The 57,671-nt window shown below is 43.2% G+C and carries 40 protein-coding genes and 3 riboswitches (2 of these 43 only partly in view); of the genes, 4 read left to right on the plus strand and 36 right to left on the minus strand.

Annotated elements, in window-relative coordinates; translation table 11 throughout:
- The 20 genes from SALPA_RS26120 to SALPA_RS26210 form a co-directional block, all read right to left on the minus strand.
- Positions 1-335, minus strand: the beginning of a protein-coding gene (locus SALPA_RS26120; protein WP_145101011.1) for an AAA family ATPase. It extends 637 nt beyond the left edge of the window; the window shows 335 of its 972 coding nt (coding positions 1-335); it begins with the start codon at positions 333-335; the stop codon falls past the left edge of the window.
- A 298-nt stretch (positions 336-633) separates the two neighbouring features.
- Positions 634-7,167 carry an autotransporter outer membrane beta-barrel domain-containing protein gene (locus SALPA_RS26125; RefSeq protein WP_145101014.1) on the minus strand — a complete coding sequence of 2,178 codons (6,534 nt, stop codon included), beginning with the start codon at positions 7,165-7,167 and terminating at the stop codon, positions 634-636.
- 143 nt (positions 7,168-7,310) lie between these two features.
- Positions 7,311-7,736, minus strand: a complete 426-nt coding sequence (locus SALPA_RS26130) for an OmpH family outer membrane protein (protein WP_145101016.1) — start codon at positions 7,734-7,736, stop codon at positions 7,311-7,313.
- Positions 7,737-7,884: 148 nt separating this feature from the next.
- Entirely contained in the window at positions 7,885-8,349 is a 465-nt protein-coding gene (locus SALPA_RS26135; RefSeq protein WP_186451236.1) for a YbjN domain-containing protein, read from the minus strand.
- 85 nt (positions 8,350-8,434) lie between these two features.
- Positions 8,435-16,669, minus strand: coding sequence for an autotransporter outer membrane beta-barrel domain-containing protein (locus SALPA_RS26140; RefSeq protein WP_145101022.1), 8,235 nt, complete (start codon positions 16,667-16,669; stop codon positions 8,435-8,437).
- A 33-nt stretch (positions 16,670-16,702) separates the two neighbouring features.
- Positions 16,703-18,979, minus strand: coding sequence for a TonB-dependent siderophore receptor (locus SALPA_RS26145; protein WP_255451371.1), 2,277 nt, complete (start codon positions 18,977-18,979; stop codon positions 16,703-16,705).
- 175 nt (positions 18,980-19,154) lie between these two features.
- Positions 19,155-19,300: riboswitch (cobalamin riboswitch) on the minus strand.
- A gap of 90 nt (positions 19,301-19,390) precedes the next feature.
- The gene (locus SALPA_RS29320; protein ID WP_186451237.1) at positions 19,391-19,534 is read right to left on the minus strand and encodes a hypothetical protein; all 144 of its coding nucleotides are present in this window, start codon (positions 19,532-19,534) and stop codon (positions 19,391-19,393) included.
- 263 nt (positions 19,535-19,797) lie between these two features.
- Positions 19,798-20,002: riboswitch (cobalamin riboswitch) on the minus strand.
- A gap of 101 nt (positions 20,003-20,103) precedes the next feature.
- Positions 20,104-20,281: riboswitch (cobalamin riboswitch) on the minus strand.
- A gap of 465 nt (positions 20,282-20,746) precedes the next feature.
- On the minus strand, positions 20,747-21,322 hold the full coding sequence (locus SALPA_RS26150; RefSeq protein ID WP_222428130.1) for a GrpB family protein: 576 nt from the start codon (positions 21,320-21,322) through the stop codon (positions 20,747-20,749).
- A 235-nt stretch (positions 21,323-21,557) separates the two neighbouring features.
- A complete protein-coding gene (locus tag SALPA_RS26155) occupies positions 21,558-21,812 on the minus strand; it encodes a hypothetical protein (RefSeq protein WP_145101028.1) in 255 nt (84 codons plus the stop codon).
- Positions 21,813-22,429: 617 nt separating this feature from the next.
- Positions 22,430-23,155, minus strand: coding sequence for a cyclopropane-fatty-acyl-phospholipid synthase family protein (locus tag SALPA_RS26160; protein WP_145101031.1), 726 nt, complete (start codon positions 23,153-23,155; stop codon positions 22,430-22,432).
- Positions 23,156-23,481: 326 nt separating this feature from the next.
- A complete protein-coding gene (locus tag SALPA_RS26165) occupies positions 23,482-24,054 on the minus strand; it encodes an HPP family protein (protein WP_145101034.1) in 573 nt (190 codons plus the stop codon).
- A 561-nt stretch (positions 24,055-24,615) separates the two neighbouring features.
- Entirely contained in the window at positions 24,616-25,962 is a 1,347-nt protein-coding gene (locus SALPA_RS26170; protein WP_145101037.1) for an MATE family efflux transporter, read from the minus strand.
- Between the two features lie 558 nt (positions 25,963-26,520).
- On the minus strand, positions 26,521-26,982 hold the full coding sequence (locus SALPA_RS26175) for a nucleotidyltransferase family protein (RefSeq protein WP_145101040.1): 462 nt from the start codon (positions 26,980-26,982) through the stop codon (positions 26,521-26,523).
- A gap of 84 nt (positions 26,983-27,066) precedes the next feature.
- On the minus strand, positions 27,067-28,284 hold the full coding sequence (locus SALPA_RS26180; protein ID WP_145101043.1) for a hypothetical protein: 1,218 nt from the start codon (positions 28,282-28,284) through the stop codon (positions 27,067-27,069).
- A gap of 113 nt (positions 28,285-28,397) precedes the next feature.
- The gene (locus SALPA_RS26185; protein WP_145101045.1) at positions 28,398-28,655 is read right to left on the minus strand and encodes a hypothetical protein; all 258 of its coding nucleotides are present in this window, start codon (positions 28,653-28,655) and stop codon (positions 28,398-28,400) included.
- Positions 28,656-28,697: 42 nt separating this feature from the next.
- Complete coding sequence (locus SALPA_RS26190; protein ID WP_145101048.1) at positions 28,698-29,618, minus strand: restriction endonuclease; 921 nt, start codon at positions 29,616-29,618, stop codon at positions 28,698-28,700.
- A 131-nt stretch (positions 29,619-29,749) separates the two neighbouring features.
- Complete coding sequence (locus SALPA_RS26195) at positions 29,750-31,162, minus strand: restriction endonuclease subunit S (RefSeq protein WP_145101050.1); 1,413 nt, start codon at positions 31,160-31,162, stop codon at positions 29,750-29,752.
- Positions 31,162-32,580 carry an N-6 DNA methylase gene (locus SALPA_RS26200; protein WP_145101053.1) on the minus strand — a complete coding sequence of 473 codons (1,419 nt, stop codon included), beginning with the start codon at positions 32,578-32,580 and terminating at the stop codon, positions 31,162-31,164. The genes SALPA_RS26195 and SALPA_RS26200 overlap by 1 nt, the downstream gene beginning before the upstream one ends.
- Before the next feature lie 3 nt (positions 32,581-32,583).
- The gene (gene hsdR / locus SALPA_RS26205; protein ID WP_145101056.1) at positions 32,584-35,841 is read right to left on the minus strand and encodes a type I restriction-modification system endonuclease; all 3,258 of its coding nucleotides are present in this window, start codon (positions 35,839-35,841) and stop codon (positions 32,584-32,586) included.
- 313 nt (positions 35,842-36,154) lie between these two features.
- Positions 36,155-37,066 (minus strand): hypothetical protein, encoded by a 912-nt coding sequence (locus tag SALPA_RS26210; RefSeq protein ID WP_145101059.1) that lies wholly within the window; start codon positions 37,064-37,066, stop codon positions 36,155-36,157.
- A gap of 148 nt (positions 37,067-37,214) precedes the next feature.
- Here SALPA_RS26210 and SALPA_RS26215 point away from each other — a divergent pair, with 148 nt between their 5' ends.
- On the plus strand, positions 37,215-37,469 hold the full coding sequence (locus SALPA_RS26215) for a hypothetical protein (RefSeq protein WP_145101062.1): 255 nt from the start codon (positions 37,215-37,217) through the stop codon (positions 37,467-37,469).
- 21 nt (positions 37,470-37,490) lie between these two features.
- Positions 37,491-37,676 carry a hypothetical protein gene (locus SALPA_RS26220; protein WP_145101065.1) on the plus strand — a complete coding sequence of 62 codons (186 nt, stop codon included), beginning with the start codon at positions 37,491-37,493 and terminating at the stop codon, positions 37,674-37,676.
- A gap of 275 nt (positions 37,677-37,951) precedes the next feature.
- Here SALPA_RS26220 and SALPA_RS26225 read toward each other — a convergent pair whose 3' ends face one another.
- The 3 genes from SALPA_RS26225 to SALPA_RS26235 form a co-directional block, all read right to left on the minus strand.
- Positions 37,952-38,515 (minus strand): HD domain-containing protein, encoded by a 564-nt coding sequence (locus SALPA_RS26225; RefSeq protein WP_145101067.1) that lies wholly within the window; start codon positions 38,513-38,515, stop codon positions 37,952-37,954.
- 156 nt (positions 38,516-38,671) lie between these two features.
- On the minus strand, positions 38,672-39,823 hold the full coding sequence (locus tag SALPA_RS26230; protein WP_145101070.1) for an amidohydrolase: 1,152 nt from the start codon (positions 39,821-39,823) through the stop codon (positions 38,672-38,674).
- A gap of 242 nt (positions 39,824-40,065) precedes the next feature.
- Entirely contained in the window at positions 40,066-40,488 is a 423-nt protein-coding gene (locus SALPA_RS26235; RefSeq protein ID WP_145101073.1) for a nuclear transport factor 2 family protein, read from the minus strand.
- Positions 40,489-40,681: 193 nt separating this feature from the next.
- Here SALPA_RS26235 and SALPA_RS26240 point away from each other — a divergent pair, with 193 nt between their 5' ends.
- Positions 40,682-41,605 (plus strand): LysR family transcriptional regulator, encoded by a 924-nt coding sequence (locus tag SALPA_RS26240; protein ID WP_145101076.1) that lies wholly within the window; start codon positions 40,682-40,684, stop codon positions 41,603-41,605.
- On the opposite strand, the gene SALPA_RS26245 is transcribed toward SALPA_RS26240, so the two are convergent.
- The 7 genes from SALPA_RS26245 to SALPA_RS26275 all read right to left on the minus strand — a co-directional run bounded on the left by SALPA_RS26245 (position 41,541) and on the right by SALPA_RS26275 (position 50,212).
- Positions 41,541-42,341 (minus strand): hypothetical protein, encoded by an 801-nt coding sequence (locus tag SALPA_RS26245; protein WP_145101079.1) that lies wholly within the window; start codon positions 42,339-42,341, stop codon positions 41,541-41,543. The genes SALPA_RS26240 and SALPA_RS26245 overlap by 65 nt on opposite strands.
- Positions 42,342-42,392: 51 nt before the next feature.
- The gene (locus tag SALPA_RS26250) at positions 42,393-42,587 is read right to left on the minus strand and encodes a hypothetical protein (protein ID WP_145101082.1); all 195 of its coding nucleotides are present in this window, start codon (positions 42,585-42,587) and stop codon (positions 42,393-42,395) included.
- 303 nt (positions 42,588-42,890) lie between these two features.
- Positions 42,891-43,907, minus strand: a complete 1,017-nt coding sequence (locus tag SALPA_RS26255) for a YafY family protein (RefSeq protein WP_145101084.1) — start codon at positions 43,905-43,907, stop codon at positions 42,891-42,893.
- A gap of 365 nt (positions 43,908-44,272) precedes the next feature.
- Positions 44,273-45,130 carry a hypothetical protein gene (locus SALPA_RS26260; protein ID WP_145101086.1) on the minus strand — a complete coding sequence of 286 codons (858 nt, stop codon included), beginning with the start codon at positions 45,128-45,130 and terminating at the stop codon, positions 44,273-44,275.
- Between the two features lie 124 nt (positions 45,131-45,254).
- A complete protein-coding gene (locus SALPA_RS26265) occupies positions 45,255-47,168 on the minus strand; it encodes an MFS transporter (protein WP_145101088.1) in 1,914 nt (637 codons plus the stop codon).
- Entirely contained in the window at positions 47,158-49,275 is a 2,118-nt protein-coding gene (locus SALPA_RS26270) for a SpoIIE family protein phosphatase (RefSeq protein ID WP_145101090.1), read from the minus strand. The genes SALPA_RS26265 and SALPA_RS26270 overlap by 11 nt, the downstream gene beginning before the upstream one ends.
- 13 nt (positions 49,276-49,288) lie before the next feature.
- Positions 49,289-50,212 carry a hypothetical protein gene (locus SALPA_RS26275; protein ID WP_145101092.1) on the minus strand — a complete coding sequence of 308 codons (924 nt, stop codon included), beginning with the start codon at positions 50,210-50,212 and terminating at the stop codon, positions 49,289-49,291.
- A 567-nt stretch (positions 50,213-50,779) separates the two neighbouring features.
- On the opposite strand from SALPA_RS26275, the gene SALPA_RS29325 reads away from it, so the two are divergent.
- On the plus strand, positions 50,780-50,926 hold the full coding sequence (locus SALPA_RS29325) for a hypothetical protein (protein ID WP_186451238.1): 147 nt from the start codon (positions 50,780-50,782) through the stop codon (positions 50,924-50,926).
- Positions 50,927-51,023: 97 nt separating this feature from the next.
- Here SALPA_RS29325 and hfq read toward each other — a convergent pair whose 3' ends face one another.
- The 6 genes in view from hfq to miaB are tightly spaced (at most 40 nt apart) and all read right to left on the minus strand, a layout consistent with a single transcriptional unit that may run on beyond the window.
- The gene (gene hfq / locus SALPA_RS26280; protein ID WP_145101094.1) at positions 51,024-51,284 is read right to left on the minus strand and encodes an RNA chaperone Hfq; all 261 of its coding nucleotides are present in this window, start codon (positions 51,282-51,284) and stop codon (positions 51,024-51,026) included.
- Between the two features lie 40 nt (positions 51,285-51,324).
- Complete coding sequence (gene miaA / locus SALPA_RS26285; RefSeq protein ID WP_145101096.1) at positions 51,325-52,260, minus strand: tRNA (adenosine(37)-N6)-dimethylallyltransferase MiaA; 936 nt, start codon at positions 52,258-52,260, stop codon at positions 51,325-51,327.
- A complete protein-coding gene (locus tag SALPA_RS26290; protein WP_145101098.1) occupies positions 52,257-53,069 on the minus strand; it encodes a class I SAM-dependent methyltransferase in 813 nt (270 codons plus the stop codon). Before SALPA_RS26290 ends, miaA begins: the two co-directional genes overlap by 4 nt.
- Positions 53,070-53,080: 11 nt before the next feature.
- The gene (gene mutL, locus SALPA_RS26295) at positions 53,081-54,904 is read right to left on the minus strand and encodes a DNA mismatch repair endonuclease MutL (protein ID WP_145101100.1); all 1,824 of its coding nucleotides are present in this window, start codon (positions 54,902-54,904) and stop codon (positions 53,081-53,083) included.
- A complete protein-coding gene (mutS, locus tag SALPA_RS26300) occupies positions 54,901-57,510 on the minus strand; it encodes a DNA mismatch repair protein MutS (RefSeq protein WP_145101102.1) in 2,610 nt (869 codons plus the stop codon). The genes mutL and mutS overlap by 4 nt, the downstream gene beginning before the upstream one ends.
- Before the next feature lie 21 nt (positions 57,511-57,531).
- Positions 57,532-57,671, minus strand: partial view of a tRNA (N6-isopentenyl adenosine(37)-C2)-methylthiotransferase MiaB gene (gene miaB / locus SALPA_RS26305; RefSeq protein ID WP_145101105.1) — the final stretch only. It continues 1,201 nt past the right edge of the window; the window shows 140 of its 1,341 coding nt (coding positions 1,202-1,341); its start codon lies off the right edge, out of view; its stop codon occupies positions 57,532-57,534.

Genomic DNA, 57,671 nt, shown 5'->3' on the forward strand with positions numbered 1-57,671 from the left:
GCTACTGTGGTTTTTCCAGTACCAGGATTGCCTTTAAAGATCATGTGCAACACCATCGGCTCAGTATTTAAATGTTCTCTTTCGCGACGCTTTTGAATTTCAATAAAGGCATATATTTCACGCACTAACTTTTTAACTTCATTAAGGCCAATCAGGCTGTCCAGTTCGCGCAATATATTTTCGATACGCTGTTCTACAGTAAAGTGAATATCATTCGCATAATCACCGGCAAAAGCAGTACTATCTAACTCACGCAGTTTCTTAAACGCTTCGATAGGAGATATTTGGCCGGATTCAACAGCGGTTACTATATCTTCAGGCCACTGGCAATTCATGATTATCACCCCCACAGAGGCTTCGTGGTATATAGTATACGTCACCAATGCCCAATGGTGATTAATCTTTTTGCCAATTAAGCAGGAACTAAATAATTATCTTATTTAGTTCCGCCAGGCAGAGGCGAAGCCACCTACCGCATCGCTATACGAGTTACTTCTGTAGGAAAGATTTTGCTTATGCCGGGCGAATGCAAAAGACGGCCACCGGTTTTATGCCGGTTGCCGTCTTTTTTGTTGAGGCTCTTTAGCGCAACCGCCAATTTCTCAACAACAGTTTACTCTGCCTCACCGCTGTTTAAAAAGTGAACCGGAAGCCGCCGTCAACACGCCAGTCCGTCTTGACATCGCCGCTGAACGATTTCTCGAAGGTAGCATACGCATAGCTGTTGTTGCTGAGCTTAGTTGTACCGCCAAGCTGCAGATTGACCCAGGTGCCGCCAAAGTCCACGCTTGTGCCTTTAGACTGCTCGCCGGCGGCTGAATAGCTGGTGTCAAAATCGCCCAGGAACTCATGCAGCAACGATACCTTGACAAATGCGCTGCCACGTTCGTTTTGAATTCCGGCGCCAATACCCACGCGCCCAATCAGGCTGTCAAAGCTGTCCTGCTTTACCTGCAGCGCAGTGCCGTTCAGATAGTCACTGTGCGCACCATAGCTGTCGCTTCCCAGCCTGCTGTAGGTAAGTTCAACCTGCGGCTCATAATAGAAGCCTTTGCTGCCGGTCTTAATGCGCTGTCCGTATTCCGCGCTTGCCGCCATGCCGGTTGTGTCATATTCCCCGTTAAGCTTATAGCCATAATCGTTATATACGGTATAATCGGCTTTTACTTTACTGCCGCGCAGTATAATATCGGCATAGCGCCCTTTTTCCCCCAGCCAGCTGCCATACAGGCTCAGGCTCGTGGACCGGTTGTCGCCGCTGCCGGCTTCGTAAGTGCTGTCGCCTTTAAGATAACTTACCGCCGCGCCAAGACGCCAGCCAGCTTTGCCTACGGTTTTGTCATAGCCGAGCTGGTAGGTTTTAAAGTCGGTTTTGAATTCGGTATTATCCTGCTCATAGCTGGTTTTGCCGCCGCCCATTTTCACCCAAAGACCCTCTTCTGCCTTGGGATCAAGACGCAGGTCGCCAAGACGTTTCAGGACGTCATTGTTTTCCGCTCTCCAGACCAGGGCGGACGATACCATCGCTGATTTGGCGCCGCGCATCATGGCAGTTTGCTTGTTGCCGTAGGTGATCTCCGGAGTATGTTCGGTTGTATTGCCTGTGGCCGGATCGACATCAAGCACTGTGCCGCCGACATGCCCCTTGCCCTGGTTGTCAAAGCTCAGGTCACTGGTTTTTAGCGCCGCGCTGCTGGTAAGCAGTCCTTCCGCTATTTCCAGCGTGCCGCTGAGCTTGCCGCTATTGCTGCTGTCAGCCAAAGCTGCTGTCAGGTTGTTCTTTACCGCTTCTTCATAAGTGACCTTGTTGGCCATGGCTTCAAACACACTCAATACGGCTTCATTGCCTGCGCCTATGCCTTTATAGTCTGTTACCAGGCTGATTGTTGAACCTTGGGTCGCAGTGCCGATCACTACGCCGCCGCCAAGAATGTTCGCCGGATCATTTTCATCATGCGCATAGATGAATTTCGCACTGCCGCTGTAATTATTAATGGTAATTTTATTGCTGTTTTCCTGCTTGATAATGCCGGCATTGGCTTTACTGTCGCCGCCTGTGAAGCTGTTGATGACCGCACTTGCATTGCCGCTGTCTTTGGCCGTATTGGTCCAGACTGCGCCATTCTTCAGTTTCATGTTAACCGTACTGCTGTCATTGATAATGTTGCCGTGGAAGGAGGCGTCACTGTTGTTGAAGCTTACATCCACGGTACCGCCGCTGCTGGCGATGATATCTCCCGCGACGACAGCCTGCCCTGTTTCACCTGTATTAAGCAGGATACTGCCACCGGCGGCATCAATGGCCGCTTTGCCTTCACCGGATTTAATTTCCGCTGAGGCCAGTTGAACAACGCCGGTTGCTCCGGCCTGTACACCAATTCCGCCAGCGTTGATGATTGTATGTCCGTCAACCTTGACATTGCCGCTTGCTGCCAAAATACCGGTTCCTGTCGACTGAACACTAAGGTTTTTGGCGATAGTAGCAGTACCTTCATTATAAATGCCATACGCATTGCCTTTTTCACTGCTGGCGGTGAGGGCCAGATTATCTGCGCTTAAATCAGCTGTTCTGCCTGCTGCGGTATAGACGCTTATAGCAGCCTTGCCCGCTTCCGTGGCTTTGGCCGTAACGTCAAGCGTATTTTCCGCCGTTGCTTTGATGCCGGCATCCTGGGCAGCGATGCCGCTGACCGCCGTAATCGCGCTTTCGCCGCTGCCGATGGTAACGGTGTCAACATCGTCGACTGCGATTTTGTTGGCGACAGCCGTGCCGGCCGTTTTGAACGCGTAATTGCCCTCGCTGTCGATCACGCCGCCCTGGGCGTACTCGTAATCCGTGGTTTTGCTGTCGCGGATCTGATTATGTCCGGTAAGGGTGCTGCCGAATTCGGTCGCCACCTGCTCGGGCGCCGCGTAATAATAATAGCCCTGGCCGGTTTTGGTATTAAAAGCGATAGCGCCGGATCTGACGCCGAGATCTGTCTTGGAGCCGCCGGTCACTGTCTCGGTAATTGCCGCCGAGCCTATCAGGCTGTAGCCGCCGCTGGAGCCACCCTGGATGGCGTCCGTGTAATACAGCTTATTCGCCAGCGCATTTAAGATTTTATTGACCTGCAGCGTGTTGCTTAAGTCAATGCCTGCGGTATCGGTGCGGACAAAAACAACATTGTTTTTGCTGTAGCCGGCGCCGGATACCGACGACTTGATAACCGCATCGCCGCCGGTAAGCTTCGTCGGGTCCGTCCCGTCATGATCGTAATGCACGGCGGTTATGCCGGCAAAAGAGTCAACCTCTAATTTGCCGCTGTTTTTCTGATAAATAACGCCAAATCCGGCGTAGCTGTTTGACGGACCTTTCAGAAGGGTTACATGGGTATCGCCGCTGCCCTGCTGCCATTGGTTTGTCCACAGAGCCAGGGCACTGCTTAAGGAAAGATTGAAAATGCCTTGGCCCTGGGCGCCGCCGGTCCAATGGGTGTTACTTGATAAGGCGAGATCAACCCGCCCGCCCTCACCGGCAATATCGGTATAAATATCACCCTTGACATAATCTCCGGTCTTCAGGTTGGACAAGGTTACTTTACTGTTTTTGCCGGCCGTTATGGCAATACCGCCGGTCGCATCAAGGTAACTGCTTTGTTTGTCTGCATTATACGTGTCGACGGCAACGCTTATATCTACATTACTGCCATTATCGGCAACAATGCCGATACCAGCCTGGGCATCAATTTTAAGCTTGCTGGTTATAGTAATGCCCGCATTATTATTGGCCTTTATGGCAGTAAATTTGCCGCCTTCACCGGCTGTTCCCGTAATTTTCAGAACGTTGCCGTCGTTGAACCCGCCATTCATGGTCTTTTGTGTAATTGTGACCATATCGCCTGCCGCCGCAGCAGGGTCGCCGTCAGCATATATACCGTAAACGTCTTTGACATTGCCGCCGGCAGTAATCAGTAGATTGCCGTTATTTGCAGTCAGCGTACCGCCTTTGCGCACATTTATGCCGGCAGCATACCCGGTCCCTGCGTCCGCCACCGTGGCACTGCTTTGCACCTTCAGCAAATTGCCGTCTGTTTTCATGGTGACAGTCTTGCCTGCACCGACATCCACCGCCGCGTAAACAGCCCCGTTTTTGTCATAGACCGTATTAATGGTAGTGTCCTCTTTAAACAAATAGTCTGAGCCACTTTTAACACCATGAAGGGCGTATTCTTCATCAGTGCCGCCGGTTATCGCTGTCGTAAACGAATTTGCGGTTTGCGGCGCATAAAAGCCCTGGCCGGTGGTTTCGTTGAAGCCGATAAGACCGCCGGCCAGCTTCGCGGAGGAATTCAGCAGCCCTTCCATGATTTCCGCGTGCCCGTTGACATCACGCTCGCCACTAGCATAGCCGGTGTAGGTCAGCTTCTTGGCCAATGCCTGCAGCACACTGTTGACTTGTGTCTTGTTATTCATATCAATGCCCGTGCTGTCCGTCTTTAAAGTCAGTTCCGTCTTGTTCCCGGAGTTGGTTTCTCCATGGCCTATTACCGTATCACCGGCGGCAAAATTAGCAACATTATCCTGAGCATGCTCATAATAAATATTCAGAACACCGTCGCTGACCTTGTCCAAATACAGTTTCCCGGCATTTTGCTGGTAAATGCTTGACGGCATTGTTGAGCCCACTGTAAGCTCCGACACACGGGTGTCGGCCTGGCTACCGTTCAGCCAGCGATTGTACCAGGTGCCGCCAAAGTCAGCGGTTGTGCCGCTGGTGCCCATACGCATCTCAAAAATGCCGTCGCCGCCCGCGCTGCCGGTCCAGGTTTGCATCTTATTCACATTCAAAAATACATTCGTCAGATTGTCGGCCGTAGAAGTGCCTTTGCTGATTAAAATATCGCCCCGCAATTCCGTGGCGGCGCCGTAATTCAAATCACCAAGCCTTACCGTCGCCCCATTGCTGGCCTTGACTAAATAGCCGTTGGTTTTCAGAATGTTTTTGACTCTGCCGTTATAGGCAATAGTCCCGCCGTCAGCGTCAAACACCGTGCTGTTAACAGAATTTTGCAATTCTCCCGCCAACTGTATCGGCGCGCCAATCGTGATGTTTCCTTGTTTACCAGCTTTGACAGCGGTGTACGCATAGTTCGGGTCCCCGGTAAAAATAATGGGCGTATTCTTGTTCTTGATTGTTATGGAAGCCTTGTCGGCTACCGCCCCGCCGGTGCCGATACCGGCGTAAAAACCCACAGCGTTCCGGCCGTTCGCGCCAACCGTAACCGTCCCCATGTTGTTAACTGTCAGCGAGCCGTTATTGTCTACGGCCACCGCCGTAATCTCGTTCTGGTCAGATGCAGCAGCAATATTCCAGTTGCTGCCAAGCATATCAATAACTAAATCGATGTTTTTTCCCACATCAATAGCAGGTGCATCAGCAACGCTGATGCTGGTGGCTTTTTTGCTGCGGATATCGCCATTGGCATAATAGACACCGCCGGCAATATAGGGAAGATCCGCGGCAGTGCCGGTCAGCGTCGTGGTATAATCGGTCACTGCTTGTTGGATATAGTTGCCCTGCCCGTTAGCAGGGTCGTACCAGATGTCGCCAATCGCCTTTTCGGCCGATTCCGTGGTCAGACCCTCGGCGATCTTTACTTTGCCGGTCAGATTGCGCTCACCCGTTATGTAGCCGGTATAAAAAAGCTTATTGGCCAACGAATCAAAAACGCCGCTCACGATCGCATGATTAGTCACATCGATGCCATTACTGCCTGTCTGCAGGGTAATTTCTGAGCCGGCAGCAGCGCTTTTTATCGTAATATTGCCGCCGAGCATTGTGCTCGGGGTTGCATCGGCATGCGCATACATGGCAACGACATGACCGTCATATTTATCAATGCTCGCCCCGGCAGTTGTGTTGGAAAACTTCAATACACCTGCCGTATCCGCGGTCGTGCCGCCATGCAGCTTGATAATGTTTGATACTCTGGCCGCATTGTTTATCCAGCTGCCACCGTTCTGGATAAACAAATTCTCAACCTGATTGTCGGTGCCGGCATTCGTGGCGCCCTGCCAGAAAGAATCTTTCGTTGTCAGGCCTAAATTAACAGTGGTAATATCCGTGCTGTAGGCTGCTTTGGTTTGGATATCGCCTACCATCATAACATCATTATTAGTAGCGGTTACATTACCAGCAGAGTCTTTAACAGTATTAAGCTCTAATAACGAATTACCATAGCCATAAATAGTTCCCCAGCGGCCGCCGCCGAGGGAAAGATGCGCACTGGTCTCCACTCTGTTGCCCATCGTATTAACGTCAAGACCAAAGTATTTGGTAGATAAAATCTTTCCCTGGGCATCCTTCGTATCCTTGGCAAAATCGGCGTATCCCTTGATGATCAGTTCGCCGCGGTTAAATATCTTAACACCGGTTATGTTCTCCGAATACTGACCGCCGCCGGCGGTAACAGTGACAGCATTATCCCAGCCCCCAGCGTTGTTAATGATGATGGCCGGCCGGCCGGCTGCCAGCTCTTTTTCCTCTGTTCCTAATCCCCGGTAATAGCCTGCATAAATTCCGGCCAGATAGTAGCCTGTCGATTGGTTGTTCAGCGTCAGCTTGCCGACATTGTCAAATGTAATACTTACCGGTTTCTCCACATAAAGCGGCGTACTGGAGATATAGGCACCGACAGTTGGTCTGGCCGGGTCAATCTGGCCTATGCCGGTGTCAACAACATGGTTGACAGTCAAATTATGCCCGTTAAGATTAAACAGCATATTGTGGTATTCACCGCTCTTTACGTTCGGGGCCGTCGGACCACCGGGCTGAATAGTGCTGATATAGCCCTGATTGTCTGCTGTTATCCCCATGGCAGCCAGTTCCTGCCAGGTATAACTGTTGTTGATCATCGTGTTTTCCGTAAAGGTATACCTGACTGTGTCAGCAGCTTCGTCGAATACCGCCTTACCCGGCAATACCTTATTATCCTCGGTAACATTGCTGGTTACTTTGCCGGTGTATTCCGCGGCCTGCGCTCCCGGCAGATACGTGCCGCAGAGCAATCCCAGCGCAACCGCTGCTGCCAGCTTCTTTTGTAATTTTCTGCGTTTTAATACTTTCAGCCAATTACCACTCAACGTAAACATCTCCTCTACAAGTATTTCTTCTGTCTTTGGCACTTAACCGGCTCCTCTCACCCCCTTGTAAAAGCACTTTGCTAAAAGCCAAAAGAGCACCAGTTCGCACCTTCACAGGGTGGCAAAAGCATAGTACCTAGTTCTATATTCAATTGTTAGCAAGCCTGGTTATTTCCTTACCGTTATTACTTTTGCAAGGCTTTGACAACTTCACCTGTCAGGTCTTTGCCGCCAAACAGCATAGCGTTGCTGTTCACAACATTTTTGATGCCATTATCTTTGGCCACTTTGGCAATGGTATTTTGAATTTGCTGCTGAACAGGCGCCATTGTGCTTTGTTCGAATTTTGCATACTCTTGGGAGAGATTGGTACTCAGTGTATTTTTGTCGCTATCCGGCATATCTTTGGCTTGTTCATTGTATTGATTCTGCAACCTGACTTTTTCGTCACTGATTTTCTGTAGAATATCTTTGATGCCAGGATAGTTTTGCAGCACATTCGGCACATTCACAAAACCAACCAGAGAACTTTGCTCTGCCGCTAAGGCAGTGGAAGCAAAACCTGACATCAGCAGTAGCAGGCATATGAAAGCTATCAATTTCTTTTTCATGATTATTCCTCTTTTCCCAAGTTTTATCTTTTGCGGCGAGTTAAGACTCCCGCCTCTGCAGGCAGCGTTTGTTCAGGAAGGGTAGACTCCCCGCCTGAACCCGCCGATGTTTCAGCTATGTTGAAATAAGTTCACTGTCTTGGTTTAGTTATTTTTCATCCCATATTCGGCTCATAAATTTAGGGTATTCACTCTCCAGGAATTTCAAAGTTTCTCCCAAAATGGCATTAATCAAGTCCGGATCAAACTTATCATCCTTGGCAGTCAGGCAGGCATTCAGCAATACGTCGCCGTCTGGCGAAACGACGAATTTAAATAACCGGTAATTGTTGTTTATTTCATTGAGAAAAGGCGCAATTTTCAGGAATTTTTCACCTTGGGCCACTCCTGTCGCGATCTGAACCTGCAGTAAGGTATAGACGCTGGTATCAATAAGAATGGCAAAGGGCAGGGTTTGACCCTTAACCTGCATATGGCTGCGGAAAATTGCGGTCTGCTCCTCATTTTCCATTTCTTGTAAAGCAAAGCATTCAATTTTATTTGCTGCTAAAAACTCCCTCATTTTTATTGTTTTTGCATTCATAACTTCGTCTTTTTCTTGGTCGCTTCCCATTTTCACAGACTCCTTTACTATGTTATTTTTTATTATTATTGAGGATAGCCTTTGAGCGGCCATCCTCAATTTTTAAGAGAGTTACTTAGAAGGTCCACCGCAAACCTGTGTCAATCCGCCATTTGTTGGTCACATCGGCATTGAAGGTTTTTTCGTAGGTTGCATAAAGATAGGAATTTTCACTAAGTCTAGTGCTGCCGCCCAGTTGCATTTCATACCAGGTATCGCCGAAATCAATTTTCGTGCTGCCTGTTGGCTCCCCTTCGGCTGCGTAATTCGTGGTAAATTTACCGGCAAATTCATGAGCAAGGGCAAATCTGGCAAAAATATTGCCAGTCTTCGTTTTCTGACCAATACCTACGCTGAGCTTACCGATGGCGCTGTTAAAGCCATCCTGGCTTACGGACATATCCCTGGCAAGTCCCTGCGAGTCAAGGAAATCACTGTGCGCCTTATAATCCTTACCCTGTATCCTGCCTAAAGTCAGTTTGACACCAGGATCAAAGTAAACACCATTGCCTGCTTCGATATGCCGGCCATATTCGGCACTTACAGAAACGCCCCAGGTCTTATAGTCACCGTCCAGCTTATGCCCGAAATCATTGTAGACAGTATAATCATTTTTCAGGCTGCTGCCTTTAACCTGTACATCAAGGTAGTGGCCGCGGCTTCCCTGCCACGTTCCGTACAGGGAAAGGCTGGTTGCCGAATTGTCGCCTTCCCCGCCCAGTGAATAATTGCTCGAGCCATCGTTATAGCTTACAGCGGCGCCAACTGTCCAGTCGTTGGCTATCTGCCGGTCAAAGCCCAGCTGGTAGGCTTTATAGGAAGTTTCAAATTCTGTATTCTGCTCGTTAACCTCTGATTTCCCATTGTAATACCTGGCCCAGATTCCTTTTCCTTCACCGCCCAGGCGCAGGTCGCCCATTCTTTGCATAACATCGGCATTCTCACTGCGCCACAGCATCGCCGAGGAGGCCATTGCCGATTTAGCGCCTCGCATCATGGCAGTTTCTGTAGAACCATAGATTACCTCAGAGCCACCGGTTGTAATGACAGAACCCGGTTGGAGCGATGCCTGTCCGTCAGTGGAACTATAATTAATTGTGCCTGTAGCCCTGCCAGCCGCAGAAGCTGTCAACCCTTCGGCGATTTGCACATAGCCGCTGAGGTTATTCTCGCCACCGGCATAATTGGCATAATTGAGTTTTGCCGCCAAAGCAGCAAGTACAGCGTCAATTGCGGTATCATTGCTCAAATCAATCCCGCTTCTGTCCGTACGCAGGGTAATCGAAGAATTCTCCTCAGCGTGTTTGATGGTGGTATTGCCGCCCAAAATGCTGGCAGGTGCAGCTGTGTCATGTTTATAGAGGAATATTGTACTGCCACTGTAATTGTCAATGGTCACATGGCCGGCATTGCCACTGGTCATATCGACTACCCCGCCATTAGTGCCGGCAGCCGCCAAGGTTTTGGCAGCGCTGCTGCTGCCGCTGGTCAGGCTGCTGATTGTGCTGTCCCCGGTAACGATCCATTTGGCACCATTCTGCATGTCGAGTGCAAAATTCTTGCCCGTGTTATACCCTGTCCAGGTTGCGCCGTCTTTCATGTACAGGTTGACATTGCCGCCGTTGGTAGTATAGTTGCCGGTCCAGGAAGAATCGGCAGTGCCCAGCCCAACTGTAATCAAACCGTTGGTGCCCATGCCGCCGCGGGTAGAAAAGTCGCCTTCGATAACGGTTTTATTGTCACCTGCTCCGGTTATGTTGCCGCTACTGTCTTTGCTGACATTAACCTGTACTGTGCCGGTATTGGCGCTTACAAATTCGCCATAGGCCCTGATAGCATAGGCCGCTCCGTTAACAGCCTTAATTGTGCCGCCGCCAATGCTGATGTCGGAGGCTACGGCACTGACAGCTTCGTTCGCGCCTTTGCCGTCGGTCATATCGCCGTCGGCTAAAACGTCTACCAGACCATCAATCGTGATGCTTGACCGCTTTCCGTCTGCGCCATTCATCGATTTGATAACCGCTCCGTTAGCCTTGGCCGTGGTGTCAGCTCTTACCGTCAGCACCTTGCCTGCAAGATCATCACCGCCGTTATGAATGACAATCTGACCGCCGCCGTTGACAAACACGGCTGCTGTCTGGCCGCCGCCCGTACTCTCGGCATTAACAGAAATCTTGCCGGCATTATTAATTTCCACTTTGCCGTCACCGATAGCGGTAATGCCGGTCGTATGGGTATCACTGACGGTATTAATTACCAGGTTTTTATTGTTCAGATCGATGCTGACTGCAATACCCGCGCTGCTGCCGGATACTGCGGAGCTGATCTGTGACAGCCAGGGCCCGCCGGCAATTAAATTCTTTCCAGCCGTAATTGTTGTCGTATCCTTGCTGAAGCTATAGCTGCCATCCGCTTTCAGTACGCCGGCCTTCTTGTATTCTTTATCGGTAGTCCAATCGCTGGTAATAGCAGTCGTAAAGTTTGCTGTCGTTTGGCTGTCAGGATAGTCAACGCCGGGAGTAACGGTGGTTTTATCCAGCCCGCCCTGACCAGTTGTACCATCAAATACCATAGTACCGGTCTGCTTGGTAATCGAGGCAGCAGTCAGGCCTTCGGCAATCTGCACATAGCCGCTGAGATTCCTTTCGGCTGTTGTGTAATTGGTGTAATATAGCTTCTTCGCCAATGCGTCAAGTACAGAATTAATGGTAGTATCATCTTCCAGGTCAATACCGCTGCTGTCTGTACGCAAGGTAATGGAAGAATCTGCTGCCGCATGCTTAATGGTTGTATCGCCGCCAAGAATAGTTGTCGGCATAGTTGCATCATGGTTATAGAGCACCGTAGTACTGCCGCTATAGTTATCAATTACAACATTGCCGGCACCGGCCATGGTCATATCGATATACCCGGTTTTGCCAGTGCCGGTGCTGCCGGTAAAGTATTTTATCTTGCTGTTATCAGCGGCAGTGTTGGTATTGTGCCAGACAGCGTCATCACTTACATGTAAAGCGAATTCATCACCGAGGTTATAACCGTTCCAGGTTGCACCACTGGCCATAGTTACATTCATCGTGCCCTTGGTATAGCCGGTCCAGTTAGCTCCGTTCGACATAAACAAGTTAACATTGCCTAATTGTCCCTGTGTTACACCATAACCGGTAATGTCGGTATAATCACCTTTCCAGTAGGAATCTGCCGTACTCAGGCCGATGCTGACCCTGCCTTTCGTCCCCATACCGCCATTGGTAACAATATTCCCCTCAATAACAGTCTTGTTTTTCCCGGCGCCGATAACATTGTCGCCGCTATCTTTGACAACATTGACATTAACCGTACCGTAATTATTGGAAACGAACTCGCCATAAGCGCGGATGGCGCACCAGGCGTCATTAATGGCCTTGATGCTGCCGCCGCCAATATCAATTGTTGAGGCCACCGCGCTGATCGCTTCGTTGGCACCTTTGCCGTCAGTAGTGTCGCCATCTGCCACCACGTCAACAAGCCCGTCAATTACGATGCTGGATTCCTTGCCGCTAACACCGTTCATTGCTTTGATCACCGCACCATTGGCTTTTGCCGTAGTATCGGCTCTTAAAGTAAGGACCTTGTCCCGGGAATTGTCACCGCCGTTATGGATAACGATATGTCCGCCGCCGTTCGCATACAGGGCGGCTGTCTGTCCGCCTTTCGTACTCTCGGCCTGAATGGTAATCTTGCCGGCATTATTAATTTCCACCTTACCGTCGCCAATAGCCGTAATGCCGGTAGTATGGGTATCAGTAACCGTATTGATCGCCAGTTCCTTGTTATGCAGATCGATGCTGACGGATTTATCCGCCGTACTGCCGGATATCGCCGAACTGATTTGAGGCATCCAGGCGCCGGCGGCAATCAGATGCTTAGCCGGCGTAAGCGTTGTCTTGTCTTTAGTGAACACATAGCTGCCGTTGTCTGTCCTTACGCCGGCGGCTACGTATTCCGTATCGGCTGTCCCATCGCCGGTAATAGCCGTTATAAATTCGGTTTTATTCTGGGAATCAGGAATATCTACCGCTGGCGTATACTCATACTGTCCCTGGCCGCTGTCAGCCTTATAGGCAATGTCGCCGACCTTCATGCTGGCCGATTGTGCTGTCAGTCCTTCCGCGATCTCAACCTTGCCGGTGAGGTTTCTTTCACCCGTGGTATACGCGGTATAGTAGAGCTTATTGGCAAGCGCATTCAAGGTAGCGCTGACCAGATTCTTATCCGCCGCCAGGGTTGAAGCAGTATTCAAACCGGCGTTATTGGTACGCAACGTAATGTTGCTGCCTGCTGCCGCGCTGGTAATCTTTACGTCGCCGCCGATAATCGTTGTTGGCGCAGTGCCGTCATGACTGTACAATACCGTCGTATACCCACTGTAATTATCAACAATAATTGGATTGCTATCGTTTTGGAAGATTACGCCCTGCTTGGCCGTATTTGTGCCACCGGCCAGTTTGTTAATGTGACTGCCAGTGAAAGTGGTAGCTTTAGAAGTACTCGTATTGTTCCAGACAGCACCCTCATGCAAGTAGAGGTTTGCCGTGCCGCCATTGCGATTGTCCACCACCCCGGTTAACGCGGATGCCGCACTGCCCAGGCCCAGATTTACAGCGCCGTCTTTCAACAGGTAAATATTGCCCGCAATGGTTACGTCGCCGCCGCTGGCATCAGTAGCCGCCGTATTCATCCCCATAGTGAAGGTGCCGGCCGCGATGTGCAGGGCATTGAATTCGTCTTCGGTGCTTGCCGGGGTAACAATACTGCCGCTGGCAAGGGTTACTTTGTTATTTTTGCTGCCGCTCATCTCCACGCCGGTACCTTTAACAGCAATATCCGCTTTACCGGTAACTGTTACTTCACTACCGGTAGTGCTATTATCCAGGTAGATGCCTTTGGCCTGATAGGCAGGCGTGCCGGAACCGCTCTTCTGTGCAGTAGACACTCCATAGGCATTATCGCCTGCGCCAGTGCCTTTCATAGCAAGGTCGCCGTTAACGGTTACTTTTGACCCGCCATTAGAAACATAAATCCCATAGGCATTGCCGCCGGCAGTATCCTTGGCATTACTATTGACATTCCCGGTAATAACCGCCTCGCCGCCGTTATTGACAAAGATACCTGCTGCCGTTTTTCCTGCCGACGTACTGGTAGTTGTCAGACTATCCACCGTCAGATTAAGTTTTTTATTGGTATAAATGCCAATCGCCTGATTGCCCGCAGCTGCAGTTGCAGCAGCTATACGTAACGATTTCCCGGCGCCATTGACGGTAATATCGCCGCCATTGCCTACGATACCGGCAACTGCTTTGCTATCGCCGATGCTGCCGCCGGTCACATCGCCATCATCAACAGTAATCGTACTGTCCTTGGTAAAGACATAGGCGCCATCTTTCCATACTCCACCGTTTACATATTCATTATTAGTACCTTTTATGCCGGTCAGACTGGTGATAAATGCGGTAGTAATCTGTTCTACCGGTGGCTGTGGGCTGCTGCTTGTATAACTTCCCTGACCATTTGTCTGGCTGAAAGTTACGCCGCCGACATATTTCGCCGCCGACTGGGCTGTCAAGCCTTCGGCAATCTCGACTTTGCCGGTCAGATTGCGTTCACCGGTAGTGTAAGCGTTGTAATACAGCTTATTAGCCAAGGCATTCAGCACATTATTCTGAATTTCACTGGTGCTCATGTTGGTATCATAATCGGTACGCAGCGTGATATTGCCGCCTGTTGCCGCACTGCCAATTTTTATGGCGCCGCCGAGAATTGTTGTCGGGGTAGTTGCATCATGGTTATACAATACGGTAGTATAACCGCTGTAATTATCAATCGTAAGATCATTGCCGGCTGCTTTTTGGACAATCACACCAGCCTTGCTCGCGCTTGTGCCGCCTGTTAATTTCGTAATGCGGCTGGCGCCGTTATTGCCGACATCTTCATTATCCTGGGCATATCTGGTATTATTGCCCTTATTGGTCCAGGTTGCACCGTTTTGCAGCCACAGGTTAACAGTACCGCCATTGTCGACAATACCGTTAAGATAAGAGTCTGCTGTTGTCAGTCCGAGATTTACGGTGCCGGTGCTCAGGGCAAAAATATCGCCGTCCAGTTTCACGTCACTGGTGCCAGGCGTTGTACCATCCGCACCGGCATTCATAGTAATCGTGCCAAGATAGGCAGCAAGGGTATAGTAACCATAGTTTTTCCCTGCCGGTACTTTGATACTGCCGCCTTTGATCGTAATTGTACTGTCTTTTGCTGCTGCTGCGGCGCCATTGCCGTAAATCGCCATAGTAACATCGCCATTGACGGTAATGGCACTTTTTTCAACAGAAGTATACAGACCGGCGCTATTAAACCGCGAAATGACATTCCTGGTATTAAGGCCTACGCCGTAGTCCCCCGTAGCAGCATTGCCAATTGTCAAATCACCGTTTATGATAATCTCCGATTTTTGATCAGCAGCAGTAGATTTTTCGCCCCAGCGGTCAGTTTTGGTTACCGCAACCGCGTGTCCTCCCTGACCGCCTTGCATGGAGATGTTCACAGGCGCATTGATGGTGATGCTGTTGCCCTTATCCTGCGCAGCGTCATTCCAGACAGCGTTGGTGACCGTTTCACCGTCTTTATAGGCAACAGTATTGATATTCAATGCCCCGGCATTGATAGTGACGTCTTTTCCATTGCCGGCATAAACACCGGCGGGAGTTCCTACATAATTCGTCACATTCAGAGTCAGGGTTTTATCCCTGGCGCCTGAACTGCTTTCAGCGTTTATAGTAAGGTTTTTGCCGTCGCGGCCATAAACGGCAGCCAGTACGTTAGTGGTTTTATCACCCAGCCGGTCTGTGCCTAGACCGATAACAACGTCTTTTTTGAAAGTAAAAGTGCTGTAAAGATTATTGGTAATTGCATCTGGGCCAAGATAGTAGGCGTCCCTTTCATCCGCAGCGCCTGTGCCGCTTATCTTTGCAGTATAATCCGCAGTTGCGCCGGCCAGATTTCCGGCTTTGACAATATTATCCGCAGCACCTGTAACGACATCTGTTTTTATCATGTCAAAGCCATTTATGCTAGCATCACCCAGACTGGTAAGTCCGCCTGAGGTCATATTGAACTCTATCGGCGTTGTTTGGCCGTCCAGATAAACCAATATCTTATTGCCGCTGACAAACCACAGACGGTGCGGCGTACTTTCCACCTCAATGCCCCAGGCATAGCTGGGAACATTGTCGACGTCAATGATCTTCTGCCAGTTTTCCGGCGCTGACGACAGCAAATTACTCACCGTTGTACGGTAAACAGCCCCCTTCATGCCTGCCCAGCTGTTATCATAGTTGCCTGTGAAAACATAGGCAAAGCCGTCAGGAGTTACCGTAACATTCCGGTACTCCCCTTTCAACGCCTCCGCACCCTTATAAGTAACTTTGCCTGCTACCGGCTTGCCGGTTTCGTCCAGTCTGACATAGTGCAGCGCTGTTTCGTCGTTGGCTTGTCCACCATACTGATAGCCGCCGCTGCTGGCCGTCAGCAGTACGTTATTATATTCTTTCATGTCCATCGTGTTTTTGCCGACTCGGGTGTAGTCTTTATATACCAGGCTGCCATCAGCAGCAATCGTATAATGGATGACAAAGCTGTCGGCGTACGTATCAACACCGCCCTGAGGGTTGCAGGTAAACAACGCGTATAATTCATTGCCTCTCACAACCAGTCCTTCACCGTGGTAAGCAGTCAGGTTGCTATAGCCTGTGGTAGCGTTTCTTACCGCAGCAGGCACTTCATAGACATGCGCCTGCTGATAGTTCTTGGCAGAATCAGCAACAACCAATCTGCCGTAGTCGTAGCCTGTTGCAAAGAGGTAATTCCCTTTATAGGCAACCGCATGAATATTGGGTTCGGGAGTCAAATCCGTGGAGGCAACAGCCGCTTTCCAGTTTCCCTCCGGATCAACAACCAGACTCTGCTTGCCGGCTTCTGTCCTCTGGCGGATAAGAATGCGTACCTGTCCGTTGTCGTCAATAATACTGAAGCTTTGGGCATCGGCGTTAATGCCACTGTCAATTTTTACCTGCCCCTGGGCATCAACAGTAGCTTCTACTCTGGAGCCTGTAATCGTCCCTACCTGCCCGGCAGCAGTGCCGCCATACGAATAGGTCGTGACAACACCCAGATCAGCCGCCAAGACCGGCATGGTATATAAGTAACCGCCCAGAAGCGCCGCTGTGACGCGTAAAGCTAATGCGCGGTTAACTTTACGCCTGCGTAAACAATTCTTCATATATTTACACCTCCAATTAAATCCTTAAATAGCTTAAAAATCATAACGTGCATTTACAAAGAAGGTTCTGCCCGCCAAAGGATATTCAGGATTAACACTAATATGTTTATCAGAATAGTCGCGATAATCAATTTTCAAATCACTGGCAGCGTCAAAAATGTCATTACAGCCGACAGTGACTTGCCATGTTTTGGTGGGCTTGAACTTAACACCCAGATCAACAGTTGTCAGTGCCCTGACAGGGGCGCCGCTTTCGTAAGCATAATGTCCACCACGTTTGTCCTTAACAGCATTGGTAAACATCTCGTCACGGTATTTTAGTTCGGCGTAAATATCGAATTTATCCGAGGGTTTATTCGTAAGACGTAAGCCTGTCTGCCACTCCGGCTGGTAAGTAGCCCAGATGTCTTTATACCCCTGCGTGTACTCTGGACCATAATCCGCATAGGCACTGTCCTGGCGCTGCAGCTTGCTCTTGGTGTAAGTGGCATAAAGGTTGAGATCAAATTTTTTCCAGGAGTAGTTGTTCTGCATTTCCAAGCCATACACTTTACCCTTGTTGTCATTGAAATAGCACCAATAATCATAACCGCGGCGGGAAAGCTGCAGCATATTATCCGAATCACGCCAGAAGTAAGTCAAGGTCAGGCTGGAAGCATCGGACCCAAACCACTTATTCCGCCAAAGGCCGCTTACATCAAATTGTTTCCCTTCTTCAGGCAGCGGATAGGCGGTGCCACTGGCATTTTTATCTTTAGGAGGCGGTAGAATTCCGGCGCCATCACCGGCAATTTCATAGAGATTCAGCAGCCGGTAATACGTTCCGCCAGTTGCCCGCATTGAAAAGTTTTCATTAAATTCCTTCTTGACAGCCAATTGCCAGGTGGTTTTACCATTGGACTGCGTTTCCTCTTTTTGCACCCAGCTATGGCCGCTTGTTGCGTCACGGTGGCTTCTGCCAAGAATTTCAGATCGGTTGTATCTGATGTTGGGAGTCAATTGCCAGGTGCCTTCTTTGTCCAGCGTTACCGTGTCCTGCAATTGAATATTAAGTAACTTCTGCTCATAATAATTGCGGAATGAATCATAATTGCTGTTTGCTGTTGCCAGATTCGAGCCGTCAACATTCATTTTTTCTTTTGAATAGCTGGCTAAAAATTCAATCAGGTTATGATCATCAAGCTTATAGCTTCCATCAAGTTTTCCACCCCAGCGTGTACTGTCATAAGCGCTCCAGGCGCGAAGAGGGGTGGACCAATAGGAGAAATACGGGTTTTTAATTTTCTCAACCCGGTAATTTTTGTCCTGATCCAGATAATTCAATGACCAGCCCCATTCCAGATTGCCGGCCTGCGCTCTGCGGCTAACCAGCAGTTCCTTACTGTCGACAGTCTGACGTTTGCCTTCCGCAAGGTTAATGTCCGCCAGATCTGTTTTAGCTCCCGGGTCATACGCATTGGCAATCGACCCTTCAGGCCACAGATTGTCCGGCAAATGCCTGTCAACCTTCTTGTAGCTGCCTTTAATCATCCAGTTATCATCCTGCCATTTGATGATAGCGTCCGTATTGTTAAAGTCATTGTATTTGCGGTAACGGGTACCATCTCCACCGTAGGATTCCGCAGCAAAGTTAGTGTATTTAAAATCACCGTCGCTTTGTTCCCTGTTCAGACCAAATAGTAAGGTGCCCGTGCTTAACGGAGCCGTAAGTTCCAGGCCATAGTTTCTTCCGCCGTGGGAGCTTATGCCGGTTTCAAGGCTGATATCCGCCTTTTCCGGCTTTTTGGTAACAATATTGATAACGCCACCCATATAAGTACCGCCAAACCTTACAGGAATGTAGCCGCGATATACTTCTATCCTTTCAATATTGCTTACGGGAATAGCAGAAATATCTGCGGCAGCGTCACCGCCAAGATTTGTCAAAACACCATCTACAAAAACTCCTACCTGTGCTGCCGTGGAACCGCGTACGCTTACGGTAGTGTACTGCCCTTTGCCGTTGATTTCGCGCACAAAAATTCCCGGAACCTGTTTGAGCATTGCAGGCAAGTCTTTTTGTTCGCCGGAAAATGTTTCCGGTTTAATGACCGTCACCGTTCCGGGAGACAACTTGCTCTCCCAGTCTGGTCTTTTGGCTTCAACAGTGACAGGTTCCAAACTAAATTCTTTTACACTATCCTGGTCTTCCTGGGCCGCATAGGCTGACGGTGTCAGCATAAGACACCCCAAAGCTATCGCTGCTTTCAGCTTTTTATTTCTCTTTAACATGCTTATATATGCCAAGCCAATCACAACCTTTCGTTTCAAAAGACAAAAAAGCACAAACACGCTCAACTCTTTACGCAGTTGAAGTACGGGTTTGTGCCTTTAATAAACTCAAAAACCGCCATCATACGCAAAGAGAATATAACGAATACATTAGCACAATCAACTAAAACCAATTGCGTAAAGCATTCCTTATACTCAACCCGTACATCGCAGGCGGTATTATCTCTAAACAGGCAGGTTCTGACTTAAGATCGTTATTACAACTTTCTTTTACAGTTGCGAGACAGTGCCGGAATCTCACCGGACTTTCCTATTAAACTCCGCAGTCACACGCGGATTACCTGATTATATAGTTAACTATTAAATTTTCAGTAACTTGCTGCACAACGATTAAATTTCGCGCCAAAACCGAATAAAACTCCAAATTAATGTACAAAACTCCATGTTATTCTATGTCCTTTTTTTGACTTTGCTTATTTTATAGCGCAATTTTGCCAATTCACGTAAATTTTCCAGATAAGTAATACGGCTAACCTCAACAATTTCTTTTTCTAGCTGTTCTATTTTTTTGATGTATTTATCCAATTTACTCATTAAGCCCCTCCCCTTTTTCGAATATATTTAATGAATCCAGCACTACACCCCACCCATTCCGTTAAAATGCTTTTTTAAAAAACTGTACGCAACTTTTGCCCATTTAAAAAACACCTGGGTAAAAATTGCGTGCCAATGGAGAGTGTGACAACCTTACACCCTGCAAATGCACAAAACAAATCACAAGAACACGTAATGGGCACAGCAAATATGCCGTCGACCTGTTCAAATTACTATAGTATCCGCTTGTGCATCGCAAGCTTGCTCGGATGTTAAAAACAGGCAGTTCTCCTGGCTTTGGTTCATTACTTACCAGCTCCTTCTCAAGCACTTTATGCTCAATGGCAAACCTGCTGATAGTTCCCCATTACAGTAGCGGGACTGCGCCGGACTTGCACCGGCTTTCCTGTTAGGCCTCTTAGCGTCGCTGAGTTGTCCTGCAGAGGCACCTGTTCTCCTCTTATTTTATTAAATTTTAGAAAACAAAAAACCCCTTCGTAAATTAACACGAAGAGGTTGATATCAACAGAACTATACTGATCCCTAGCCACCGACGTCTCTCGCGTAGTTTTTACGGCTTGTTCTCAGGTAGTTCTTCTGGCTCGGATTCATTGCTCGCTTCGCCTTCCCAGATTCTTAAATCCAGTGACATATTGAAGTTCGCTCATCCATACAGCGGCGGGACCGCATCGGCATTTAACCGATTTCTCTATTAAGCATTTACGCACCTGATAACACAAATATTTAATTTAGATTTAATTAATTTTGATGTTATCACCAATTCGCAAAAATGTCAATATTTTTTATTTTCTCCAGGGTTTGTAGATACAAATCCCAAATATCAACATTAAGTATAAACAATGCAAGACAAATTAGGGATTTTGGGGATACCTTTATAAGTTCCATCAGTGTTTTATATGCATTGCTTGAATGCAAACCTTGTTTTGCACCGGTTATGCCAATGGCCTGATTTAAAGCATCAATAAGAAGGGACCGGGGAAAAAGGTACAGGGACAAGGATTTTGTTTCAAAAATAACATTTATTGAGTTTATCTATTTCTGAATGAATGATATTATTTTTTTAGAAAACTACAAAACACGATCCCTATCGTGCGCCATGAAAGCGAGGATATGTAGCATCCTCGCTTTCATGGCGCACGACAGGTCATTTATCCCAAAAACTTCGTTGGCGTCTACTGTTTGAAAGGCGAATTAGTGTTCAGGTGGCAAATAACGTCCTGCAAATTCTAATTTAGCCTTTTGAGATTGTTCCATGACAAAATCCGACTTTGCATAGGTATAGGCATCACGGTCATGTTCGAACCGCTCTTTAAGACCCAGCTTCAACGCCTCGTATTGCCGTGCAACATTAGGGTATTGTCGCAGATAGTCTCTAAAATAAAGTTCGTTCCAATCTCCCAACGGTTTCACATGAAGATGGTATACCTTTTCTGCAAAGCCGTTGGGCATATATCCTTTTCCCAGATCAAGCGTTCTTTGTTTATCATCTTTTTGCATTAGAATCCAATCATCGTTCTGCAACAGCTGAGCAATGTCATTCACAGCATGGTCTTTAGGTAATTCCAATAGAATATCAATGGTTGGTTTCGCAATAAGTCCTTCAACAGACGTGCTTCCTATATGATTGATACGACAAATATCGTAGTCCTGCAGGATGTGAAGTAGCCGCTGCTTTTCCTCGGCGTACCACGATTGATAATTTGGGTTATGGTCTTTAAGAATAATAGGATAAAGCTGCCACAATTCTTCTAAACTCATTTCTTTCATGCCATCACCTCTTAATTCGTCTTTTATCCCAAAAGCCTATTAATTATACCATAGCCGCCCGAAACAACGCTAAAACTCCCCCCAATATCAACGGTAGTTGACAAACTTTCGGGACGCGTTTTCCAAAGCCTATGGGCAGATCTAAAGTCGGGAAAAAGCCAAATAACCTCTTGGCAATCCTTGGCGACCACGTACGTTAGCTGCTCTTGGTAGTTACCATGCGGTGGATAAAAAATTAGCTAAGGTTTATCCTGGACAAGTTTTGAAAGATGCTCTTACGCTGCGGTTCTTCTTCGATATGGATTACCTCATCAATATAGGAGAAATCCGGCCGGTCCCTTTTCTTATGTTGTACGCCATATAGGTATTGCTGACCCAAATCGTACATCAGTAGATACTGCTGCCCATTTTCATCAATGAGCAGTTTGAATTGGACTTGTTTAAGCTCTACACATTCGAATTTTTTACCTGGTGTATACACCATTACCATAATGAAATACCCTCCCTTTTTAATACGGAGGCTCTATGCCCTCCTGTAACCACCCATAAATTAGACTTAGCTTCAGGTAGGGTTCTAATCCCATCTGAAGATTAGTCATCGGATCATGGGAAATTTTACAGGAGGAAATTAAAAAGGATCACAAATGCAGGATTATTCACCCTACACATGCGATCCAATCAATACTTGCAGCAGTATCAAGCTACAGAGGCACAACCAAACCTGTAGCCAGATATGAATCAAGTTAATATGGCATGCAGTCGCACAGCTTGCTGCTTTTCGTGACAATCCTTACACCTACAATTGCCAAAACTTGTAATCAAGCCGGCAAGCGGGTATAATAAGATTGTCGTCGTGAACAGTTCGCTGTTACGTGTAGGTGTTTGGGCACCTGCTCGTGCCTATAGGTGTCTCACCACCTATGGGACACGGCGACTCTAACTTTTTAATTTCCATCCTTTTCTAATAATAGTATGTTTTTACATGAAATGCAAGTGGATTTACGAAAAATAGACAGCCATGTGGCTGTCTATTTCAGATTCGGCGTAAATAATGCTTATTAGATACGCCTTTGCGGGCTAAGGTGAGCGGTAAAATGGCAAAGATATTCAGATAATTTTAGCTATCATCTGAATAAGATTAAAATACTTTCCGCCCTCAGCTTCCATCATTTTGATGTCATCAGCGACAACGGGGTGATAACCGGTCAGCCATTCTTCCCACGCCAGTCTGCAACTGGCCATTTCACGACTGTCCACTAGTTCAATACCCTCTGTCCTCTTCCACAAATCTTTCCACCAATCAAGAGAGTGCAAGGTTCTTTCCATCTCACTATTCCAAAACGGCTGCATTTCAGCGGGAACATTTTTCTCAAATTCGTATTGTAAGCCGGGAATAGCCACGGCGATATAGCCGCCCTTTTTCACAAAAGGAATGAGCGACGGGAGCATTTCCGCCGTATCACCGAAATAATGGTAAGCGTCCACGGTGAACAACAAGTCAAAATATCCATTTGCGAAAGGCAACCCTTTGGTCGCGTCTACGAAAATTGGAACGGCCTTATCATCAATTCCAATAGATTGGAAACGCTCATAGTTTTCAGTTGGCGAAATCCAAAGGTCGGCGGCGAAAACGGACGCACCAAATTTTTTCGCTAATAAAATCGTGGAAAGGCCACACCCGCAACCGAGGTCAAGTATTCGCATATTCTCATTGATGTGTAGGTGTGACGTTAATTCCTCCGCTACTCGCATGGCGTTTGGCCCCATCATAGTGGCTTTCAAGAAATCAGCATTTTTAGCATTAGAAATAAACTGGTTTGTAAATGTATACATGTTATTCTTCCTCTCTAATTTTGCCTTATAGAAAGAAAATAAAAAAAGCACAGTATGCTACTGCGCTACAAATTACTCCATTATAAAAATGGATGCTCATTCAATCTGTAAGGCAGTTTTTGACAACACAAATAAGAGCAAAACAATTGCTCATCTCATGCGCTTAACCTAAATCCTTACAGAATTACCGACATCAATACACTCCCTTTTTCGTTAACTTACTATATATATATCATGGCAACATCAGTATGTCAAGGCAATAAATGGCTTAGCGTCTAAAGACGCACAAAATAATGAATGATGTTTCTTTCAAGGCGGCATTTAAATTATAGAGTTCTAGGCGAACTAATAATACGAATGTTTTCAGAGATATTTGCTACATATAGCAATACTACACGAAAGTATCTATGTTTAATAACGAATTTATTAAATATCACAGCTACCAAGGCTAAGATACTGCTACCAATTAGCACCGGCGCTAAAAGAATATCTAAGGATAATCCCCATTCTAACATTACTAATATGGGATTTGCCGCTGCAGGCGGGTGTAAGATCCGCAGTAACTGCATGGCTGCAATCGCAACGCCAACTCCTAACGCATAAGCCCACCATTGCTGACCAAAACAATAAGAACATAGTATTCCGACTATACTAGATATAACATGCCCGCCAATAATATTTCGTGGCTGAGCAAAAGCACTATCTGGAATAACAAATGCAATAAAACAAGTTGCCCCTAGCGGAGGCATAATGAAATTAACACCAGTTATAGTAGATACATAGGCGACTGTCCCAATCCCGAGCATCGATCCTATTGACGAAGTAAAGATTCGTTTTATGTTGAGCCGCCGATGGTACCACTTCTGATGCTTAGATATCTTACTATTCGCGGCTGACATTTCTCTACCTCATTTTCTATTCATTTTTATTGTAATTAGCTTATATCGATTTAATATCAGATATATAGTTCTGCCTCCTCTTTTACAGAACGTTAATTTTAGATAACGGACTATGTACGCTTGCCCTGTTTGCCTCCCCGTCGCTCAAGTATAACACTATAAATAGTGTTATTACCGTGAGATTGATCACAGGGGCTCGCAAGCCCATATGATACCTCTTATTTTGTATGGTCTTTGAGACTCTCAATACTTATGATTTGATATATACTGGAGTACAAAGGGATGTCTTACTTTTGTCATGACACAAAAGTAAGCAAAAAGTCTAGGCCCAAAGCCTCCAAAAGCTCAAAAGCCGGGCGGTATTCCTAAAATTCGTAAACTCGCTGCGCTCAAACAGTACGAATTTCTTAACGGAATACCACCCGGCTTTTCTCCTGCGGAACGCTTTTTCCTTACGGGAGTTACGAAGGATGCTGTAGACAGTACGAAGGTACATAACTTAGCGCGACAGCCCCTTCTCATTAATAATCATAAGACTAACCACCGTTCATAGAGGAAATCTCAAGCATGGCTTCTTCTTTGAACGCTAATAAGACGCAGCAATAATACAACCGCACTAACAGCCAATCCGGCAATAAATCCAATCCAGTAACCAAACGGTCCAAAATCTTGATGATATGACAAAAGATAACCAACTGGCAAACCTATAATCCAATAGGCCAATAAAGCCATAATAAAAACAACTTTAACATCTTTATATCCTCTCAGCACCCCTTGTATGGGTGCCGCAACAGCATCAAAGAGTTGAAAAAATACCGCATACACCAAGAACTGTTGTGTTAACGTAAGTACTTCATAATCATTTGTATATAAGCCTGCTACTTCTTTATTAAATAATACTAAGCCTAACGCAAAAAAGATTGCAGCGAATACAGCAAAACCAATACCTAAATAGGTATACATACGAGCATCACGGAATCTTTTTGCCCCTATTTCAAAACCGACAACAATAGTCAACGCCATACTGATACTTAGAGGTAACATATATACTAATCCAGCAAAATTGATGGCTGCCTGATGAGCGGCAATGGTAACTGTACCAAATCGCGCCATTAATATAGCCACAACACCAAAAATACTCGTTTCGCAGAAAATAGAAAAGCCAATAGGTATGCCTATGGACAACAGTTCCTTCCATGCCGATATCGAAATAGGATATAATTTTTTAAATATGGCGAAGCAACTAAACTGTCGCATCCGCAAAACAATCAAGCCACTAATACACAGAATAACCCAATAGGTAATGGCAGATGCGTAGCCAGCTCCCACACCTCCTAAACGCGGAAAACCTAAATTACCAAAAACTAGCAAATAATTAAGTACCACATTAATCGGCAGCGATCCTAGAGTGATTAGCATTGTAATGCGTGTAAAGCCAAGTGTGTCAATAAAACAGCGTAGCACTGTGCTAAGAAAAAGCGGAACAATTCCAAAAGCAATAGCCGCCAAAAAACGGTAAGCAATATCAAACACAGCTGGTTCAAGATTCATAAAAGCAAGAATCGGCCCAACTAAAAATACACCGGCAACTAATACAACACCTGCAAGTACAACAGCTAGATAACTTCCTTGTGTTACAACAAACGGTATCTCTTTATGACGTCCCGCGCCGTTAAGCTGGGCAATTATTGGCATAAGTGCCATCAGTATTCCGTTAATTCCTGTAAACACCGGCATCCAAAGATTCGCTCCGATTGCCACACCCGCTAGATCATTCTGACTAGCATGACCTGACATTATGGTATCAAAGAAACTTAAGGAACATAATGATATCTGCGTAATAAATAAAGGTAATAAAATAATTACTAACTGCCTAATTTTCCCTTGCAGCGTACGTGTTCGCTTCACAATCGGCCACCTCACATACATATAAACACATTCTGTTTTATAGTCCAAGTCGTAATTGATAATTATACGCGAAAAAACCTCAAATAACAATCTCATATCTGCAGTATCGTTTGAAATACATTCGATTTTTCTCCTAAATCCATCCGATAGATCCTAAATCATCCGATAGAAAAGAATAAAACTGCTTGAGAAACCGCCAGCCAATAAACCTCAACTCGGCAGGCAACAAGAAAAACACCCAGCTTAGTAGCTGGGCCGGAGAAATGCTCCCGCATATTAGAATTAGACATTAGATTAAAGGCGTGACTTATTCATGGAATACGGCCATATACAAGCGGTCTTACTTTTGTCATGACACAAAAGTAAGCAAAAAGTCTAGGCCTGAAGCCTCCAAAAGCTGAAAATCCAGGCGGTATTCCTAAAATTCGTAAACTCGCTGCGCTCAAGCATTACGAATTTCTTAACGGAATACCACCCGGCTTTTCTCCTACGGAACGCTTTTTCCGGCAATGGCCAAGGGTAACGGAGTTACGTAGGTTACCGTAGACAGCACGAAGGTTACTTAGCTAACTCCAGCAGCGCCTCTTTATTTACGCTTATAATATCATCCATGGTGGTCGCCAATTCGTTCTGTAGTTTGGTGTTAGGAAATTCAACAAAATGATTGGTTCGTTCATATAACACTATACTCTCGTTCCGAACGTTTTGGAAGAATGGTATATAGGGCGACCACTTCTTATATTCTTCAAGATCCTGAGATAAAATTGAAATATCTAAATCATGTTTAAGAGACAAATCGAAGGCAATGTCTACCAAATCCTCGCGGAATTTCTTCAGATCGTGCCCATCGGTTCTAATTAAGGCCATTATGTCGATGTCTGAATCCTCCTGCGCTTCACCCCGGGCACAGGATCCATAGAGAATTATCTTTTCAATATGACTATCAAGCTTAGCCTGAATACGATATATTAATTCGTTAAGTAACTCTTGCGGCAGACTACAATTTATCGGTATAGCCATGAAAACACCTCCCTGTTGGAAGTCCCAAGCCTTTTTATCTCATATTTATTATTACATATTATTGCCACTTTGAAAATTCGAAAGTCATATTTTCTTTCTTATGGCAGCAAGTTCTTCCTGCATAGCGGGTCGGCGCTGATACAGTTCATTTAAACTCTCTATTATATCTAGTGCCCTAGTTTTCCCGCCCGCAGCCGATAGGTTTTTGATAATGCGGCAAACATTTTTATATTTCCCACGGTCGGTTGCCGCTTTGGCTTCAGCCAGGATATACTCTTCAAATATTTCGTAGGTCACTTGCGGAAAATCTTTGGCCAGTTGTTTACCGTAGTGTACAATATAGGATTTATGCTGTTTTACTACCTCCAGCAATAAGGCCGTTTCACCTTCCTGCGCTAGTAGTGAGGCATAGATATGGTGCATCAGGGACTTGGCTAATTCTTGCCAAAGTACTTCTCTTTGCTTGTGCCAGTTCCCCTGCTCCTGGTACAACTCCTTTAGTTTCTTGAAATATGACGTATCGCCGTGCAAAAGAATAAATCGGAGCATTTCCTCGCGCTTGGCCTCATTGCCTGTTTCGGTATAAAGCTGTTCCAGGTAATAGGCCCACGGTGCAGGCTTGTTGAAATAACCACGGGGATCTTGCCGTAATGCTTCGGTACATAGTTTTTCTGCCAACATGTAGTCTTTAGCAGCCAGGGCATTTTCCACAACCAGCATGCGGATTTCCGTTACATGGAGGTTATTCAGCAGATATCGGTCAGCTGCTTCTCTACCTTCCAGCCGTACCAGTATGCCATGGGTAATAAGCAGTTTGTCAGGATACTCTTTGTCATCATACATGGTGCCAAGCACCGGAAAGAGATCATAGATCTTCTGCGCCTGTTTTTTGTTCTGGACAAAATAGACGGCCGACTTTAGCAGCCGGTAGCCAAGCTCTGACCATTCAATGAAGGCTTTCTTTTTAACAGTCTTGATAATGGCATCAAAAAAGTGTGGCGGTTTTATTTCCTGAACATCAATGCACAGTCTATCTATCTCGCTAATACAGCCATGAATCACATCCCCGGCGGCACCGGAGGAATCGTCGGCATGAGCAATCAGCTTAATTGTTTCGACAAGTACCATAATGTAGATGTCAAAGGCTTGCTGATAATCACCGACCTGGGCCTGATCTTCGGCCATCTGCATCACCGCCATCATCTCGGCACATACCCGGTTGCAACTGCTATATGGTACAAAACCCCGGTCGGAATTACGGCGGATGGCTGTTTTAATTTGGTTTTTTAATTCATTTACCATAACTCACCCTTAAAGGCCCGTTGCATCAGACTGTTCATGTTGTTTTCCATCTCGGCAAGGCTCTGCTGCATCAGGGATTTTTGTTGTTCATTTTTTTCGACGATGGTGGCAAGTCACCTATCAATAATTTCACATTCTTCAAAACCATTAATCTTTAAAAAATCCTTTAATTCCGCCTGATTATTAAATGACTTATTCATGGTATACGGCTTGTTGGATGCAATGTAACCAATGGGCTTCTTTGTTGGGTTATAGAAATATACGTGATAGCAGATTTGCCAAAGGGATTTATTCGTTATAGTGGATTTGCCAGCATAATACCTGGCTTTTCTACATTCAATTAATTCTCCTAACTCTGTATTCTCCACCATTACCCTCCAATAAATCCAATTTTGGTGCTACTCTTTGAAGTTTTATTCACCTTCAAAATAATCCATATCAATTCTCTTGACATCATAAACAGTCTCGCTTGATACGCCTACGCCATATTCGATCATTAAATGCGTTAACTTTGAACCATCCATCAGCACCACACGATTACCGACTCTTGAAGCTACATCATATGCGGCTTGCGTAAAATAGGAAGTCGTGATAAATATCCCTTTATGCGCACCTTTTAGTTGTAAAGCTCCGATGAAGCCTTGAATTTCAGGACTACCGACAGCGTTTTTCCATCGTTTGGCCTGTACGTAAATGACATCGAGTCCCAAGCGATCCTCTTTGATAATACCGTCAATTCCCTCGTCCCCAGTCTTTCCTACTACCTGAGCTGCATCTTCCCGTGACCCACCATAGCCCATTTTAAGCAATAAATCCAACACCAGTTGTTCAAAAAAGGCAGGTGTCTGATCAGCAATCTGCTGTAGTAATTCATCCGCTAAAGCAGCGCGTAATTCCTGGTAACATGCATCCATCAGTTCTCTGGGAGTTTTTTCGCTTTCACTAGCTTCGTCACTGGCTTCTTCTTTTGTAATGGCATTTGCAGATTGCGAAGAATCTCTGAATACCAGGAATTCGGGAAATTGCGCTAAAAATTTATTGTCAATACGTAAAGGTTGTTGATTTAAAACAGTCTGCCCACGATGAGTAATCTTAAAATGCCCTGCTGATACGGACTCTATCACCAAAGCCTTTTTTAGATAGGTTCTAGCCCAGCCAATGCGACTATAAAATTTGTATTGTTTACCTGATGGCAACATTGTATTTCTATCTTCGTCACTTAACTTCATATCGTCGGCCAATACTTTGTGTAACTCTTTAAGCGAATGAACTTGCCCATCGGCCAGTCGCAGCATAAATGGAAGCATAATATCTTCGTATGTCGGCATTGCCATAGTTTCATTACCCCTTTCACGATTTTTTAATCGTGTGTTTCTTCAATACCTCTGTCATATGCTGAGCCTCGACTATCAAAAATCCTACCTTTAAGAGCTGTTTAGCTATAATCTCCGACGCCGTGAATGTTTTACAATTTAAAATTAACCTTTTTTTTCAGCACTTCCGTCAACAACTCCAAAGCACTTTCTTCGTCCGGATTGTTGGTGCTGAGTTCACCTCGAAACGCACGGGCCAGGATGGCTTTTTTCATATGGCCGATCTTATCAATAACATCACAAAGTTCTTTGGCCTTTTGCTCGTTTTCAAAGATGCTGTCGAGAATGCGGACGATTTCTTTTTGTTCGGCTAGCGATGGAACAGGAACTTGTAATTCAATAAGTGATTTCTGACTTATAGTATTCTGCCCTGCACTTGAAACAATGTTAGTTTGAACAAACACCTTGTAGCAATTTGTTAGTGAAAAGTACATCACAAATTTAGCTATAACAATGTCCTCATTAATTCTTGCTCTAATCATATGATCACAAAATGCCCAGCTATTCTCATTCTGTACGATAATAAATTTCCCAACATTGTCTAAAGAACCATTAACACGAATTATTAAAAGATCATTTTTGCTTAGTAAATATTTTTCCGATTCTTTTTCATTTAACTTTATGTGCCTTAAGTCATCCTCAACAATCCTATTATCTAATATATTTGCCAATCTAAGAACAACCGTATCTATTCCGTTTGTTCCACCCCTTTTGGAAATACCATTCTGCATTAACAAAACACAACTGCTAAACTTCTTTTCTTCCCAATCGCGCTCAAAATCAACCCCATTTTCCTCACGCCATTTTTTCGTCAACTCTCCTGTAAACGCTTTATGCAGTATTGCCGATTTTCTGTTTTCAAAAGAGTCAAGAGCCTTTTGTGCAAGCTCCTTAGCACGGTCTAACTTTTCAAAAAGGGATTCGATTAAGGCAACGATTCTTTGTTGTTCGGAAAGGGGGGGGAGTGGAACTTGCTGGTCTTTTACGGTTGTAGTGTTTAATTCGATTTGATTTGTTGTACCAGATGTAAGTAAATCAATTTTATCCTGAATATATGGCGAGGATAACCAGTAAAGCAAGCATTTCGGCGAAATTTTTTCCTTTATAGGCCTAATAATTGTAACATGTGAATCAGCAACTAATTTTTGAAAGGTAGAATCCCCTGGATAGCAGTTTATTCTACCGACTGTACCAGTTCCCGTAGAATTCCATAATAAATCCATAGGCTGAATAAATCTATCTGCTATGTAACTATTGATTGTTGAAGGATCTATAAATCGCGCCTTAGATAAATCAAAACCAGTCAACTGAATGCACTTTTGAGAAATAACAGGTATCGATTCTATTGTTGAGTATTTAGGGCTTTTTCCTCGCTGAATATATTTACACAAATAATCAAGTTTAACCCACACCCAATTTTCAGGCACCTCATAAGGCTTATCCTCATCTTTAACAAGCGCCTGTTCCAACAACTCCTCTAGCAGTAACTGTTGCTTTTTCGCCATTACTTGCCACCGCCCAGGCTTTTCAAATCTTTTACCACACTCAAAATTAAATCAACTGCTTCTTCTAGTTGGGCGACCACTTCTTCCCCGCTTTCCACTGGGTCTTGTAGGTCTTCATAATCGAGCACACTGTCATCTCGGATTAATCCTAAATCCAGGCTGTTGCCCTTTTCGGCAATTTGCTCCCTTGTGAACACACTCAAGCGCTCATCTTGGATGACTTTTCTATCTTGGGCAGTATAGGCTTTGATGAAATCATCAAAATGCTCTTGTTTTAAAGGCATAGTTTTGCCGAAGTTCTGCATATTGGTACGCATATCATAGATCCATACTTCTTTGGTATTGCCCTTTTCGGTTGTGCCGCGGGTAAAGAACAACACATTGGTTTTGACGCCCTGGGCATAGAAAATACCGGTAGGCAGGCGCAAAATGGTATGCAGGTAGCACTTATCCATGAGATCAGCACGAATATTGGCCCCATCACCATCGGCAAACAGCACGTTGTCTGGCAATACCACCGCCGCTCTGGCTTGATGGTTGGGTTTTAATGACCGATAGATATGCTGTAAAAAGTTCAGCTGTTTGTTGGAGCTGGGATAGGTCAAGTCATCACGGGTGGCACGCTCGCCGCCTTTTTTGGTACCGAACGGCGGATTGGTCAATACCACGTCAAATCCTTTCATGTTCTTGCCAGCATTGGACAGGGTATCACCTAACATGATTTCGCCTTCGATATCATGCAGCATGGCATTCATGAGAGCCAGTCGATGGGTATCATGCACAAGCTCGCAGCCTGTGAAGGCTTTTTTTCTTTGAAACTCCTGTTCATCGGCTGGCAAGGCAAACAGATCATCGGTTTGCTCTTTAATATGCTTGTCTGCGGCAATCATAAAGCCGAATGTACCGCAGGCCGGGTCGTTACAGAGTTCACCGGCTTTGGGGTCAATGAGTCTTACCATGACGTCAATTAAGACGCGCGGCGTAAAGTACTGCCCTGCCCCTGACTTTTTCTCGTTGGCGTTTTTCTCTAAGAGACCTTCGTACAGGTTGCCCAGACCTTCTTCTTTAGCCGAATACCAATCAAGTTCATCAATGGATTTTATGATTTTTTCCAGGTTCTTGGGTTCATCAATGTTGGATCTGGCACCGGAATAGATTTCTCTGATTCTGCCGGTACTTTCTTCACCCAGATGGCTCAGCAGAGCATTATAAAACTTTTTTAAATCTGTGCCTTGTTGTTTCGCCAGTTTATCCCAACGGTAATTCTCCGGTATTTGGCTATCGGTGTTGGTTTCCTTGGACATTTTAAGAAATAAGATATAAGTAAGTTCGGTAACATACTGATGATAGGTAATCCCGTCATCTCTAAGTACATTACAGAGATTCCAGAGTTTTGCTACGATTTCTTGATTTGTCACTTGTTATGCGCTCCAGTCTTCATATAGATAGTCATTGAGTTCTGCGATGATTTGTTCCAATTTATTGCCAAATATTTTATTAATAACCTTATAGCCGCCCTTTGCTTTGAAAGCGCCTGTTTCAAAGGTTTCCAGTTCCAAGATGCTTTCATGCAGAAGGTGGGTTTCGATTCTGCCTAGCCAATCCAATTCCATTTTGCTAAAGTTGTGTTTTTTCTTGAGCTTGTTGACCGCGTTTTTAATCCGTTGTTCATGGCTAATGAGCGGCGAACCAATAGCCTGTTGGCGGATGAAGGTAATGATGTCTGCGGCTATATCCTCGTTACTAAGCTCTTTCCAGGCCGAATTTAACTGTACCTCAGTAAACTGGTTGCGGTCAAGCTCAAGTCGTAAACTTTTCAGTGTATCACGAGTAAGCTCTTTGGGCCTTGTGCAGACAATAGTAAGGGCGGCGATCTTGTCCTTATTCTCTACGATGAAGCGTTTGAATTCTTCCAAATAGTCTGCTGGCTTTTGCGCATTGCCGTAGCCGCGAGTATGATACACCAACTCATCTTCTTTTACGGAAATAACAACAGGTCTTGTCGGGGTATAGTTGCCTTCATTGAGCAGTTCAAACAAGCGTTTATTGTTTATAATATGCTCTTCTGCTTGGTTAATGGGCATTGCTTGTAAGGCGACAATAAACTCTGCCGGAGTTTTGCCACCAGCTAGATCGATAAAGTGTTCTAGCATTTCGCCACTTACTTTTCTTTTGGATCGTTGCAGCTTGGCGATAATGATATCAATCTGATTTTTCTTTTGTTCTTCTGTCGGTAGTATTGCCAGTCCATTGATAAGATCTGCAAACGAAACTGATGCATTGGCTACAACCGGTTTCATGGTATTGACTGGCTCTAAAGACTCATAAACACCTACAGGGTCGAATATTTCAAAATGAGTTTTGTCGATGCCAGGACAAAGTCGGGTAGCCCGTCCTAGCATTTGCTCAAACAGAATTCTTGATTTCACCCGGCGCATAAAGACAAGGGTACTAATCTCGGGAATGTCAATGCCGGTTGTTAAGAGGTCAACTGTCACAGCCAGGTTGGGATATTTCTCATTCTTGAATTTTTTGATGGCCTCTAATATTTTCTTTTTGTTGCCGCCGCCGACTGAACCGGTGATTTTCATAATGGCGTCATTGTCAACGCCATATTCTTCGTAAATTTCCTTCAGCAATTTGACAATAAGGTCAGCATGCGAATCGTCAACAGCATAGACTAGCGTTTTGCCTTGACCGTCTGGATTGATGTATTTTGCGATTTCTTCCAGTACAGTGCGATTAAACGGCTCGGTTATGACTTTTCTATTAAAACTCTCGATGTCAAACTTGAGTTCGTCTTCTAGTTCGTCACTGTTGGTTATCTCACCGGTAACCGGGTCATAAATGGCAACAGTGTCCCCTTTTTCATAGCAAATTCCTTCAATAGCCAGTTTGGTTTTCAAGTTATGCGGAGCATCGTGGTCAACCAAATAACCCTCGATGACGGCTTCTCGATAGGAATAATTGAATACTGGTTTACCAAAAATTTCAGTAGTATGCAACGCTGGCGTTGCCGTAAGTGCTATTTTCACAGCATCAAAATACTCGATGACTGTTCTATATTTGCTGACATAGTCGTCTTGATTTCGATAGAGAAGTTCATCTTCGCCCATTTCTTTATCCAATATATAACCGCGATGCGCCTCATCGACAACAATGAGGTCATAATCAGTAACTGCTGGCATAATTTCCCCATCGTTATATAGTATTCGCTTCACAAGGCTTTGTACGGTGGCAACATGAATCTTGGTTTCTTTGTCAAATTCTTTATCGTCAAGGCCCTTTATGTTATAGATTTCGTCAAGGGTCATTAAATCTTCGAGCTTTACTTCTTTAAATACGTCCTGAGCCTGTTCCCCCAGCGCCGACCGGTCTACCAAAAAGAGTACTCTTTTAAAACGGTCAGCTTTGATGAGCCGGTAGATCATTCCTAAAATTGTTCGTGTTTTTCCTGTGCCTGTGGCCATAGATAGCAGAATAGTCTGCTTGCCCTCCAGCACGGCTTGTTCTGCTGCTTTGATGGCCTTAATCTGATAGTCCCTGAGGTTTAGACCGTCCTTATCTGTTAATAAGTCATAGCTCGTATGTTTCAAATCTTGATTGGCTTTATCAATATCCTGGGCAAGTAATTCCATTACACCCTGTGGGCTTACCCAGCCTTGCTGCGCTTTGGCTATATTGGTGGATTTCCGGGCATCTAAAAACCAAATGCCTGATTTGGTTTCCAGTTGTTTTAAATATTTTCGGCCGTTTGTGGCAAAAAGGAATGGTACTTTGTATTCTCCCCACTGGCCAAGCAGATGGGGAGAGTGTTCTGCTTTGATGTTCTTCGCATAATCCTTGCATTGATAGTCAATAACAGCAGGTATGTCGGTAAGATGTCGCTTAGCTTCTACAACTCCCACTAGTTGGGTGCCAACAAATAAGGCATAGTCAGCATAGCCCCGATCGCTAACGGTTGAATTAGTAGGCCATTCGGCTATGGCCAAGTTTTTCCCCTTTTGCGGCCTTGTTCCTTTAGAATATCTGATATTAAGGGTGTCAACCTCCCAGCCAACTTTTCTTAGTTGCTCATCAATAAGGTAACGAGTCTCTTTTTCAGACAGGTTGATTTTGTCGGCTGTCGAATGGCTTCTTTTTCTCCGATCCACGATAGAAACTACCGGCTCGGCGGAAGAAGTCATTTTGATAGTTTCAGTAAGCTCTTGGATTTTCGCTTCCTGTTTCTTAATTGTAGTACTAAAATCAATATCTTTGCTTGTATCTTCGGGCATGACAAAACCTGGGGACTCATAATTCCAGTCTCCATAGGTCTGCATAAACCAAACACCAAGCTTATAGGCAAACTCAATTAGTATTGAGGCTTGTTCTATTGACTCGTAGCCGTCATGGGCTGCTTTATTACGCGCCATTCTAAGCGCGTAAAGAATATCATCAATATCTTTAGGAAGGAGACCTTCATTTTTTAGAATCTTAATTCGATTGGCATGCGTGTTGTCCACAAGGGGTTCAGCTAAGTTATCCAATGTAAAAATTAACCGTACGATGGTTTCAGCAAATAGACCGAGTTTAATAAGGCAAGAATTAGAGTCTGTATAAATATACTTTTCCGCCATCACGCCAATAGAAGTAAGTAAAGACCATCTTGATTCTAAAAATGAAAAATTAGATTTCAAAAATGACGCCTCCAGTCCCCGACTAAAACACCGATGAATTTTTAGATACTATCTTTTTAACCTGATTAGGTTATTCTTAAACCTGTGATATTCCAGATTTAAAATACTAAATGAGTTTTAAGATAAGTTTCCATGCTTTTACACAAAAGTCCTCCAAGTTTCGTGTATTTATTTCCGTGTAAAGTACAGCCAGCCAGGGACAAAGAGAGTGGAAATAAAAAAACGCTCAGCGAGCGTTTTTATTTCTATGCCTGGCTTATCCAACTCTTTGAGTGCGCAAATGTACCGTTGTTTTTACTTTTTTGCTGTTTGGTCAATCCTCAGCTTTTCTTTTAAAGAGCGGCTCCCTCATTTCTTGCGGAGTATTTCTATATTCAAAGCGTGTTTCATCAGGGCAGATGCCATAATACAGATTTTTAATTGTATTTCTTCCACTATCTCTTATATAGGATGGGGAGTATGATATAAAGCCTAATCTTAAACATGAAACATAACCTTTCAATTCATGATAAAATTCCACGAGTTTTATATATATCAGTGTTTGACCGTGGCTTTGTTCATACGCAGCTATTATATCGGTCTCGATCGTTTTCAAAAAGTTATCAGCCCTAGCTAACAAATTATCATCAAGAGAAACTGTTGGGTCATATCGTATAAAATCTTCCATGCTATAGTCTTGAATAGCTTGCTTGAAGATTCCACGTATTTGCTCAGATGGTGTTTCCGTTTGAGATATAATCTCACCTTCAGCATTATTAAATGAGGACAAGGAAGCTGCTGATAAAACAGGAGTTTCGTTAACCATTGATATGTCATTGTCTGGTTCTTCTGATGATGGTAAGCCAAGTGACTCCACGAACTCATCAAGAAGGCTCTGATAAAACACCTCTGGATCTTCGTTGGAACAATTAAAACGACCATTATCATTTCTCAAGTAGAGATTATTTTGCACTATCTGCCAATTATTATTTTTATTTAAACGAAACCGGAAGTAACGATAAACTTTGGATCTATTGATTCTCCCATTAGGGAAGTAAGAACTGATATTATCAGGAACTTTTCTATCAATCCATTTACCAACTGACTCAAGCTCAATTTTTTTATCTTTAATTCCCGAAGCATTTAACAGTTGATAAGCAAACTTATTGCGTAGAATCCTAAATACTTTCTCGCCATTTCTATCTCTTAACTTAGTCAAATCTTTGATTAATTCACCAAATGTCATATATCTCCCGTCCTCATAAAGAGTTAAATTTGTCCTTAAAATTTCTTTACTATGTCTTTGAATATCGAACACCATTTTTATATAATTAATCATAGACCAAGTTCAAGAAAGGCCGTGTGTGATCTGTTTTTTCAAGGAGGCGAAAGGAATGCCGAAAGGTGATAAAACCCCAGAGTCATATGACAAAACCGCAATATATTACATCAAAAAAGGTGATAAAGAATGGGCAAAAGCAAGTAGTGATCCAAGTAATGCGTACCGCTACAAGCGTGCGCGGGATTATTATACGCAAGCCAAAATAGTTTTAAAAGCTAAGGTTGCACGCTATGAATTACCGGAAGATGAAAACACGATCAAGGAAATTAAAAAACGCATCAAACAAGTTGAAAAACATGTAATTTAAAATAAATTATGAGGTGAAAAAATGATAATTGAATCTGCAGACAATAAAACCCATTTATTGAAATTGGATGATGGCCAACCGGTATTTAACGAACGCGGTGGCCTCCTAACTAAATGTAAGTTATGGGTGGAAATGAAAAAAATTTATAATACCGGCGATATTGAAATAAACTGCCCAAAGTGTTCGAAATCTCTCGGCAAAATATAATCATCTATTATGGTACTTCTGTTCATTTTCTCAATTTCTTTACACAATTCGGTAAAAGTGAATTAACTCCTGCAACAATAAACCGCCAACACAACATTGGCGGTTTGTTATTACACTTTGCTATATACAATTTCCATAGGAAGACCTTTGCAGTTATTTTGGGGTTCTTCCGGTATGTGTCAAAACTGTTTTGCATACCAGTGCAGCCAATAACAGAGAACACCATAGCATCGACAAAATCATTTATCACTTGCTTGGAATATTGTGCGGTTATTTCATGTATAGCTTGTTCTCAGTTTGTTCATAATGAGCTGGGTCATTTGAATGAAATTTTCCTCGACAGAGGTCATACTTTTTTCAGCAATATCGGGCTGAGAACAAAGCTCTGTAATATTTCCCCTGATATTTTGCTGATGCAAATGCTCAAATTCGTAATATAACAAGTCAGTATCAATATCGGCAAGCTGCCTCAATTCTTGCTCTGTCAAATCAGCAAGCCCGTATTTCGCAAAAATTACTTGCTGCAAGGTTTCTTCTATTTTTCTGTACTCATCAAGATAACCTTTTACCGGTCTTGTGATATCAGCAATATAGGCTTCACTGCCATCATGAAGCAAGCATGCTAATTGTATTCTAGCAGATAATTTTCTTTCTCTGGCCTCCTGAGCACAATTAATGGAATGCTGCGCAACACTGTAAAAAGTTTTGAAGTGGCCGTTTGCCCGGCACATTTGTGATAATGCGTGCGCAATATCTTCTATTTTTACGTCCTCCATCTGCGGCTCAAGCGGATAGAATACGGTATTGGTATACGTTAAAATTGCACCTTTTCGTGTCATTGATACAAAATCTCCTTTTTTGTCACACAATATCACGTATTACTGGATGCCCAACTTTCTTCACTTGGTTATGCTATTTTGTATTTTATTAGTTGCCGATTGTTGTATGTAAACAATATTATCCAAGTTATCTGCTATTGAACTCTAGTCAGCCGGTTACTCACCTATTAAAAAATCGATTTGTCCGTTGACCATGACAATCTCCGGGTGAGCAGAAACCATCATGGGGTCTTCACTCCACACGACCAAATCGGCATCCATTCCCGGTGCTAGACTGCCAAGCCGGTTATCAAGGCCTAAAATCTTAGCGGCATCGCAGGTGATCATTTTCAGAGCCTGGTACGGTGGTAGGCCGTAGCGGGTGGCTAACCCGGCATATACTGATAGAAAGCAGCTAGGCGTTACCGGATGATCGCTCATCATGGCACATAATACACCCTGCCGGTATAACAGTGCCGGTGATTCCATGGTTTTATCTTTTAATTCCACCTTTGACCTGGTGGATAATGTTGGCCCTACTACAACTGGAATTTCTTCGGCTGACAGCAGTTCGGCAATAAGATACGCTTCTGTTCCATGTTCGATAATGATATCAACATCAAATTCCTGAGCGATCCGTACGGCCGTAACAATGTCATCGGCCCGATGTGCATGTGCCCTGAGCGGCATTTCTTTCCGCAATACCTTAGCGATTGCTTCCATTCCCATATCATATTTCCAGTCTTTTTTTCCCTGGCTGGCCAGGTACTCACGGGCCTTCCAGAAGGCTTCCCTGATTAAGGCAGCGGTTGCCATGCGCGAGACCGGCATTTTTCTCTGATCGGCTCCGTAAACACGTTTAGGGTTTTCGCCAAAGGCAATTTTTAGTCCTGCATACCACTTGAGCAGCATCTGCTCAACTGTGGGTTTGGGCGCTGTTTTAAGAAGAACGCATTGTCCACCAATTGGATTGGCACTGCCAGGTGCCACCATGACGGTGGTTATGCCGCCCTGATAGGCTTCCAACAGGCCGAGGTCTGCGGGGTTAATGGCGTCAAGCGCATGCAGACCGGGGGTAATCGGTTCACTGCGTTCGTTCTCATCAGAGCCGGCCCAACCCATACCTTCGTTGTCAATGCCTAAATGGGTATGAGCGTCAATGAGTCCTGGGGTTATGAACTTGCCGGTTACATCAATAATCCGGCATCCAAGCGGAATGTCAATATTTTTGCCAACTGCCTGTATTTTACCGTTATGAATCAGCACGGTGCCGTGATCCAGACTTTTACCGCACATTGTCAGGATTTTAGCGCCTGATAATGCAATCATGTTAATCCCTCCCAGGTGGATAGGATAATCCAACTTAGATCTGGTATCCTACTGCCAATGTTATATTATATTCATTGTAATGCAGTAGCAACTTCGCATGCAAGAAAAATAAGTCTATACGCAATAAAAAAGACCTTGCAGTTAAAACCTGCAAAGCCATGATTTATCTGGGGTTAATTGCTGAAATTCATGGTCGGAGCGACACGACTTGAAGGAGTACTAGGTCTTCATAAACAGTGTTTTTACGCCCTTTTAAACTGTGCGGTGTCAGCTACTTGCCATACACCTTTTATTCGCCCATCACCATTAATCTTCCAGGTGTGAGAAAAACGCACAAATTGAGTTGAATTATCTTGATTACTATCAAATGTGTAAAATCCCAAAACAGTAACAACATCCCCTCCATCAATGAAAGTTTCAGGCATAGCCCCAAAACTGTTAAATTGACTGCGAAGTTTTGAATAAAAGGATCCAAATACTTCAGCCATTCCATTGTAAACTCCACCATAGGGAAATCCAGGGGATACATTCCAGACCGGATCGTCCGCAAGTATTCTAGCAACAGCCTCTTTATCATTCGCTTTTAAAGCCTTATAAAGATTTTTTACTTGTTTAACATTTTGCGTGTCTTTTTCACCATGATTTAAAAAGATACGAGTTTCCATTATTATCCTCCATCGCCATTTAGCATATTTTTATTACGTCTTCATCCCATCAATTATATATTGATGGGCAGCAAAAACAATTATTTATGATATATTTTTGCCTCATTCTTATTATTATCTATTTTATTGTTTCCTTCAAATCATATTTGTCATAAAATTAATCTAAATAACGAATAAATAGCAGAGGTCTATCATGGATATTGAGCAATTGAAAAACTTCTTAATTCTAGCAAAACTTCTCCATTTTTCTAAAGCGGCAGAAGAAATTTGCTTATCACAATCTTCTCTTTCCAAACAAGTCGATAAGCTTGAACAAGAGTTTAATGTAAAATTTTTTGATAGAACAACTCGCATCGTCAGGCTAACGCCAGCAGGAAAAGAATTTTGCAAATATGCAATGAACATCGTTGATGAGGTAGACAAAGCAAAAAAACAGATGCGAGAATACACCGAAATGGAGCAAGGAAGTATTATTCTTGGCTCATTTCCCATCATTAGTCATCTTGGATTGACTTCACTGATTGTAGACTTTCACAAAGCTTATCCTAACATTGAACTCAAGTTAAGAGAAGCCGAGAGTAAAACATTACTGCAGTTGGGCAAAGACAGGGAAATCGATGCAGCGTTCATCCCTATTGGAAACTACACTGATGATGATTGTTTTTTTGATTTTTATCCGTTAATCGAAGATAATTTGATGCTAATGACCTGTAAATTTCATCCGTTGGGAAATAATCATTTGATAAGCCTTTCTGAAGCATCGAAAGAAAAATTCATCTTTATGACGCGTAATGCTTTTGCCCATGACATTTGCATAAACGCCTGCAAGCGTGCGGGGTTTGAACCAAAAATAGTTCATGAAAGCAATAACTGGGATACGATTTCCGGTTTAGTTGGAGCTGGCTTAGGCATTTCGTTAGTAACTTTACAGGTTGCAAATGCCATTTCGGAACGCCATAATACAGAATTTATTCGACTAAAAGAAAAATTCAATGTCACTATAGCTTTAGCCATACCGAAAGACGTTAATACTGTACGCAGTGTAAGTGCGTTTAAAAATTTCGTGTTCGACTGGACAAAATTGGCGCAAACACAACGCACCGCTGGTTTAGCTTAACTATAGTTTCCGGCGTTTCTTCACCTATATTATCCCACACTAAATTGCAATGCTGCGTAAGTTCGATTAAATTATGATAAGTCTCTTCCGGTTGATAGTGTCGATTTCTCCATATAGCATTTAATTGTTTAATGTCTTCGTAGTCTTCAGGAAAGAAGCGCAATGCTTTTCTTAGCAGCGAAATTGCTAATTGTACGTTATTTACTTTTTTAGCATGGGCGGCTAAAAAACTGAATGCATGGAAAAGCACACTATTACTTTTGCCACGTACCGGAAACACTCTTTGGCTCTGTTCAACGGCTTCCTGGCAGGCGATATCGCCTTGGCTGGAAGCCTGTAATATTTCCCATCTATGTCTTAATAGTTCTCCTCGAACTACAAAATTAAACTTCCAAGGGTAGGCTTGAGCCATATTGATAGCCTGGCCGATATACCGTAGGGCTTGTTCTGCATTTTTTTCATGCTGCCATATTGCTTGCCCAAGTTCCATCATACACCATACCTTGTCTTCGGTTTCTGATAAAATACAAGCATCTTCTGGTGTCTCTATTACCTTAACTGAGACTATAGTTTTGAAAAGATCAATGGCCGGAACCAATTGTCCAACCCGGAGCAACCAGCGTGCCAATCTCGAACGGCTCCGCCAGTCAAAATAGTTTTCAATTAAAGAACGTAGAATCTGTGGATGACTGTTAGTAATGTATTGTACGTGGTTCAGATACTCTTCAAATTTCAATAACATCACTCCATCATTTTAATATCACACTAATTGGGAGCTTCTTTTTACCTATTTTTTTATTTTTGCAACAATCTTCAAAGTTATTAAATTCTTAATATGAAAAAATAAGCTAATTTTTTCATACATAGATGTCTCAGTAAATTTCTCCTCTTTGTTCCAATTCACAACCGGTTGGCCCCAGAATCTTTGATCCTGTCCAAAGGTCTCAATGGGTTTCTCGGCTTTCTTACAATTCATATCCATCCATAAACCTCCTAATTTATTTTATGATATAATTAGATCTTATAATATTTAATTTGCAAATATAACAGCGTCGTTCAGGTTTTGAATGCCTGCCTTTTCCAATACGTCCCGCAATTTAGGCCTATCTGTTGGAATCAAGCAAGAACGTAGAATCTGATTAAATACTTTAGTGTCTTTTTCACAAGTGTTGGTAGTTGTGGTTCCTCAGTTTGGACAAAAAGAAGGTGATTACACAATCACCTCCTTCTATATTACTTGGAACTTCTTTATTTAATTTACCATTTGTTTTTGTATTAAACTATGTCACTTATTAACAGGGTTTTCATAATTTGCAACTATTTTCTTAGCAATACCTTTAATTTCATTGCGTAAATCTTCAGGTTCTAGTATTTCTACTAAGTACCCCCAGCGCAGAATCCAACCCACCATCCCCTTCCAGGTATCGAGTTCAAATGTCACTCGAACCCTACCGTCATGTAAGGTCTCGATTTTTTGTGAGGGATGAAACTTAGTATTAATTAATTCTTCTGCAGCTAATTCGTCCGCAATAAGCCTGACCGAGATTAAATCTCCCTGATTTTCAAAGAGTACTGCCCATGCATTTTTAGTTAGTTCCTGTAATGAAAAATCTCCCGGATAATCATACTTCTTGCCTGTTTTACTTACATCGGCCATGCGATCTAATCTGTATGTTCGTTGTTCTTTAGCCTCACAACAATATGCACGTAAGTACCACCGTTCATCCTTAGAAATCAAGCCTAATGGCCAGACTATACGCATTCGTTGATTATATTTGAAGCTAAGCACCTTTTCATGAGCCAATGCATCCATACACTCAGCCAACTTTTGTGAAATATCGTCTCTATTTTGAAATTCCGGTTCCATAAAAATAACCCTGTTGCGCATTTTTTCGATGTATTGAGTGAAGAGTTTGTACCGTAAAAGGCGTTGCAACAATTCACACTGCCTTTCCGCTTCCGTATTACCAAAGCCCCACGGTCTTTTTTCAAAACGCTCGATCATTAGTAAATTAAGAAAAGTTTGTTTGTCATCTAGCTCCGGAATAAATGGTATATCCAAAAAATACTTTTTTTCTTCTCCCTTTCCTGGCCGCCCAGGCGTTGGCTTATTAAACCTCCAGCCTAATTCTTCAGTCATTTCTGTTAAATCTTTCAAATCATGCCGAATCTTCCGCTCATCATATTCATCTTCATCAAATAAATCTTCAAAGGTCAATCCACCTTCGGGAAAGTGTTGCAATAATTTCAAAATATGGCTAATCATACGCTGGGCTTTATTATGTTTAGACTCTTCTTGCAAACAACTCACCTCCACTCTTATTTGCAATCTTTTTTAAGCTTATCCTGTTTAGCGATAGGCATATTACTTTCCCAAATACGCACACCTTTCTCATTTAAAATCCAAGCAATTGCATTCAGTTCAACACACAACTATCTCCTTTTTTCATGCAATTTTTGTTTTTAATCAAAATTAAAAAAGCTCCGGTTTAACCGGAAGCTTCTTGTTTGACTAAAGGTATAGCTATCGCGTTGTTCTATTCTTTTCTACAAAACATTTCTAAACAGCTATCAAATTTCAACTATATTGCGATTATATTCCAAAAGCATCCAAATGTCAATAATTTCCCATATTTACGAGTAGGATTTATAATAGTATTTTTTAAACTAAGAAACAGCCCAGGCCATTGCAACATTTATATCATCATACGACATTTGACCGTTGCCCCAGAATGGTGTAAGAATCACTCGCTGTTGATGGCCCAAAGGACTATTTCTCTCACCGAGCATAATATCCTTTGGCTTAGGCGATGGGTTGACCTTCCCTTTTAATTTTTCCGGCACTATACCTGTAGTGCATCTTGTAAAATCAAACTTAAGATTATCAAAAAAGTTTTTAGCTATGAAATTCCCTTCTTCTACACCTGCATAGCAAATTGTCACAGGTACAGAATATTTATTATATAAATGATTTAGTAGCTGTCGTCGATTGTTAATATTATTTTCCCAACTGTCCCTTGCTCGCTTATATTCATTCCAGCTCTCACCCTCAACTCGGTAGAGTAACTTACCTTGTTTGGGTAGTGGATATAATTCCGTCATTGCTGTATTGCCACTTGATACATGTAAGGTGTCCACCATGCACTTTTTTAACATTCCCATACTAATTTCTTTTTTTACTTTGGTAAAATTACTGTCAAGTACTAATTTAGCATAAGCTTGAAAGTACATTGTGAGGCTTTTAACTACCTCTCGAACGGTAGCTTCTGGTTTTTCAATAAAAAAACCGTCAGACCACTTTGGGTTGTTACCTTGCCTTAGATGCCCCAAACAATCTTGTAATTCGTTGTACCACCGTAACCTTTTATGTACAGATTCTTCATTATTTCCGCCCGCATCTCCAAGACCTTCCTCACGCCCCATAAATACATACTTTGCGCTTGTCAGTGGGCCATGCCCTAGAAAACTTTGCAACTGTTGATACTCAAGTTGATCTAAATAGATTATTGAATCCTGAGTCCGCATTTTTTTCCCCCATATTATAAATTTAGTTTCTGGTTTGAACAGTATGGTGATTTGGTAACTAAATTTTACTAAAAAAGTAAAACAAAGTATTTACTGGTGATATCTGCATCCACTATCAATTCTTTCATAAACTTTCCTTCCTTCTGAATTGGTTTCCTGACTCAGTTACTAAAGCATAAAGTGCTACAGCTATTAAAAATATAATTCCCAATACAGCCACGCCCGTAAAACTTCCACCCATAAAAGATAGTCCAAACGCAATCGGGCCTAACATTTCAGCTAATTTTTTTATGATACTGATATAGGATAAGGCTCTACTTTCACCTAGCCTCTTGACAATTTCAAGATTTAAGAAAAAATTATTTTGGGCTACAAAGCCAAAGCTGTCAGCAATCCCCAAAAACAATACCGCAATCATCGCTGGGACAAATCCACCCATTAACCCAAATGCGATCAGTGCTAACGAAAAAATAACATTATAGGCTATATTCCATCTAAATAGATTTGGATATTTGTTTAACCACTTTATAAGCCACGGCCCTAAGTAAACAATTATTAATCCGTAAATTAATTGTGACCGTCCAATATCTGAGGTTGACTTGCCGATATCTGTAAAATATATGGGAAGATAATACCCAAGATACGATCCTATAATGCATGATGGTACAATCATGAGTATCACAAAAAATATTGCATGTAGCATATAGCGAAAATTATACTTTTCATTAGTTATTTTCTTCAATTTTTGTATTTCTATTTTCGGTCTTTGGTAGGTTGCATTTTCAAGTCCTAGTACTGCCACAATACATACCATGGTAAGTGCTGAGGCAATCAATAACACTGGTCCATAGCCCAGTATATCTGCAAGAACAGAGCCTAGCACGGCACCGCAATTCATGCCTGCATAAATGCCCGCATTTAACATGGCGAAACATATCGCTTTATCCTTGTCATTTACAGTGAAAAGTGCAAAGTTTCTAAGTGTCATCCAACAAAATCCATAGCCAAGTCCAACCACTCCACGGGAAAGAATAAACATTGTGATATTTGTGGAGAATGCACTCATAAGCGTTCCCAGTGCCACTATAACCAGTCCACCAACAAAGGAAAGTTTCCAACCCTTTTTCTCAATAATTATTGATGTCACAAAAATTGCTACGCAGGTTAATAAAAATTCAGCTGATTGTGGTATCCCAGCTAATACATTGCCTTGAAATCCGAAAAAGGTTCCGCCTAAATCTTTAGCAATAATGGCAATAAAGGTGGTTGCCATACGTGAAGCAAAGTAAAAGAAAAAGGCTATTTGCCTCACATATCCCACCATGTTGTAGGAATGGTGGGCAACTATTTTACTCTTATCGGCAAATTTATCTTCGATAAACTTAATGGCGAAAATGACAAGCTCAATGGTTAAGATAATCGACGCTATAAGTACAGTCAGTAAATCCAAAAGGATCTTACTAACCATTTTGTTTTGGTAAGCCTCCGAAATATCCATTACTACCGTTACATCACCATTTGGAAACCGATACGATTTTAATGGATCAACCGTTACACTCTGCCCAATTTGGGTTTTATCGGTAGAATCCCGAACAATATTTTTTCCATCAACAATATACATTGAACTTATCTCATCGCAAATCTTCACTTGCTCAAGCGCAAAATTATCTGTTAACATTTCAGAGCTCATAGTCGCAAAAGTTTCTTTTGCCTTTTGCAGTGAATTGTTTTCAAAATCAAGCTGTTTAAAGGAATAAGTGGCAAAAGCAAGCGTTATTTGAATGATACAGATGACCGCTGTCAGCATTATAATAATTTCACTCTTTTGCATACTGCCATCTTCGTTAAAGATTTCTCCAAAGAAGATAAAAAGCATAAGCGCAATAACTGCAAAAAAGCTTAAAATTACCAGGGTTACATTAAGTGTCCCCTGCATTTCTGCAGGTTGTCCTTTATTTATTATCCACAAGAATATCAGTATAACCAAAACAATGGCTAATGTGCATAGTGCAAGCCATTTTCGTTTTTTAGTGACCATAATTTGTCCTGCCTTGTTTTATTTTCAAGGCAAGCATTGTAATATCGTCTGCTTGCTCTGCGCCATCGGCAAATTCATCAATTTCACTTTTTATATTCCTGAGCAGTTCATTTAAGCTACAGTCTTTGTATTTGTTACTGTCCCTAAGCAGTTTCTCATTGCTAAACAGATCATTATTTCTATTTACCGCTTCTGTTACACCATCAGTATACATATAAATAATATCATCTTGTCCTAATATAATTTTATCCTGACTATAGCTCATATCTTCCATACCAGCTAGAACAAACCCAGGTTTTATTGATAACCACTCAAAATCACCATTCGCTTTTTTAATAAGCGGGGGGTTGTGTCCTGCATTTACATAGGTAAATTCCCCTGTACTAATTTCAAAAATCCCCATAAAAGCAGTTACAAACATGGAAGCCTCGTTATTTTCACAAAGCTGCTGATTAACTGTTTCAAACACCTCTTTTGGCGTTTTGCCATGCATGCTGTTTTTAATAAGGGTTTTGGTAATTACCATAAATAATGCAGCTGGTACTCCTTTACCAGATACATCGGCTATGACAACTGCTAAATGATCATCATCCATGAGAAAGAAATCATAAAAATCGCCGCCCACCTCTTTTGCAGGAAGCATAGTTGCATAAATTTCAAATTCCTCCCGATCGGGAAATGGCGGAAAAATACAAGGTAACATACTTGCTTGAATTTTTGTTGCAAAAGCAAGCTCTGCACCTATTCGTTCTTTTTCAGCCGTTATTTTTGAAATATTTCTTATATATGTCTTCAAATCAATGGTCATTTTATTAAAAGCTTTGGCAAGTTCTGCTATTTCATCTTTTCCTCTATCATCAATTTGAGTATCAAGATCTCCCTCACCAATTTTTACAACCTTTGAAAGCAATACCTTTATAGGATTGGTAATGGTTTTTGATAGCAGATAGGAAAACACCAAAATAACCATTGCCGAAACTGCTAATACAATAACCAGAACAATTAACACCTCTCTCAGGGTTTTAGTAATATACCCTTGCGTTTGCGCGGTGTACTCATCTATCTGCTTTTTTGTTTCTACAGCCGGTTTAATAATTTCATCAACCTCAACAACAACAGCCAGTGACCATTTTGTTGTTGGAAGCTGTGAATAGGCAATGTAACACAACTTATCATCTATATGAGCAGTTGTTAACCCCTCAGGGTGTGTTACAATGTCCTTAATCGCCTGAAGATAATCTCCAGTCCCACTTTCCAGTGGTTTTGTGTTAATTTCATTATATTTGGGGTGGGCTATAATATTACCTTTATTATCAAGCAAAAACGCGTAACCTGTTTCTCCGATTTTCATTGAAATAATATCATCTTGCATGCTTTTAAGTGTAATATCAGCAGCTAACACCCCTCGTGGCTGTCCATTTTCATCATAAAAGGTTTTAGCGTTAGTAACACAAATGGAACCAAAAGCATCTAAGTATGTATCAATCCAGATGGATTTTCCCTCATTTATCATTGCGCTTTTGTACCAATCACGCGCTCTTGGGTCATAATTAGCGTTATATTCGTTAGATTTTGAATAACGATAAGAAATACCTGTGTTTGTGCCTAAATATATATTATTAAAAATATTATTATTTTTAAATATAGGTGCAAACATATATTCAGCATTACTGATAAGAGATAATTCCTGGTCAATGTCAGGTGTACGTAAAATCCCCGGCGCCAGCATATATTTTGCGCTTACCACTCCCATTACCGTGTCAGACACCATTGGTACATTTTTACCTTTAAAGTTATTTTCATTTTTATAAATAGCAGTCATATACTCTGACAGAGATGTAATCTTCTCTTGTACATTAGACAGTATTGCATCTGACTTCAATGCTTGCTCTTTCGCAATTTTTACAATATATTCCTCTGCTTGCTTTTGCAGTGCAGCCTTTGACCTTTCGGAAGAATTTATCCCAAGCTGGGTATTTGCATCTGTGGAATATCTCGTTAAATTCAGCATCTGTGTATATGAAACAACTGAAATAAAAAACAATGAAAAAAGCGATACCAGCAAAATAATAGCAAGAATCTTTGTTCCTATTTTGAGATTCCGCATGGTTTATTTCCCCCTATAGCTCGTTTTTAACAATTATCTCTATTAAATTATTAAAGGATAGTCCATATTTCGCAGCCGCCTGTGGATAAAAACTTTCCGGCTTTAGCCCAGGTACTGCATTAATTTCAATAAAATAAGGAAGTTGTGTCTCCTCCTCAATCATATAATCAATCCGCGCGTAATTTTTCGCATTTACAATATCGAATACCTCAATGGATATTTTTTCAAGTTCTTCCTTTTGCTCAGTTGATAAGTCTGCCTCTTTTACAATAAAATCTTTATTAAACAAAACAATATCCTTTTGCTTTCCAATCACATTTTCGCCTGATACTGTTGTTAATGCTATTGGTACTTTTTCTATTTCTAGTATTGGCGTTGTTACAAATTTCCCTTTAATAAATTGTTCAATTATTATTTCATCATCATAATTAAAGGTTTGTGCTATTTTTTCATAATCATCCCTTGATTGTATATATTCAATTCCATAACTTCCCCCCTGGGTTACCGCTTTTGCCACAACAGGGTAGGACATAACTTTTTCTATTTTCTCTAGCAATTCCACCTTTGGAGTCGCCCAAAAAGTCTGTTTATTCACATAAATAAATGCAGGTGTTCTGATACCGTGATAAGCGCAAATCTTTTTACATAAACATTTATCATTAATTATAGCTGCTGCTGTAGACTTCGAACCAGTATAAGCCAACCTTAAATGCTCACAAATGGATTGTAATGTTCCATCACCATGATATTTACCTTGCACCGCTATAAAGACTAATTGTGGTTTCCTTTTCTGTAAATTCATATATATATTTTCATCAAATTCCAGTAAACTGACTATGTGTCCATTTTCCTCAAGTGTCGCCGCTATATAACCCGCATTTTTTGTAGAAATAGCACTCTCACTTGATGCTCCGCCATGTACTACTGCAATATTCATTATTTATAAACTCCTTACTATTTATCGAGATTGATCTAAACTTCTATAATAACTGGATAGTGAAAAGTTTTCAAAAAAGTTATCCTTTCAAGCGATTGTATCATATCATTAGGCTTCCAGCCCTAAAAAGAGATGCAATTGTCGAAAGAGTTATCGTAGTTAGCCTACCATATTCCTTCCAGATTGACCATACCATATGCTGAAATTTATGGATTCTGTATTATATTCTTTTCGATGCTGCTTTTCCAGAGAAACCACTTTCCCACTGGTTTGTCGTAATCATTGTGGGCTTACTGCTGCGTTCCGACCATCTGGGAACCACTTTTTTCATTCAGGATCTCGCCCTGAATCCCGCCTGTTATGAAATGTTAAACCATTTTTTTCGTTCTTCTGAGTGGTCGCTGGAATCCATTAGGCAGAACTCTCAAGGATTAAAATAAAAGACCGCTAAACATTAGCAGGTCTTTTATTTTAATCCTTAAGCAGCTTTTGATGTCCGCTAATGATTCAATTGAAATAAGATTAACATGTCCGCTAATATAGGTCAAGAAAAAAGGAAGTAAAAATATGGCTAATATTAATGATGTTTCCGAAGAAGGAATGCAGATTGTTCATGCACCCTTAGCTTGGCGCACTCCCTGTCCTTCTATTTTTCTTGGGCAAAACAAAAGCTTCGTGAATACTCACGAAGCCATGATATTATTTTTTTCTTAGTATGCGAGTCAAGACTCCCGCCTCTACAGGGCGACGTCGGTCAGGTGGAGTAGACTCTCCACCTGAATTCCGGATGTTCAGCATTGCTGAAATGAGTTTATTTATCGGCTTTAACAGCCTCATCTTTCTTTTCATGCATATTGGCAGCTATCGGGCGAAATGGGGTTATGGTTGAAATAGCATGTTTGTAAACCAACTGCTGCTTACCATCATTTTCAATAATTACGGTAAAATTGTCAAATCCTCTTACAGCCCCACGTAATTGGAATCCATTAACCAAATATATAATTACAGGCATATTTTCTTTTCGTACTTGATTTAAAAAACTGTCTTGCAGATTAATGACTTTGTTCGTCAAATGAAACCCCTCCGTATTATGTTTTTCTCTTTTTTCTATTTTACCTTACACCAAACTTTCCTGCAATACCATTGTAAATTGTTTCCAGCAGGTTATTGTATTCCTCAAAGTCATCTACATTATACCATGTTATATAAGGCATCCGCCGATAAAAAGTCAATTGACGCTTAGCAAAATTACGAGTAGCCTGTTTTAATTGGTCAGTAGCGGTTACTAAATCCTGATCTGCGAGCAGGTACTCAACAATTTCTTTATAGCCAATTCCCTGCATGGCCTGGCAGCTTGGTGGTACACCCTGCTGCAAGAGCCCTGCCACTTCATCAACTAAGCCCTGTTCGATCATCTGATCAACCCGGCGATTAATCCGTTCATATAAGGCAGCACGTTCCATAGTAAGACCAATCACCACAGCATCAAACAGCAATTCATTTGTTGCTGTTTTTTCGTGTGAAATAGTTTCGCCGCTCAGGTAATATACTTCAAGGGCTCTGATTATCCGACGCTGGTCATTAGGATGCAGTCTGGCGGCCGTAAGCGGCTGAACTTGCTGCAAAAGATCATGCAGGTATTGATTACCATATTGCTTTGCCAGCCCAGTCAGTTTTTGGCGTAGCTTTTCATCACTCGGTGCCTGGTTGAACTGATAGCCCTCAAGCAGGGCCCGCACATAAAGACCAGTACCACCTGCCAGAATCGGAATACGGTTATCGTTATTTATTTGTGTAATGAGTTTTTGAGCATATTGTTGAAAATCAACTACATTAAATTCTTGATCCGGATCCAGGATATCAATAAGATGATGAACAATACCCTCGCGTTCCCTCATATCTGGTTTGGCAGTACCAATATTCATTCCCCGGTATACGAGCATGGAATCACCGGAGATAATTTGGGTATCAAGCTTTTTAGCTAAATCGATGCTTATTTTAGTCTTGCCTACAGCAGTAGGACCAATAATTACAATTAGACGGTTCATGGTTGGCTCCCGCCAGTCATTTTTGGCTGGCATTCAATAATACCATAATTAATACTGCTATATTTACCGCCAACTGCTCTATTCATTCCCAGTCGCGCAAATTCACTACTGCCGGCAGCTTCTTTGACCACAACCTTCTGTTTGGCCACCCGGCAAGCCTGGCTAATCGCTGCCGGTGTAACTGGTTGTGTATTTGCCAAAGTCCTAATGGGATTTACATTAGAGCTTTTTAAAATCGGCTCGCGAAACATGGGATCAAAATAAACGATGTCAAAACTGTTGTCAGGCAAAGCGGCAAGCTGATCACTGTAGTCGGCATTTTCCACCTTCACTCGCCGCAAAGCTTTTGTAATAGCAGGTTCGGAAGCAAGCGTAAAGTTTTGTAGTCCATAGCCGGTTATCAACGTAATTACCGGCGAACTTTCAAATCCAACAATCATACCCTTTTCACCGATCACAAAACTGGCAACAATGGCATCTGTCGCAAGTCCTAAGGTACAGTCAAGAACTGACATACCCGGCATAAGACCCATTGCAGTCACCATATGGTCATGATTTCCATTTAGTAAGTTTTTTATGCGTAGTTCAGCCATGCTTAAGTGAAAAAAGTACTCCCCCGCAGGGGTATGTACGATTGGCCCGGTAGTAGTAACTACGATAAGCTGATTTAACTCATATTTTTCCCTGAGGGCAGCTAACGAATAATGGTTGCGCGGCACAAACGGCACTGCTAGTTTGTCTGCTATCTCTTTTGCTTGTTGGGTGATACTTGGCAGAGTTTGTTGGGCAGTCGTTACAATTAAGTTCATATACTCATCACCTATGTACGTTTAAACAATTTTGCCAGCTCATCTGGACCAAATCTTATGATAGTCGGACGACCATGCGGACAAGTATAGGGCAGATCAGTTGTATATAGTTCACTTAGTAAAGCCTGTATTTGCCGCATGGTAAGCGTCTCACCCGCCTTAATGGCACTACGGCAGGCCGCCATTTGCAAATAGGCATGACGCAATTCCTGAGCCGTAGGCTGGTGCATATCTGCAACTAGCTGCAACACTCGCCGCAACACTTCTTCTGCATCAGCCAGGGGAATATCCACAGGCATCTCTAGTAGTCTCATGGTGTCGGGGCCAACTTGTTCGAGAGTAAAACCCAATTGATACAATGTATCCTGATTTCCGGTAATGATATTGCAATCATCTTTGGTAAATTCCAGATATTGAGCTACTAATAACTGTTGTGCCGGTACACGCCCTGTAGAGCGGCTCATGCGGTCATAGAGTATTCGTTCATGGGCCGCATGCTGGTCAATGATATAGAGGCCATCCTGGCCTTGCGCTACAATATAGCAAGTCTCAATCTGCCCCAAAGGATACAAGGGACAGGCAGATTCGGTAGCGATAGCTTCACTACATTCCCGCAACTGGTCCTCTTGCTTTATAGTTTGTCTGACCTCAGCCAAAGAAGTATTTTCTTCGTGCCATAATGCCGGCGTCCACGACTGAGCGGCAGAGTTTTCGGATGTATTGGCGGCAATATATTTATGCGCATTGCTATACCTATCCTTGCCGGTACTAGCTGGAAATCGTGGACTTATTGACGCTGCCGGCCCTGGCTGCACAGTTGCCGCGGCTTGCATGTGGGACACCGGCGCAGTTAGACTAGCAGAAATGGATTTATATACTGCCCGGTAAATCCTTTGGTCATCACTGAATTTAACTTCTTTTTTCTGCGGATGAACATTAACATCAATTGCTTCAGCAGCAATTTGGATATCAAGTATCGCTAAGGGATGCCCGTTTTTCGGCAATAAAGAAAAGTAGGCATTGTCTAACGCTTTGGCCAGCATCCGGCTATTTATCACCCGCTGATTGACCATAAATGTCTGCCATTGACGACTGCTTTTAAGCAAAACCGGCTTGGCAACATAGCCTGAAACACTAATACCCTCATTACTGTATTCTACTGGTAAAAGTTCCGGGGTAACCTTATGCCCATAGATATCGGCAATTGTATCAAGCAAGCGTCCGTTACCGCCGGTAGAGAATGTCAAACGCCCATTACTGATTAGTTTAAAAGCGATTTGGGGATGAGACAGCGACAACTTCGTGACAATATCGCTAATATGGCCGCTTTCGGCAGGTGGTGTTTTTAAAAACTTGCGGCGAGCCGGCGTATTAAAAAACAAATCAGTTACGGTTATGGTTGTGCCACACCCCGCCCCGGCTTCTCGAATATCGGCAATTATCCCCCCGTTAATCTCTACATAGGTTGCCAATGCTTCTGCTTGCAAACGGGAGGTCAATGTAAATTTAGACACAGCAGCAATACTTGGCAAGGCTTCTCCGCGAAACCCCAGTGATTGAATTGCTGCTAAATCTTCAGCAGTACGAATTTTGCTGGTAGCGTGGCGTTTTACCGCAAGTTGAGCATCTTCATGACTCATCCCCTGGCCATCATCGGTAACACGAATGGATTTTATTCCACCTTCGGCAATTTCAATTTCAATGTTCTTGCTGCCAGCATCGATTGAATTTTCAACAAGTTCTTTAATAACCGCTGCCGGGCGTTCAACAACCTCGCCGGCAGCAATCTTATTGGCTGTATTCTCATCTAAGATATGAATAACTTGCTGACTCATAAACTTCCGTTTTCCTCTCTGGCTTGCGTTTGCAGCCGAAATAATATATTAAGCGCCTCTAAGGGAGTCAGGGTCATAATATCAAGAGCTAGTAATTCATCAGCAATGCATGAGCTAAACAAAGAAACTGTAGTGACTGCAGCAGGCTCGTTATATGGTCCCTTAGCAGGTTGCGGCATAGGTATTGCAGGCAGCTTACCTTGTTCCAATTCATGTAAGGTCTGCTGCGCTTTTTCAATAATTCGCTTCGGCAGTCCGGCAAGCTGAGCAACATGGATACCATAGCTCTTATCAGCGCCACCTGGTATTATGCGGCGCAAAAATACAATCTCATTACCACGCTCTTTTACCGCTACCGAGTAATTTTTTATTACTTTGCTGGTATCAGCTAACTCTGTTAGTTCGTGATAATGCGTAGCAAATAAAGTTTTCGCTTTCACTTTATCTTTGATATACTCAACAACGGCCCGGGCAATACTCATACCATCAAAAGTACTTGTTCCACGACCAATTTCATCTAAGATTATTAGGCTATTGGCGGTAGCATATTTCACAATTTGGGCAGTCTCAGTCATTTCAACCATAAACGTACTTTGTCCTGTAGCCAGATCATCACTAGCACCGACTCTGGTAAAAATCCGATCAACAGGACAAATGGATGCTTCTCTTACCGGAATAAAACTGCCCATCTGGGCCATAATTGTAAGCAGTGCCACTTGTCTCATATAAGTAGACTTGCCAGCCATATTAGGGCCGGTAATAATCAATATTTCACTGTCACGGTGATTGAGTTCTGTATCATTAGGCACAAACATTTCCCCGTGCAAGAGGCGCTCAACTACCGGATGACGGCCATCTTTAATAATAATATCCCTAGTTTGGTTAAGCTTGGGGCGGACATAATTAAAGCGGGCCGCAGCTTCACTTAGAGAAATAATGACATCTAACTGGGCAACGTGCAAGGCAGTCTGCTGGATTTCACCAATGCGTTCTTTTATATAGTCTCTGATAACAGAAAATAGTTGGTATTCAATATTGATAATTTTTTCCTGGGCGCCAAGTACTTTGGTCTCAAACTCCTTCAGTTCAGGCGTAATATACCGTTCCGCATTAACAAGGGTCTGTTTGCGGGTATAGTTTGGCGGTACCGCACCCGTATTGGCATGAGTTATCTCAATATAATAGCCAAAAACCCTGTTATACCCTATTTTAAGCGACTTGATGCCCGTAGTTTCGCGTTCACGCAGTTCCAGATCATGTATCCATTGTTTACTGTCGCGGGCAATACTTCTAAGCTCATCAAGTTCTAAGTCATAACCTGTTCTGATAATACCGCCTTCACGAATAGTAAATGGCGGATTATCAGCGATTGCATTTTCAATCATAGTAGTTACATCGACGTGCGTTTTAATAGCCATACCAATATCGGTAAGCAGCTGCGACTGACATTCTTGCAGCGTTAGCTTTATCTCAGGCAGCACTGACAGTGAAGTTTTAAGCGCCGTTAGATCACGGGCATTGGCACTGCCGACCTCAATCCGGGTTAGAATGCGCTCAAAATCATAAATATTACCAAGAAGTTCTTTTAACGGCTCACGCACTACCCGTTTATCTAACAAATCGGCAATAGCGTCCTGACGTTTAGTAATCGTAATCGGGTTTAATAAGGGAAACTCCAACCACTTTTTAAGCAGCCTGCTGCCCATTGCGGTTTTTGTAAAATCCATTACTGACAGCAGGGTGTCTTTGCGCCCACCATCACGCATATTCCGGGTGATTTCAAGATTGCGCAAGGTGGAGGCGTCTAATACTAGATACTCCTGCGTATTGATTCTTGTCAGTTTGTTGAGATGAGAGAGATGGCTTTTTAAATTATAGTGCAAATAGTACAGCAGATAGCTTACGGCCGCTTGTGCCGCAGGATTTGCGGGAAGCTCTTCTTCCGTAAAATGGTTATGCGGTAACTGTGCAGCTACCGTAAGGTCTGCATTTGACAGGGTAGTAACCGCACAAGTAGACACTCTTTGTGATACGAAATTTGTTATAGCTGTGATTCCATCTAATTTACCTACCAGCACTAATTCTGCCGGCAGCAGCCGATACAGTTGATCACAAACAGTATTTGTCCGCGAACTGCCTGAAAATATGGCCCATAAGCATTCACCTGTTGATATATCTGTTGCGGCCAAACATAATTCATCATCTTCTTCATATAACAGTGCTAAATAATTATTGGCCTTATCAGGCAGACTGGACTCAGACAGAATCGTCCCGGGTGTAATAATCTTAACGACTTCTCTGCGCACAATCCCTTTTGCTTGTTTGGGATCTTCAACCTGTTCACAAATAGCTACTTTATAGCCTTTAGTAATTAATTTAGCAATATAATTGTCAGCAGCATGGTAGGGTATACCGCACATCGGGACCCTTTTGTTATTGCCCCCTTCGCGGGAAGTTAATGTAATCTCTAGTTCACGCGCGGCTAGCTCCGCATCTTCAAAAAACATTTCGTAAAAATCGCCTAAACGAAAAAACAGTATTTCACTGCTAAGGTTACTTTTTACCTCCCGATACTGTTCCAGCATCGGAGTATAATTTGTTGCCATACTGTAAATTCTCCTCTGCTATTAGAGCAAGCGCCCCTTTAAAACCCAAGTTTGGGCTTTGTCAATTTGTATATTTACTAAATCACCGATCTTCTCGGTACCCGTTTTCTCCCATAGTACAATCTTATTGGTACGAGTTCGTCCCATTAATTTCATCGTAT

This window comes from Sporomusa sp. KB1 (genome assembly GCF_007830295.1).
Classification (GTDB): domain Bacteria; phylum Bacillota; class Negativicutes; order Sporomusales; family Sporomusaceae; genus Sporomusa.

Coding starts and splice junctions, on each gene's coding strand:
- SALPA_RS26275 (WP_145101092.1), bottom strand. CDS start 50,212: ATGAATATTGCAGTAGTACATGGCGGAGCATCAAGTGAGAGTGCTATT.
- SALPA_RS26250 (WP_145101082.1), bottom strand. CDS start 42,587: ATGGATATGAATTGTAAGAAAGCCGAGAAACCCATTGAGACCTTTGGA.
- SALPA_RS26215 (WP_145101062.1), top strand. CDS start 37,215: ATGCCGAAAGGTGATAAAACCCCAGAGTCATATGACAAAACCGCAATA.
- SALPA_RS26190 (WP_145101048.1), bottom strand. CDS start 29,618: ATGGCAATGCCGACATACGAAGATATTATGCTTCCATTTATGCTGCGA.
- mutS (WP_145101102.1), bottom strand. CDS start 57,510: ATGGCAACAAATTATACTCCGATGCTGGAACAGTATCGGGAGGTAAAA.
- SALPA_RS26155 (WP_145101028.1), bottom strand. CDS start 21,812: ATGGTAATGGTGTATACACCAGGTAAAAAATTCGAATGTGTAGAGCTT.
- SALPA_RS26230 (WP_145101070.1), bottom strand. CDS start 39,823: ATGATTGCATTATCAGGCGCTAAAATCCTGACAATGTGCGGTAAAAGT.
- SALPA_RS26225 (WP_145101067.1), bottom strand. CDS start 38,515: ATGACACGAAAAGGTGCAATTTTAACGTATACCAATACCGTATTCTAT.
- SALPA_RS26175 (WP_145101040.1), bottom strand. CDS start 26,982: ATGGCTATACCGATAAATTGTAGTCTGCCGCAAGAGTTACTTAACGAA.
- SALPA_RS26185 (WP_145101045.1), bottom strand. CDS start 28,655: ATGGTGGAGAATACAGAGTTAGGAGAATTAATTGAATGTAGAAAAGCC.
- SALPA_RS26130 (WP_145101016.1), bottom strand. CDS start 7,736: ATGAAAAAGAAATTGATAGCTTTCATATGCCTGCTACTGCTGATGTCA.
- SALPA_RS29325 (WP_186451238.1), top strand. CDS start 50,780: ATGGCTAATATTAATGATGTTTCCGAAGAAGGAATGCAGATTGTTCAT.
- SALPA_RS26140 (WP_145101022.1), bottom strand. CDS start 16,669: ATGAAGAATTGTTTACGCAGGCGTAAAGTTAACCGCGCATTAGCTTTA.
- SALPA_RS29320 (WP_186451237.1), bottom strand. CDS start 19,534: ATGAGTAAATTGGATAAATACATCAAAAAAATAGAACAGCTAGAAAAA.
- SALPA_RS26165 (WP_145101034.1), bottom strand. CDS start 24,054: ATGTCAGCCGCGAATAGTAAGATATCTAAGCATCAGAAGTGGTACCAT.
- SALPA_RS26260 (WP_145101086.1), bottom strand. CDS start 45,130: ATGCGGACTCAGGATTCAATAATCTATTTAGATCAACTTGAGTATCAA.
- SALPA_RS26210 (WP_145101059.1), bottom strand. CDS start 37,066: ATGACATTTGGTGAATTAATCAAAGATTTGACTAAGTTAAGAGATAGA.
- SALPA_RS26235 (WP_145101073.1), bottom strand. CDS start 40,488: ATGGAAACTCGTATCTTTTTAAATCATGGTGAAAAAGACACGCAAAAT.
- SALPA_RS26265 (WP_145101088.1), bottom strand. CDS start 47,168: ATGGTCACTAAAAAACGAAAATGGCTTGCACTATGCACATTAGCCATT.
- mutL (WP_145101100.1), bottom strand. CDS start 54,904: ATGAGTCAGCAAGTTATTCATATCTTAGATGAGAATACAGCCAATAAG.
- SALPA_RS26290 (WP_145101098.1), bottom strand. CDS start 53,069: ATGAACTTAATTGTAACGACTGCCCAACAAACTCTGCCAAGTATCACC.
- SALPA_RS26195 (WP_145101050.1), bottom strand. CDS start 31,162: ATGGCGAAAAAGCAACAGTTACTGCTAGAGGAGTTGTTGGAACAGGCG.
- SALPA_RS26150 (WP_222428130.1), bottom strand. CDS start 21,322: ATGAAAGAAATGAGTTTAGAAGAATTGTGGCAGCTTTATCCTATTATT.
- SALPA_RS26240 (WP_145101076.1), top strand. CDS start 40,682: ATGGATATTGAGCAATTGAAAAACTTCTTAATTCTAGCAAAACTTCTC.
- miaA (WP_145101096.1), bottom strand. CDS start 52,260: ATGAACCGTCTAATTGTAATTATTGGTCCTACTGCTGTAGGCAAGACT.
- SALPA_RS26135 (WP_186451236.1), bottom strand. CDS start 8,349: ATGGGAAGCGACCAAGAAAAAGACGAAGTTATGAATGCAAAAACAATA.
- SALPA_RS26220 (WP_145101065.1), top strand. CDS start 37,491: ATGATAATTGAATCTGCAGACAATAAAACCCATTTATTGAAATTGGAT.
- SALPA_RS26160 (WP_145101031.1), bottom strand. CDS start 23,155: ATGTATACATTTACAAACCAGTTTATTTCTAATGCTAAAAATGCTGAT.
- SALPA_RS26270 (WP_145101090.1), bottom strand. CDS start 49,275: ATGCGGAATCTCAAAATAGGAACAAAGATTCTTGCTATTATTTTGCTG.
- SALPA_RS26180 (WP_145101043.1), bottom strand. CDS start 28,284: ATGGTAAATGAATTAAAAAACCAAATTAAAACAGCCATCCGCCGTAAT.